Here is a 57,671-nt window from a genome sequence, read left to right as displayed (position 1 = left end):
CTTGCCGACCTCCAGCGAACGCCGGAACCACGGATCGACCAGAGGCCCGCTCCACATCTCGTGATTGAAGGCCTTGAGCGGCGATCCGTTCGAAACCGCCTTCCACAAACGCTCGAGTCCGGCGAGCGCGCCGTCGCGACCGCCCGTGGCCATTCCCGCAACGAATGCCGCACCGTTGAGAGCGCCGGCACTGGCGCCGCTGATGGCGACGATGTCGACCTCTTCTTCGAGCAGACGCTCCAGCACGCCCCACGCATACGCGCCGTGCGCGCCACCGCCTTGCAGTGCGAGGGCGATTCGGGGTCGTCGGCTTTTCGTACTTCTATTGATCATGCAACGCTTCCGTTTTTGTCGAGCCATGGCCTGGAAACCTCGGTTGTGCCACTTCTCCCGGCTTTCGACTTAGGACGAAGGCTGCGAATCACGCAGGACGATGCAGGCCACTTGCGCGGCGTTGCGACGCGTCGAAATGATCGCCACAATCAAGATCATGGACGGCGTACTTCTTTCAGTCATGGCATTTGCGGCAATTTTCACCACGGTCTTCAGCGCTGCGGTTCTGCTGATCGCAGGGTCGTTGACCGCAGCAGCCTTGCTTCCTCGCGCCCATCCCGGAGGCGATCGCCTACGCGCTTTCGCTGGAAAAATTTCACGTTCTGTCTGGCATGTGACGTGTCGGCTCGATGCACTGATATTTGTCTGCGCACTGGTGCTGGCCGCGATTCTCACTTTCGTGTTTTCCTGATTCCGGCAATCGTTGCGCGAGCTCGACTGACTGTACATGTGCATTCAATGTTCCTGCACCCAATATATTCAGCCAGGAGCGAAAGTTTTGTATTGCGGCAAAGCATCAGAGATCTCATACCACGGGGCTTTTGAGCCGACAAATACGTGGCATTCAGGCATTGCGCCAGGATCGTCATCCAGAATACCAAGCGCAAATCCTAACTCATGCGGCTGTTTATCGAACTTGGTAAAAATGTTGGAGCCGCAGACCGAACAAAAACCTCTGTGTTCGCCCAGAGACGATTCGTAGAACCGAATCAGGTTCTCGCCACGAATCCATCTCAGATTTTCTGTAGCCACTCGGCCTCGCGCTCTAAAAGCCGTTCCGTGCGCCTTGCGGCACATTGAACAGTGACAGAACAGCATATTCTGAACAGGTCCGTCTATTTCCAACGCAATTCCCTGGCACAGGCAGCTTGCACGAAGCATAGTAAATTTCCCGCTAAATTCTTCCGAATAAATATTCGACCACTATTCCACAGTCACGCTCTTCGCCAGATTCCGCGGCTTGTCCACATCCGTTCCGCGCGCGCAGGCCGTGTGATACGCCAGCAGCTGCAGCGGCACCACATGCAGCAACGGAGACAGCGCGCCGTAATGCTCCGGCATGCGGATCACGTGCAGCCCTTCGCTGTTCTCTATATGTGTGTCGGCGTCGGCCAGCACATAAAGCACCCCGCCCCGCGCCCGCACTTCCTGCAGATTGCTCTTAAGCTTTTCGAGCAACGCATCGTTCGGCGCGACCGCAACTACAGGCATTTCGCTCGTCACCAGCGCCAGCGGGCCGTGCTTCAGTTCGCCGGCGGCGTAAGCCTCGGCATGGATGTACGTCACTTCCTTCAGCTTCAATGCGCCTTCGAGTGCGATCGGGTAATGCAGCCCGCGTCCGAGAAACAGCGCGTTCTCCTTTCGCGCAAAATCTTCGGACCAGCCGATGACCTGCGGCTCCAGCGCCAGCACCGACTGCAGCGCGACAGGCAGATGCCGCATCTGCTTCAGGTAATTCGTTTCTTCTTCGGCAGGAAGACGGCCTTTGGATTGCGCCAGCGCCAGTGTCAACAGGAACAGCCCGGCCAGTTGCGTCGTGAATGCCTTTGTCGACGCCACGCCGATTTCCACACCCGCCCGCGTGATGTATGCCAGCTTGCATTCGCGCACCATCGCGCTGGTCGCGACATTGCAGATCGTCAGCGTCTGTTCCATGCCGAGTGACCGCGCGTGCTTGAGCGCGGCCAGCGTGTCGGCGGTTTCGCCGGATTGCGTGATCGTGACGACCAGCGTTTTCGGGTCCGGTACCGAATCGCGGTACCGATATTCGCTCGCGATCTCCACCTGTGTCGGGATCTTCGCGATGCTTTCGAGCCAGTACTTGGCGGTGCAGCCGCTGTAGTAGCTGGTGCCGCAGGCCAGGATCAGCACCTTGTCGATGTCCTTGAACACGCGGTGCGCGCTGGCGCCAGTCTTGCCGTCCTGGCCGATGCCGTCGAAGAGTTCCGGCACGATGCCTTCGATACCCTCCAGCGTGTCGCCGATGGCGCGCGGCTGCTCGAAGATTTCCTTCTGCATGTAGTGCCGGTACGGGCCCAGTTCGACCGCGCCGCTGTGCGCCTGGACCGTGCGCACCGGGCGCTGGCCGTCGCCGACCGGCTTGTGCGCGCGGTCGACGATCCAGTACTTGCCCGGCTGCAGGTCGACCACGTCGCCCTCTTCCAGATAGACGATGCGGTCGGTCACGCCGGCGAGCGCCATCGCGTCGCTGGCCAGGAAGTTCTCGGTACCGTCCGCGCCGACGCCCAGAATCAGCGGCGAGCCGGCCCGCGCGCCGATCACGCGGTGCGGTTCGTCACGGCAGATCACCGCGATGGCATAGGCGCCGTGGAGCTGCAGCACGGCTGCCTTCACCGCGTCGAACAGGTCGCCGTCGTAGAGGCTGTCGATCAGGTGGGCGATGACTTCGGTGTCGGTCTGGCTCGCGAAGACGTAGCCCTTGCGCTCCAGCGCCGCACGCAGCGACTCGTGGTTTTCGATGATGCCGTTGTGCACCAGACCGATCCGCGCCTGCTTCACGACACCGACCGCATCGCTCGCCGCAACGCCCGGACCCAGGCTGAAATGCGGATGCGCGTTGTGCACCGCCGGCGCGCCGTGCGTCGCCCAGCGTGTGTGCGCGATGCCGGTCATGCCCTCGACGTGGTCTTCGCGGACCTGCGTGATCAGGTCGGCAACGCGCGACGTGGTGCGCGTTCTGGCTAGCCCGCCAGCGTGGACTGCGACACCGCAGGAGTCGTAACCCCGGTATTCGAGCCGCTGAAGCCCCTGGACGAGTACGGGAACGATGTTGCGATGAGATGCTGCGCCGACGATGCCACACATGAGAAGCCTGCTTTCTGGAGACGAATGCGGTCATGCTAGGCGCGAAGATGCGAAACGTGCTTTCTAAAAAGTCTGTATAAAGGAATTTAATTTCACCCACTACACATCGGGAAATTGAATTTCATAATCGACACTCAAATGAAATCCTTTGACTTCGACGCAGTTGATTTTCGTTTGCTCGATGCGCTTCAACGCGACGTGTCCCAGACCAACCAGCAGCTCGCCGCCGACCTGAACATCTCGCCGCCCACCTGCTTGCGCCGGGTCCAGAGGCTGCGCGCCGCAGGACTGATCGAGCGCGAAATCGCACTGCTCTCGCCCGAGCGGCTCAGCGCCGTGCTCGGCCACGGCCTGCAGGCAGTGGTGGAGGTGTCGCTCGACCGGCAGGACGCCGCATCGCTCGACGCCTTCGAAGCGCGCACGATCGCCGACGACGCGGTGCAGCAGTGCTGGCGCGTGTCCCCGGGTCCCGATTTCGTGCTGATCGTCGCCGTGCGCGACATGCCGGGCTACCAGGCACTGACGCAGCGGCTGTTCACGGCAGATGCGAACGTGCGGAACGTGAAGGCGTTCTTTAGTCTAAAGCGGGCGAAGTTCGAGCCGAAGCTTCCGCTGGGCTGACCTTATTTCCTCTTCGGCCGCTTCCAGTTAGCAAAACTCATCTGCCGTGCCCGCGAAACAGTCAACGCTCCCGGCTCAGTGCTCTTGTTCAGCGTCGATCCGCCGCCCACCGTGCCGCCGGCGCCGATGGTGATCGGCGCCACCAGCACGCAGTTGCTGCCGATGTGCACATCGGCTTCGATCTCGGTGCGGTGCTTGTTCGCACCGTCGTAGTTGGCTGTGATGCTGCCGGCGCCGTAATTCACGCGCTCGCCGACCGTCGCGTCGCCGAGATAGGCCAGATGGTTGGCCTTGGCACCGGCCGCGAGCGTCGAATTCTTGACCTCGACGAAGTTGCCGATGTGTACCTCGGCGCCCAGCTTCGCGCCGGGGCGCAGGCGGGCGAACGGGCCGATGCGGGCGTCTGTGCCGACGGTCACGCCGGCCAATTCGCCGTCGATGTGCGTGAAGGGATGGATCACCGCACCCGCCTCGATGCGCGCATCGGCGATCACGCAGTTCGCGCCGATGCGCACGCCCTCGCCCAGCACGACCACGCCCTCGAACACGCAGTTGACGTCGATCTCCACATCCGCTGCGCATTCGAGCGTGCCGCGCAGGTCGAAACGCGCCGGATCGGCGAGCCGCACGCCTTGCGTCATCAGGATTTCAGCCTGGCGCAGTTGCAGCGCGCGCTCCAGTGCCGCGAGCTGCGACGGACTGTTGATGCCGGCGACCTGCGCCGCGTCGGCGATGAGGTGCGCCACCACCGGCACGCCGTCGGCCGTGGCGAAGCCGACGATGTCGGTCAGGTAGTACTCGCCCTGCGCATTGCGGTTGTCGAGCCGCGCCAGCCAGGCTTTCAGCAGCCTGGCCGGCGCGGCCATGATGCCGCTGTAGATCTCGCGGATCTCGCGCTGCGCCTCGCTGGCGTCCTTGTGCTCGACGATGGCCTGCACGTCGCCCGACGCCGAACGCACGATGCGGCCGTAGCCGGTCGGGTCTGCAAAATCGATCGTCAGCAGCGCCAGCCGCTCGCCGCCGCTGGCTTCGACCAAGGCACGCAGCGTGTCTTCGGCGATCAGCGGAACGTCGCCCGACAGCACCAGCACCGTGCCGTCGTCCGGCAGCAGCGGCGCGGCCTGCTGCACCGCGTGACCGGTGCCGAGCTGCGGCATCTGGCGCGCGAACTGCACATCGAGGCCGATCTGCTTCGCCGACGCACCGAGCACCGCCTCGACTTCTTCGGCGCCGTGGCCGGTGACGACCACGACCTGCCGCGCCCCCAGACCCGCCGCCGTGTCGAGCACCCGCAATGCCAGCGGACGACCGCCGAGGCGATGCAGCACCTTCGGCAGCCGGCTTTTCATCCGCGTGCCCTTGCCTGCCGCCATGACGACGACGGAGAGCGCGGAAGGAACAGCGGGAACAGGTGTCTTTTTCATGCGGCGGATTATCGGAGGCTCAGAGCGTGTGGCTGCGGTCGCCTGCGGCGAAGCCGAGCGGTTCCCACGGCTCAGCCTCGGCGGCGCCGAACGCGATCACCTTGAAAAGCTCGCCCATCTCGTGCTCGTTGATCAGGTAACCGGTGAGCGCCCGCTGGGCGACGGTCGCCGCGTCGGCCATCGCCGGCAGTCCGCAATTCAGCAGGAATCGTCCCTGCCCCGCATAACCGAGCACCGGCATTCCGGCGTCCTGCGCTGCCAGCGCGATGCCGGTGAAGTCGACGTGCGCGGTGATGTCCTTCTGCCCGACCGCGACGAGCGGATCGCTGTCCGCCTTGTGACCCTGGTGGCACATGACCGTGCCCATATGGCGCTGCGGGTGGTAGTACTCCGACTCGGGAAAGCCGTAGTCGATAAAGAAGGCCGCGCCCTGCACCAGCCGGTCGGCCAGCGTGGCGATGAAAGCTTCGGCATGAGGATGGATTTCGGTCAGGTAGTCGTGTTCGCCTTCGATCTCGACCGGCGGGCGCAGATCGGTCGGGCGGTCTTCCCAGACCCAGAGCGCAGGCGCAGCGCCTTGAACCACGCCGCGCTCGAACCATTTCCCGCCGGTTCGCACCAGCAGTTGCACCGGCATCGCGTCCAGCACTTCGTTGCCGACCACCACGCCGCGCATCCGTTCGGGCAATTCGCTCAGCCATTCGACCTTGTCGCCGAACTTCGCCAGCGTTTCCTGCTGCCGCTCGCGCAACGTGCCGGACAGGTCGACGATGCGGTAGCGCTTCACGCGCGCGCCAAGCGCTTCGAGCAGCTGAAGCGCCAGTGCGCCGGAACCGGCTCCGAACTCCCAGAGTTCGTCGGTAGCGGTCTTCTCCAGCGCCTCGCCGATCTGCACCGCCAGCGCCTGGCCGAACAGCGGCGTGAGCTCGGGCGCCGTCACGAAATCGCTGCCCGAGGACGGCAGGTGACCGAATTTCCGGCTTGCGTTGGCGTAGTAACCCATGCCTGGCGCATACAAAGCCAGCGCCATGAAGCGGTCGAACGGCAGCCAGCCGCCCGCCCGCTGCATCGACGCACCGATAATCCGGTGCAGCGGATCCAGGCCCGCGAGCCCCTTTTTTGCATCCATATTCATCCCCGGAAATCTATCAGCATGGCTGGAACGACACTCTTTTCCGAGCATTCGCGGCAGCACGGCGTGCTGGTGACCGGCGGCGCACGCCGGCTCGGCGCCGCGCTCTGCGAAGCCTTCGCGCGGGCCGGCTGGCAGGTGTGGTGCCAGTACCGCGGCTCGCGCGAAGCGGCCGAATCGCTCTGCGGGCGTCTGCGCGACCAAGGCCTGCGCGCCACGGCGATCGAGGCCGACATCGGCAGCGAGCCCGGCCGCACGGCGCTGATCGACGCAATTTCCGTCGACGGCCCGCTCGCCTGCATCGTCAATAACGCCTCGGCTTTCGAGCCCGACAGCGCGCTCGATTTCGATGCCGACGCGGCGCTGCGGCAGCTCGCCGTCAATCTGGTCGCGCCGCTTTCCTTCGCTCGACTGCTCGCCCGTCAGGCGACGGCGGGCGACGGCATCGACCGCTCGACGATCCACATCCTCGACCAGAAGGTCTACAACCTCAATCCCGACTATTTCTCGTACACGGTGTCCAAGCTGGCGCTGGAGCGCGCGGTCGCGCTGCAGGCCCAGGCGCTGGCGCCGGCCGTGCGCGTGTGCGGCGTGGCGCCGGGGCTGATGTTCGAAAGCGGTCCGCAAGACCACGACAACTTCGTCCGCGCGGCCAGCGTGAACCTGATGCGCCGGCCGATCGACCCGGCCGACGTGGCGCGCACCTGCGTCTTCCTCGCCGCCACGCCCAGCGTGACCGGCTCAACCCTGTGCGTCGACAACGGCCAGCATCTGGTGCCGCTCGAGCGCGACATCATGTTCGTCGTCGACGACCTGCTCAAGAAAGCAATTGCCCCATGACCACCACTGCGGCTCTCGATCCCCTCCTGCTCTCCTGCCGCCGCGTGTTCCTGCGCAACTACGAGGTCTGGATCAACATCGGCGTGCACGAATTCGAGAAACGCGCCGAACAGCGCGTGATCATCAACGTCGATCTCTATGTGCCGCTGGAACTTTCCACGCCGCGCGAGGACGAATTGGACGAAGTGGTCGACTACGACTTCATCCGCCGCACCGTTGCGGCCCGGCTCAGCAAGGGCCACATCCAGCTGCAGGAAACGCTCTGCGACGACATCCTCACGCAGATCCTGGCGCACCCCAAGGTGCAGGCCGCCCGCGTGTCGACCGCCAAACCCGACGTCTATCCCGATTGCGAAGCAGTGGGCGTAGAGGTCTTCAGAAGTAAATGACATGAGTGCCATCTGGGTCGAAGACGAAGCCGCAGAAGCCACGGCCAGCGGTGCAGCCGGAAACATCCTGAAGATCCAGCGCGAGACGCAGAAGCTGGAGAAGCGGTTGTGCCGGCAGGTCGGGCAGGCGATCGTCGACTACAACATGATCGAGGACGGCGACAAGGTCATGATCTGCGTCTCGGGCGGAAAGGACAGCTATGCGCTGCTCGACATCCTGCTCAAGCTGCGGGCTCGCGCGCCGATCCATTTCGACATCGTGGCGGTCAACCTCGACCAGAAACAGCCCGGCTTCCCCGAAGACGTGCTGCCCGCGTACCTCAAGGCGCTGAACGTGCCCTTCCATATAGAAGAGCAGGACACCTACAGCATCGTCAAGCGCGTCATTCCCGAAGGCAACACGACCTGCGGCCTGTGCAGCCGGCTGCGGCGCGGCATCCTGTACCGCGTGGCGGACGAGCTCGGCGCGACCAAGGTCGCGCTGGGTCACCACCGCGACGACATGCTGCAGACCTTCTTCCTCAACATGTTCTTCGCCGCACGGCTCAAGTCGATGCCGCCGAAGCTGGTGAGCGACGACGGCCGGCATATCGTGATCCGCCCGCTCGCCTACGTCGCCGAGAAGGACACCGTGCGCTGGGCGCAGCACCGTAATTTCCCGATCATTCCGTGCACGCTCTGCGGCAGCCAGGAAAACCTGCAGCGCAAGCAGGTCGGCGAGATGCTGCGCGAATGGGAGAAGAAGCATCCCGGCCGCATCGAAAACATGTTCGGCGCGCTGCAGCACATCGTTCCGTCGCACCTGCTGGACGGAAAAGCGTTTGATTTCAATGGCCTGAAGACGACCGGCGTGCCCGACCCGGAGGGCGACAAGGCCTTCGACGCGCCGGAACTGCCGGTCGGTTCAACGCTGCCATCATCGCTGCGGATCGTGCAGTTGTAGACGTTCCAGGAGTTTCAGGAGACACAAGAACCATGCTCAGACGCGTCATTTCCCTCTTTGCCGTTGCAGCGACCGTGGCGTTGACCGGTTGCGCGACCCGCTGGGTCGTCGACAGCAACGTGCGGAGTTTCTCCAGTCTGCCGGCGGACGCGGCGGCGCCCGGTGCGACCTATCGCTTCGAGCGCCTGCCATCGCAGCAGCAGGGCACGGGTGCCATGCAACAGGCCGAAGCCCTGGAGGCACTGGCTGCGCCAGCCCTGGAAGGCGTCGGATTGCAACGCAGCGACACCGCACCGCGCTACAGCGCGCAGATCGGCGCCCGCGTTGGGCTGACGATTTCGCCCTGGGACGATCCGTGGCTCGGCCCGTGGGGTTATGGCGGTGGATGGGGTCCGAGGTCGTATGTCGGGCTGGGCGTCGGTGTCGGTCACTTCCGCGGGCGCGGCTGGGGCGGCGGCGGATTCGGTGGCGGTTTCGGAGGCTGGGGCGGCGGCTGGTACGGCGCGTCCTCCACACCCTGGTATTCGCGCGAAGTCAGCGTCGTGCTGCGTGAACTTTCGTCCAACAAGGTCGTCTACGAAACCCGTGCCCGCAACGATGGGCCGTATTCGACCGACGCGCCAGTGCTGGCCGTGATGTTCCGTGCCGCGCTGCAGGGCTTCCCGACGCCACCGCAGGGCGAACGTCGGGTGGACATCGAAATTCCTCCGAAATGAATCGCATGGGAAGCTCCCGCACCTGATGGAACTCACGCGACTGATCGTCCTCCGCCACGGCGAAACCGCCTGGAATGTCGGCACCCGCATCCAGGGTCAGCTCGACATCGGCCTGAATGCGACCGGACTGGCGCAGGCCGGCCGGCTCGGAGAGGCACTTGGCGGCGAAGCGCTCGACGCCGTCTATGCGAGCGATCTGTCGCGCGCATGGGCGACGGCCGAAGGCGTGGCGCGTCACCAACGACAAGAAGCGCAACCCATCCCCGAACCCCGGCTTCGGGAGCGCGCCTTCGGATGCTTCGAAGGGCTCACCTTCGCGGAAATCGAAAGCGGGATGCCTGCCGAAGCCAGACTCTGGCGCACCCGCGATCCGGAATTCGCTCCGGCCGGCGGCGGCGAGTCGCTGCTCGCTTTCCGGTCTCGCGTCATCGATGTCGCCTCCGAGCTGGCTGCCCGCCATGCGGGCGGCCAGATCGCGCTGGTGGCGCATGGTGGCGTGATGGACGTGCTCTACCGTGCAGCCACCGGCCAGGGACTTCAGGCGCCACGAACCTGGCACCTGGGCAATGCAGCCATCAACCGGCTGCTCTGGACGCCGCAAGGTTTCACGCTCGTAGGCTGGGGCGACACCCGTCACCTGACACAGCTGGCACCGCTGGATGAACCGGTCGACTGAATCCGACGGCAAGGGCATCGATAGGTGCTTTCCCTGGGCACGCGGCGGCACCCTGTCAACTTTCTCTCAAACTTGACCAATCACTTGGGCGGCACTGAGTGTTTAGTATTCATTTTCTACTGAAATAAGCGCAGAATCTGAACTCAAAACGCGATTGATGAAGTATTGTCAAGACTTCAATCGCAACGAATTGCGACCGAAGTGACAGACGTCAATTGCCAGGTAACGTTCTACGCCGTTTGGCCGATGGGCAATCTGCAGGGAAGGGACCGAAGATCGGTCTCGCAATGTGAACGCTTTTTAAGTAAATCTACCTAAGAAACTCTGTAATGACGTGGCTCCTGGTTTACGAAAGCATTCGTTGCGACAGTGACGCTGAATGCCGGAGGCCCAAATGAATAATCAGAAAGGCGCAACGTCGATGCCATCGCTTGTTACAAATCCTGTGGTTACAGACGGCATGGTGGGACCGATCGAGCTGCCGACGGATTCGACTCGCCAGAACGCGCCCGACACCGCTCACGAGGCCGCACTTGCCGAAGTCCGTCTGGCGCTCGACGAGAACCTCGACTTTGCGCTGCGGGAAGCGGCAAGAGGCCGGAGCCGGAGCGGCGAGACGATGTTCGCTGCGGCCTGGACGATGGTGCTGTCCCGTCTCGGCGGCGCGGACGACTTCCTCATCCGCCTGCAGATCGGTACGGCGGACGGCATCGGCCAGACGACGCTGCGTGCGGATCTCAGACCGGAAGCAGGCGCCGAAGCAGGTGAAGCTCCGCGCCTCGACGTCGTGCTCGCCCGAATCGAAGCAGCGCTGCAAACCGCGCGCAACGAACAGCCGGCAACCGACCCGGGCGCGACGACGATGCGCACCGGCCTTTCCATCGGTCGCCTGGAACCCGCAGCCTCAGCGTCTTTCGATCTGCTGCTTTCCGTCGGCACGAACGCTGGCGGCACATCTCTTTCGCTGCACTACCGTGCCTCTCTCTTTTCGCGCACGACTGCAGAGCGCTGGGCCGGCTATGTGCTTGCCGTGCTCACGGCAATGCCGCGCCACGCCGGTAGCCGCATCGATGCGCTGCCGATGATCGGCAAGGAAGAACAACTCCTGATCGAAGGCTTCAACGCCACTGCCGAAGACCTCGGCGTGCCGGCCTGCGTGCATCAGCTGGTCGAAGCCCAGGCCGCGCGCACGCCGGAAGCGGTCGCCGTGGTGCTGGGCGCACAGACGATCCGCTACGCCGAGCTCGACGCCCGCGCCAACCTGCTGGCGGGCGCATTGCGTGCGCGCGGCGTGGGCCCGGACGTGCCGGTGGCGCTGTATGTGGAGCGCAGCATTGACATGGTGATCGGCCTGCTCGCGGTGCTGAAGGCCGGCGGCGCCTATGTTCCGCTCGACCCGAGCCATCCGCCGGAGCGCACCGCGACCATCCTCGCCGGAGCGCTGCCGCGCGTGATCCTGACCCAGTCCGGCCTGCGCGCCGCCCTGCCCGCCACACCCGCGACGCCCGACGTGGAGACGCTGCTGCTCGACGGTTCGGCCGACGGCGATGCGGCTTTCTTCACCGGCAAGACCGGCAATGCCATGCGGCTCGAGGCGCTGACGCCCGACAACCTCGCCTACGTCATCTACACCTCCGGCTCGACCGGCACGCCGAAGGGCGTGGCGATGCATCACGGTGCGCTGGTCAACCTGCTGCGCTGGCAGGCGATGCATCCGGCCGTGCCGAAGCCGCAGCGCACGCTGCAATTCGCGGCGCTCGGTTTCGACGTGGCATTCCAGGAAATCTTCTCGACGCTGTCTGTCGGCGGCACCCTGGTGCTGATCGACGAAAGCGTGCGGCGCGATCCGCAGGCGCTGGCCGGGGTCATGCGCTCGCAGCAGGTGGAGCGCCTGTTCCTGCCCTTCATCGCGCTGCAGAACCTGGCCGATTACGTGGTCGCGGCCGGCGAGTCGCTGCCCGCGCTGCAGGATGTGGTGACCGCCGGCGAACAGCTGCATGCCAGCCCGTCGGTGCGCGCATTCTTCGAGCGTATGGCGGGCTGCCGCCTGCATAACCAGTACGGCCCGACCGAAAGCCACGTCGTGACCGCGCTGCAGCTCGGCGCCGATCCGCGCGAATGGGCGGCGCTGCCGTCGATCGGTCAGCCGATCACGAACAGCCGCATCCACATCCTCGACCGTCAGGGCCGCACCGCGCCACTCGGCGTGACGGGCGAAATCCACATCGGCGGCGCTGGCGTGGCACGCGGCGGCTACCTGCACCGGCCCGAACTGACGGCCGAGCGTTTCGTCGAAGATCCTTTCAGCACCGACCCCGCGACCCGCCTGTACAAGACCGGCGACGTGGGCCGCTGGACCGCGAATGGCGAGATCGAATACCTCGGCCGCAACGACCATCAGGTGAAGGTGCGCGGTTTCCGCGTCGAACTCGGCGAAGTCGAAAGCGCTCTGCTGGCACACCCGTCCGTGCGCGAAGGCGCCGTGCTGGCCCGCCACGACGGCGGCGGCGATGCGCGCTTGGTCGCCTACCTCACGGCGCAACCGGGCGCAGCCACCGGTGCCGAACTGTCGCATCAGCTGCGCGAGCACCTCAAGTCGACGCTGGCTTCCTACATGGTGCCGTCGGTGTTCGTCGTGCTCGACGTGCTGCCGCTGTCGCCCAACGGCAAGGTCGACCGGCGCGCTCTGCCCGAGCCGCTGGCCGAGCGTCCGGAGATGGCCGAGCCCTTCGAGGAAGGCCGCACCGACACCGAACGCAGCGTCTGCGCCGCGTTCGCCCGTGCGCTGGGCATCGATCGTGCCGGCCGCGCCGACAACTTCTTCGATCTCGGCGGCGATTCGCTGCGCGTGCTCAAGGTGCTTGCGGACCTGCAGGCATCGAGCGCCCGCCGCCTGTCGACCAACCTGTTCTTCCAGGATCCGACGCCGCAGGCCATCGCCCGCGAACTCGACGGCGTCGTGCATGAACCCGTCTTGGCAAACCGCGCCCGCTCTGCCGACGCGGCTGCACAGGAACCCATCGCGCTGATCGGCATGGCCGGCCGCTTTCCCGGCGCCGCCGACGTGGAAGCGTTCTGGGCCAACCTGTATGAAGGCCGCGACACGATCCGCTTCTTCGACGACGCCATGCTGGATGCCAGCGTCGGCGCCGCATTGCGCGCCGACCCCGACTACGTGCGCGCCCGCGGCGTGATCGACGATGCCGACCAGTTCGACGCCGCGTTCTTCGGCATCAACCCGAACGAGGCGACGCTGATGGACCCGCAACAGCGCGTGTTCCTCGAGATCTGCTGGGAATGCATGGAACGCGCCGGCTACGCGCCGGACCGCCAGAAGGCACCGGTCGGCGTCTACGCCGGCATGCACAACGCGACGTATTTCCAGAAACACGTGACGCCGCGCCAGGACCTGGTCGATGCTGTCGGCGAATTCACCGTGATGCTCGGCAACGAGAAGGACTACGTCGCGACCCGCGTGGCCAACAAGCTGAACCTGACCGGCCCGGCGATCAGCATGAACACCGCCTGCTCGACCTCGCTGGTCGCGATGGCGCAGGCTTTCGGCGCGCTGCGCTCGGGCCAGTGCGACATGGCGCTGGCCGGCGGCGTCGCCATCACCTGCCCGCCGAACAGCGGCTACCTGCACCAGGAAGGCGCCATGCTGTCGCCGGACGGCCGCACGCGCAGCTTCGACGCGCAGGCGCAAGGCACGGTCTTCAGCGATGGCGCGGGCGTGGTGCTGCTGAAGCGCCTGTCCGACGCGCAGGCCGACGGCGACACGATCTATGCGGTGTTGCGCGGCGTCGGCGTGAACAACGATGGCGGCGTCAAGGCCAGCTTCACCGCGCCGAGCGTGGACGGCCAGGCGGCCGTCGTGTCGATGGCGCTGGCTTCGGCCGGCGTCGATGCGCGCAGCATCTCTTACGTCGAGGCGCATGGCACCGCAACGCCGATGGGCGACCCGGTCGAAGTGGCGGCGCTCTCGCGCAGCTACGCGCGCCACACCGCCGACAGCGGCTTCTGCGCCATCGGCTCGGTCAAGAGCAACGTCGGCCACATGCTGATGGCTGCGGGCGCGGCGGGCGTCATCAAGACGGCGCTGGCGCTGCACGAGGAAACGCTGCCGGCTTCGCTGCATTTCGATGCCGAGAACCCGGCCATCGACTTTGCCGGCACGCCGTTCCGCGTCAACGCACAGCGCTTGGCCTGGCCGCGCCAAGCCGGTGCGCCGCGTCGCGCGGGCGTGAGTTCCTTCGGCGTTGGCGGTACCAATGCGCACCTGATCCTCGAAGAAGCACCGCTCGCCGTGCCTTCGGAGCCGGTCGCCGGCCCGCAGCTGCTGACCTTGTCCGCGCGCACGCCGACGGCGCTGGCACGGATGGCCGCACAGCTGGCCGATCACCTCGAGGCGACGCCGGCCATCAACCTCGGCGACGTGGCGCACACGCTGCGCGTCGGCCGCAAGCTGTTTTCGCAGCGACTGGCCGTTGTCGCCGACGGCGTGCCGGAAGCCATTTCCGCGCTGCGCGACCTGAATTCGCCGCGCCGCATCGCCGGCGTGCCGGGTGCGCGCGTGCATGAACCCGTGCTGCTCTTCCCTGGACAGGGCGCGCAATACGCAGGCATGGGCCGCACGCTGTATGTGCACGACGAGATCTTCCGCGCCGCCATCGACGAAGTCGCTGCCGCGCTGGAAAAGTGCGCGCTGCCTTTCGACCTTCGCGAGCGCCTGTTCTCGAACGATCCCGATGCGCTGGCGCCGACCGCCGTCACGCAGCCCGCGACTTTCGCGCTCGAATACGCGCTGGCAAAACGGGCGCTGGCTTTCGGCCTGCGTCCGGTCGCGATGATCGGCCACAGCGTCGGCGAATTCGCGGCCGCCGTGATCGCCAACGTGATGTCGCTCGCCGACGCTGCACGGCTGGTTGCGCAACGCGGTGCGCTGATGCAGGCCCTGCCCGCCGGACAGATGCTGTCGGTGCGCCTCGGTGCTGTAAAGCTCGCGCCCTACCTGGTGGAAGGCGTCTCGCTCGCCGCCGACAACGGCCCAGCGACCTGCGTCGTCGCCGGCCCGTCGGAAAAGATCGTCGCACTGCAGTCGAAGCTGGAGGCCGACGGCATCGCCAGCCGGCTGCTGCCGACATCGCACGCCTTTCACTCTTCGATGATGGACGCCGCCGTCGCGCCGTTCGAAGCGCTGGTCCGCACCGTCGAACTGCGCGCGCCGCAACGCACCGTCGTCTCGACGCTGACCGGCCGCGTGCTGAGCGCAACGGAAGCCACCGATCCCGCCTACTGGGCGCGCCACCTTCGCGAACCGGTGCTTTTCTCGCCGGCCGTGCGCACGGCGATGGCGCAGTTCGCGCAGCCGCTCTTCATCGAACTCGGCCCGCGCAACACGCTGTCGACCCTGGTCCGCCAGCATGCGGTCTCGGGTTCGCCGGCGCCCGCGGCGGTTTCGGTGTTCGCGGCCGATCCGGCGGAAGAGCTGATCGCCTTCGACATGGCGCTCGGCCGCCTCTGGGCTATCGGCGTCGATACCGACCTCGGCCAGCTCGACATGCGCACCCGCAAGGCGCGCGTCCGGCTGCCGACCTATCCATTCGAACGCAAGCGCCACTGGGTCGACATCGTCCCGGCCACGCCTGCTGCCGTTTCCCTACACAACGTCTCTCCAGCTACACCCGTCACGATCACGGAGCCCCACATGTCCACCATGTCAGCCACGTCCGCAGTTTCCAGCACCCGCCGCACGGCACTTCACGCCAAGGTGCGCGAGCTTTTCGAGGACATCTCGGGCACGCCGATGGCGGATGCCGACGGCGCCGTGTCCTTCATCGACCAGGGCCTCGATTCCCTCGTGCTGACGCAGGCCGCGCTGCAGGTCAAGAAGCATTTCAAGACCAACATCACCTTCCGCCAGCTGATGGAAGGCTGCCGCAGCTTCGACCTGCTGGTCGACCACCTCGACGGCCTGCTTCCACCGGAACCCGCCGCTGTTGCGGTCGCAGCCGTGGCACCGATGGCGCCCGCGCCGCTGGCCACCGCAACTGCCGCTGCTTTCACGCCGGTCGTGCCCATGGCGCCGCTGGCCGTGCGCGCCGACGCGCCGATGCTGCAGCAACTGATCCAGCAGCAGATGCAGCTGATGCAGCAGCAGCTCGCGCTGCTGGCCGGCAACGCGCCAGCCGTTGCGGCTGCAGCCGTCGCCACTGAGCCGGCACCGCTGCTCGTCGCGCCGACCGTCGAGCGCGAAGCCGGCCACGTGACCTACGACGTCAAGAAGGCCTTCGGCGCGATCGCCCGCATACACACCACGCCGAACCGCGACATCACCGGTCGCCAGCAGGCACGCCTCGATGCCTTCATCCGCCGCTATGTCGAGCGCACGCAGAAGAGCAAGAGCTTCACCGCCGCCAACCGTGGCCACATGGCCGACCCGCGCGTGGTCAACGGCTTCCGTCCCGCGACGAAAGAGATCACTTATCAGATCGTGGTCGAGCGCTCCAAGGCGTCGCGCGTCTGGGACGTCGACGGCAACGAGTACGTCGACGTGCTGAACGGCTTCGGCATGAACATGTTCGGCTGGCAGCCCGACTTCATCAACGACGCGGTCAAGCGCCAGCTCGACATCGGCTACGAGATCGGCCCGCAGCATCCGCTGGCCGCCGAAGTCACGGCGCGCATCTGCGAACTCACCGGCTTCGACCGCGCCGCGCTCTGCAACACCGGCTCGGAAGCGGTGATGGCTGCCGTGCGCATCGCACGCACCCATACCGGCCGCAGCACCGTCGTGCTGTTCAGCGGTTCGTATCACGGCACCTTCGACGAAGTGCTGGTGCGCGCCGGTCGCGGCGCACGCGGCATCCCGGCCACGCCGGGCGTGATGAGCGGCATGTTCGGCGACGTCCGCGTACTCGACTACGGCACGCCCGAGTCGCTGGAATTCATCCGCGAGAACGCCGACGATCTGGCCGCCGTGCTGATCGAGCCGGTGCAGAGCCGCCGGCCCGACTTCCAGCCGAAGGAATTCCTGCAGGAAGTCCGCAACATCACCGAGAAGAGCGGCACCTGCATGATCATCGACGAGGTCATCACCGGATTCCGCTCGCATCCGGGCGGCGCGCAGGCGCTGTTCGGCGTGCGCGGCGACCTCGCGACCTACGGCAAGGTGATCGGCGGCGGCATGCCGATCGGCGCCATCGCGGGCAAGCGCGAATTCATGGACGCGCTCGACGGCGGCGCCTGGAACTACGGCGACGACTCCATCCCGAGCGTCGGCGTGACCTACTTTGCCGGCACCTTCGTGCGCCATCCGCTGGCACTGGCCGCGGCCAAGGCGTCGCTCGACCATCTGGCGAATTCGGGTGTCGCTCTGCAGACGCAGCTCAACCTGCACACCGCGGCGATGGCCGACGAACTCACGGCGTTCTGCCGCGAAGTCGGCGCGCCGCTGGAGATCCGGTATTTCGCGTCGCTCTGGCGCGTGAGTTGGCTCGAAGACCATCCGCTGCAGGACCTGCTCTTCGCGATGATGCGCAGCCGCGGCGTGCACATCCTGGACAACTTCCCGTGCTTCATGACGACCGCGCACACGCCGGCCGACATCGCCACCATCAAGCAGGCCTTCAAGGAATCCGTCGCCGAGATGCAGCAGGCCGAGTTCCTGCCGGGCCGGGCGCCTGTCGCTCGCGGCTTCGACGCCGCCAATCCGCCGGTGCCCGACGCGCGCCTGGGCCGTGACCGCGACGGCCAGCCGGCATGGTTCGTTCCCGATCCGGCCGCGCACGGCAAGTACGTGAAGCTGCAGGCATGAAGACGGAAGACGACGCATCCATGGAAATCGAAGCGACAAACCCGGCCATTGGCACCGGCACCGGTACCGGTACCGGCACAGAAAGCGAAGCGGATTTCGATCCCTTCGCCGCCGGCGCCATTGCCCAGACCACCGCAGCCACCGAAGCGCAGCGCGAAGTCTGGCTGGCGGATCAGCTCGGCCCGCAGGCTTCGCTGGCCTACAACGAATCGCTGACGCTGCGTCTCGACGGCATGCTCGACGCGACGGCGCTGGCCGGCGCCTTCGACGCGCTGGTGGCCAGGCATCCTTCGTTGCGCACCGTTTTCTCGACCGACGGCAGCCAGTTGCTGATCGCCGAGCCGGCACCGCTGCAGCTGGCCGAACACGACCTTCGCTCGCAGGACGCGGCATCGCGCCAGCGCATCGTCGAAGCCGACGCCTTCGCCGCCGTGCGCGAGCGCTTCGAGCTCGACCGCGGCCCGCTGTTCCGCGCCGCGCTCTACCGCCTGTCGACCGTCGAGAACGTGCTGCTCATGACCGCGCACCATGCGGTCTGCGACGGCTGGTCGTGGGGCGTGATCGCCGAAGACCTCGGCCGGCTCTATGCCGAGCGCATCGGCGCAGGTCCGTCGCTCGATCCGGCGCCGGTCTACGCGGATTACGTCGCCTGGGAAGCCGCCGAAGCGGACGGCCCGGAGATGAAGGCGCATGTCGACTACTGGGTCTCGAAGTTCAGCGGCAGCAGCCTGCCGGTGCTGGAACTGCCGCTCGACCGTCCGCGCCCCGCCATACGCACATTCGCGTCGCAGCGCATCGACCATGTGCTGGAGCGCCCGCTGATCGACGCGCTGCGCAAGACCGGCGCCGGCGTCGGTGCCAGCCTGTATGCAGTGCTTTTCAGCGGATTCGCATCGCTGCTGCATCGCCTGACCGCTCAGGACGATCTGGTGATCGGCATCGCCGCCGCCGGCCAGATGGCGGCCAACATGCCGCGCCTTGTCGGCCATTGCGTCAACCTGCTGCCGCTGCGCGTCGCCATCGACGGCACGCTGCCTTTCGACACTCTGATGCGCCAGTCGGGCAGCCAGCTCTTGGACGCCTTCGAGCATCAGAACCTCACCTACGGCACGCTGCTGCGCAAACTGCCGATGACGCGCGACCCGAGCCGCCTGCCGCTGGTCAGCGTGCTGTTCAACGTCGACCGCGACGCCGCGCCCAACGCCGGCAGCTTCCCCGACATCGAAGCCGAACAGGGCAGCGTTCCGCGCGCCTCCGAGAATTTCGAGCTTTTCGTGAACATCGTGCCGGTCGCGACCGGCATGAAGATCGAGCTGCAATACAACACCGACCTTTTCGACGCCGCGACCATCACGCGCTGGCTGCAGGTCTATGAAAGCCTGCTGCGCAGCGCGACGCAGGACCCGGCGCGCAGCGTGGGCCAGCTCGAACTGCTGTCGGCAGCCGAAGCGCATGCCTTGCTGGCGCTCCAGCCGGCCCCGACGCCGGTGCCGAGCCAGCCGCTGATGCACGCCGCGTTCGCGAAGATGGCGACCGTCGGTCCCACACGCAATGCGTTGCGCTACGGCAAGACCGCGCTCAGCTACGGCGAGCTCGACGCGCAGTCCAACCGCCTCGCCCGCGAATTGCGTGCACGCGGCGTGCAGCGCGGCGCACTGGTCGGCCTGTGCCTGCCGCGCGATGCGAACATGGTCATGGCGCTGCTGGCCGTGCTCAAGGCCGGCGCCACCTACGTGCCGCTCGACCCCGAATTTCCGCAGGCCCGACTCGACTACTACGCCGAGGACGCCAATCTGGCGCTGCTGCTGACCGTGTCGTCGGTGGCCACGGCGCCGACGCACTGGCGCGCCGATGCAATCGAACGCACGATGGCGATCGACACCGATCTCGCCTGGAAGCAGCAGCCGGCCGACGCGCTGGCCGCGACCGATGCCGACGCTCGCTCGCACGATGCCGCCTACGTGATCTACACCTCCGGCTCCACCGGCCAGCCCAAGGGCGTGGCGGTGCCACACGGCGCTGTCGCGAATTTCCTGCAGAGCATGCAGCGCGAACCCGGCATCACCGAAAGCGACGTGCTGGTGGCCGTCACCACGCTGTCCTTCGACATCGCCGTGCTGGAACTGATGCTGCCGCTGGCCGTCGGCGCCGAGGTCGTGATCGCCTCGCGCGACGTTGCGCTCAACGGCAACGACCTGGGCGCGCTGCTGCACGACAGCGGCGCCACCCTGATGCAGGCGACACCCGGCATGTGGCGGCTGCTGCTCGATGCAGGCTGGCACCGTCGCGGTCCGTTCAAGGCGCTGGTCGGCGGCGAAAGCCTGCCGACGGACCTGGCGCAGCAACTGCTGCGCGCGGCGGGCGAAGTCTGGAACATGTACGGCCCGACAGAGACCACGATCTGGTCGACGGTCTGGCGCGTCGACCTGGCGCAGATCGGCCGCAGCGGCATCTCGATCGGCAAACCCATCGACAACACCACCGTCTGGGTGCTGGACGACCACCTGCGTCCGCTGCCGATGGGCGTGCCGGGCGAGCTGTGCATCGGCGGCGATGGCCTGGCGATCGGTTACCTGAACCGGCCCGAGCTGACGGCCGACCGCTTCACGATCATCGACATCGCCGGTGCGCCGACCCGCATCTACCGCACCGGCGACCGCGGCCGCTGGCGCAACGACGGCCAGCTGGCGCACATGGGCCGCAACGACTTCCAGGTGAAGGTGCGCGGCTACCGCATCGAACTCGGCGAGATCGAGACGCGCTGCAACGAGTCGCCGGGCGTGGCCCGCAGCGTCGTCGTGACGCGCGAAGACCAGCCGGGCGACGTCCGTCTGGTGGCTTATCTCGTGGCGGCCGCGGGCGCGACACTCGACCGCGAAGCGATGGCGCAGGTGATGCAGTCGCTGCGCGGCAGCCTGCCCCAGTACATGCTGCCGCAGCACCTGGTGCCGCTCGCCGCGATTCCGCTGCTGCCCAACGGCAAGGTCGATCGCAAGGCATTGCCGCCGCCGAGCAGCGTTCTGAGCGACGACGGCGCCGAGCGCGTCGCGCCGCGCAACGAACGCGAGCGCGTCGTGCTTGAAACGATGGAAAAGGTGCTGCATCTGCCGGGACTGGGCATCCACGACGACTTCTTCGCGCTCGGCGGCCATTCGCTGCTGGCAGCGCGGCTGGCATCGCTGCTCGGTACGGCTTTCGACATCGTCGTGCCGATGCGCGTGCTGTTCGAATCGCCGACTGCCGAGCGGCTGGCGCAGGCCGTCGACGGCCTCGCGAAAAGCGATGCGCCGCGCCGCAAGCCGGTCCTGCACGTGCCGCGCCGCCGCAACGCGCCGCTAACGCCGATGCAGGCGCGTATCCGGTTCGTCGAGGAGCTGCATCCGGGACGGCCGGTATACAACCAGCCGTCGACGCACCGCTTCGGCGGTGCGCTGGACGCAGCGATGTTCGAAGCGGCTTTCCGCACCATCGTCTCGCGCCAGTCGGCGCTGCGCACTTCGATGGGCACCGACCCCGATACCGGCGCGCTGTGCCAGATCGTCGCGCCGACGCTGGAATTCGACTTTCCGTTGATCGATCTGTCGGCGCTGCCGGAAGCGGACCGGGAAGAAAAGCTGACCGCGCTGCTGCGCGAAGCCATCGACCTGCCGCTCGATATCCACAACGGCCCGCTGTTCCGCGTCGCCCTCTACAGGATGGCCGCAGACGACCATGCATTCGTCTTCGTGCCGCACCACCTGATCTGGGACGGCTGGTCTTTCGATCTCTATCAGGCCGAGCTGTCGACGCTCTACGGCGCGCTGGTGCGCGGCGAAGTGCCGTCGCTGCCCGTGCTGCCGGTGACGATGGCCGACTACGCGCAGTGGTATGCCGAATGGCTCGAATCGCCCGAAGCACAGGCGCAACTGCGCTTCTGGAAATCGCGCTTCGCCGCCGCACCGATGCCGCGCGCCGCGCGCACCGACCGTCCGCGCAAGGCCGGCATGAGCGGCCAGGGCGGAACGAACTGGATCCGCATCGACAAGGCGCTGACCGAACGGCTGCGCGAAGTCGCGCGCCAGCACGACGTGACGCTCAACATGCTGGCGCTCGGCGTCTACGTGCTGATGATGGCCAGCGTGATCGACACCGACTCGCTGGTCGTCGCGACGCCGGTACGCGGCCGCGAACAGCCCGAAGTCGAGACGGTGATGGGCTTCTTCAACAACGTGCTGCCGATGGCTTTCCGCATCGACCGCGCGGCCGGACTCGGCGGCTTCATGCGCTATGTCAAGCAGGAACTGCTGGCGGTGATGAACAACCAGCAGATTCCGTTCGAGCGCCTGGTTGCGGAGCCCGAATTCGCCGAGCGCGCACAGGGCGTCGGTCTGTACCAGGCCCTGTTCTCGTTCCAGGACGCACGCGAGCGTCCGCTCGATTTCGGCGGCTTGACGCACAGGCAGATCCACATCCTGCAGAGCGGCGCGACCGACGACCTCGGCATGTGGCTGATGGAAAAACCGCACGGCCTCGAAGGCGCGGTGACTTACAACGCCGACATCTACCTGCCCGAGACGGGAGAGGCCTTCAAGGATCGCTTCGTCGAGCTGATGCAAAAGGTCGCGGCGCAACCCGAGGCGCTGATCGAGACGCTGCTGTCGCCCGAGGGCTCGTCCAGCGCCGCGCGTCTGGCGCAACTGGCGGCGACCGCCGCAGAGCCGGCGACATCGGCAGATTCGGCCGGCAGCGACGCGGCGCGGGCCGCAACGCCCGCAAGAACCGCTTCGCCGATGGCGCTGCTGCCGCCCGAGCAGGCGCGTCTGGCGCAGGTCTGGGCTTCGGCACTCGACATCGACGTCAACGAGATCCGCGCAAGCGACAACTTCTTCGATCTCGGCGGCGACTCGCTGCAGGCGATGCGGGTGGTCGAGATGTCGGAGCAGACGCTCGGTTTCCGCATCGAGCCCCGGCGCTACGTGTTCGAGAGCCTGGCCCAGCTTGCATCGGCGCAGCCCGGCCCGGCGTTGGCCGAAAGCATTACCGGACGCACCACGAATCGCGGCAATCTCGAACCGGACCGGCCTGCCAGGAGCGGTGGCCTGCTCGGCCGCATGTTCTCCGGCTGGGGCCGAAAGGGTTGAAAAGGTGGTGCGCATGAACGTTTCACCCCTGCGCCTTGCCAACGCCACGCGTGTGCCGTGTGCGCTGTGGCGCGTCGACCTCGACCAGCATGTGCCGGCCGCGGCGCACGCACGGTTGTCGGCCGAAGAAGTCGCGCGCGCTTCGCGGTTCGTCTTTCCTCGCGACCGCGGCCGTTACATCGCTGCGCATGCCGCACTGCGGCAATTGCTGACGCAGCATTTTGCGAATGCGGGCAACGCTGCAGCGGCGGTGCCGACGATGGTTCTCGGGAGGCACGGCAAACCGGCGCTGGCGGCACCGTCGGGGTCGCATCTGCAGTCGTCGTTGCATTTCAATCTCAGCCATAGCCGGGACGTCGGCGTGGTGGCGATTTCCGAAGATGCCGAACTGGGCGTCGACATCGAACAGATTCGACCGATGAAAGATGCCGCCGCGATGGCCGCCGCGTATTTCACGCCCGCAGAGCAGGCCGCGCTCGCCACCTGCGGCACCGACTTCGGCGATGCCGCACGCGACCGCGCCTTCTTCATCTGCTGGACGCGCAAGGAAGCCTGCCTGAAGGCGCTCGGCATCGGCCTGTACCTCGCGACCGGCGGCTTCGAAGTCGGAATCTCTCCGCTGGAACAGCTCGTGGAGATCGCGACACCCGAAGGGCTCGAACGGCTGCAGTTGCAGTCCTTTGCGGACGGCGATGCTGTCGGCGCGCTCGCTCTGCGCTGCGCGCCGGTCCCGGCCTCTCGTGCCGCATGCGCGTCGATGGAGGTCCAGGCATGACCCCGCTCATGTTCGGTCCGTCCGCACGTCGGCTGTTCGGCATCTATCACCCGTCGGAAAGCGTTTCGCAGGACAGGGGCGCCGTGCTGATCTGCCCTCCCTTCGGACAGGAAGCCCTGCGATCGCATCGCTTCTTCCGTGTGCTGGCGGATCGCCTGGCGCGCACCGGCTTCTCGGTGCTGCGCTTCGACTATCACGGTACGGGCGATTCGCCGGGCGACGACATCGACGGCGAATTCGACGGCTGGCGACGCGACGTGCTGGCCGCGCACGAGGAACTGCGCCGCCTCTCGGCCTCGGCGATACGCCGGGTCGCATGGCTGGGCGCACGGCTCGGCGGCACGATGGCGATCCAGGCTGCACAGTGCAACAGGCTGGCGCTGGAACGGCTGGTTCTGTGGGAACCGGTGGTCGACGGCCGACGCTATGCGCAACAGTTGCGCGAGTGGCATGTCGAATCGCTGGAATTGTCCTACTGCATTCCGGAACCATCGCTGAGGCGCAGGCTGGCCGACGATGCCCATGCCTTCACGGATGAAGCCTCCGGCTTTGCCGTTTCGCCTCTTCTGCGTCAGCAATTTTCGTCTCTTCAGCCGGAAAGCTTGCGGATTCCCACCGATTGCAGGACCCTTGTCCTGGGACAGCCGGGAGACGATTCCCTGAAGAAGTGGATTCAGTTGCAAGTCAGCGAACCGCCGGTACAGTTTTTCGAATTCGAGCATCCCCTGATCTGGAATTCCGACCCGAGCAGCAACAATGCCATGGTGCCCGCAGAAGCACTCAAGCGCCTTTTGACAACGATGTATGAGTGATCCTTCGTTCCGGCAAGAACCGGTACTTTTCGGCGCCGATCAGACCCTGATGGGCGTGATCACCTGCCCCGCGATCGGCGTCGATGCCAGCGGGCCGGTCGCCTGCCTGATGCTCAACATGGGAGCCAATCACCGCGGCGGCCCGCACCGGATCAACGTCAAGCTGGCGCACCGCCTGGCATCGCTCGGCATGACCAGTCTGCGCATGGACCTCGCAGGCCTCGGCGACAGCGGCCCCGCCAGCAGCGCCGAACGCTATCTCATCCAGGGCATTCGCGATCTGCAGGCCGGCATGGATCTGATCGAAGCCAAGTTCGGCATCCGGCGGTTCGTCGTGGTGGGCCTGTGCTCGGGCACCGCACATGCGATGGGTCTGGCGGTAGCCGATACGCGCGTCGCCGGCATCCTGATGTTCGACGGCTACAGCTTTCCCGGCCGCCGCTGGTATTGGGAACGCGCTTTCTGGCGCGCGCTCGCAGCGCCGACCAACCCGGCCGTCATCGGCAAGACCGTTCGCTGGATGCGGCGCAAATTGCTCAACATCGCGACCACGCCGCCCGTGGACATCTTCCGTGTCGACGAGGAGTCGCCCGAAGAGATTCAGGCAATCTTCAAGAATTCGATGAACGAGATCACGCAGCGGGGCGTTGCCGTGTACCTGCTCTACTCGGGCACGCAGCACGTGCGCGATCGCAGCCGCGACCACCTGGGTCCGCTGGTGCGCGAACCGTTCGCTGCCAAGGTGAAGTACGAATTCGCGCGCGACATCGACCACACCTTCACGTCGATAGCGGCCCAGCAGGCGTTCATGGTGCGCGCATCCGCCTGGGCGCTGGGAATCGCATCGGATTTCACGGTCCCCGTATCGACCGGCGCGGCCACCGAACCGATATCGCTCGCAGCGTTCAGCCAGCGTCGCGCACCGGCGCCGATGCCACCTCGGCCGGTCGGCGCAGCAGCCAGCTGACGCGGCGCGGCGGGCCCGCCGGTTGCTGCGGCGGCCGCCGATTCGGACAGGCGGCGCTCGAGCGTTGCCCGACCGTTAAAATCGGCTGCTCCACAGCCTCTGGATATACCCCATGAACCGCTGCAAAGGCCTCCTGAGAAGCCCTGCCCCGCCGGCATTGTTTGCGACACTGTTCGCAATTGCCGGCCTCTCGATCTGCCTGGCGCTGCCCGCGCAGGCGCAGTCCACGTCCGAACTCGCGCAGACCGCGACCCAGAACGAAGCCGCCGTCGGCGGACGCAATTTTCCTGTCGGTGCACTGCGCGGTCGGCTGCTGGTGGTCGACGCGCCCGACATCCGGCTCGACGACAAGGCCGACCGCATGTCGCCCGGCGTGCGTATCCGAAACGCCCAGAACATGCTCATGACGCCGGCATCGCTGGTCGGCCAGCCGCTGGTGGTCAACTACACGCGCGATGTGTCCGGCCTGGTGTCGCTCGTATGGATCCTGTCGGAAGCCGAATCGGCCACCGCCAGGGCGTCGGCTGAAAAGCCGTTTTTGAACTTCTGGCCTTTCGTGCGCAATACCGGCACCGGCGCCGACGACGGCAGCTGACCTACCCCCGATTTCGAGATTCCACGATGTCCAAAAAAGTATTCATCAAGACCTTCGGCTGCCAGATGAACGAGTACGACTCGGACAAGATGGCGGACGTGCTCCATGCCGCGCAAGGCTACGAGCCGACGCAGAACGTCGACGAGGCCGACCTGATCCTGTTCAACACCTGCTCGGTGCGCGAAAAGGCGCAGGAAAAGGTCTTCAGCGACCTCGGCCGCGTCAAGCACCTGAAGGCGCGCGGCGTGAAGATCGGCGTCGGCGGCTGCGTCGCCAGCCAGGAAGGCGCGGCGATCATTGCGCGCGCGCCGTACGTCGACATCGTCTTCGGCCCGCAGACGCTGCACCGTCTGCCCGAGATGCTGGCCCAGCGCGACATTCAGGACCGGCCGCAGGTCGACATCAGCTTCCCGGAGATAGAGAAGTTCGACCACCTGCCGCCAGCGCGCGTCGACGGCGTGACGGCTTTCGTGTCGATCATGGAAGGCTGTTCCAAGTACTGCAGCTACTGCGTGGTGCCGTACACCCGCGGCGAGGAAGTCAACCGGCCGCTCGACGACGTGCTGGTCGAGATCGCCGGACTCGCCGACCAAGGCGTGCGCGAGATCACGCTGCTTGGCCAGAACGTGAACGCGTATCGCGGTTCGATGGGCGGCACGGCAGAGATCGCCGACTTCGCATTGCTGATCGAGTACGTCGCCGAGATCCCCGGCATCGAGCGCATCCGCTACACAACCAGCCACCCGAACGAGTTCACGCCGCGACTGATCGAGGCCTATGCCAGGGTGCCGCAACTGGTGAGTCACCTGCATCTGCCGGTGCAGCACGGCAGCGACCGCATCCTGATGGCGATGAAGCGCGGCTATACCGCCATGGAATACAAGAGCACGGTGCGCAAGCTGCGCGCCATCCGACCCGAACTCGCGCTCAGCAGCGACTTCATCGTCGGCTTCCCCGGCGAGACCGACGAGGATTTCGCGAAGATGATGAAGCTGATCGCCGACATGGAATTCGACGCCAGCTTCAGCTTCATCTTCAGCCCGCGTCCGGGCACACCGGCCGCCGCGCTGCACGACGACACGCCGCACGAGGTCAAGCTGGCCCGCCTGCACGAACTCCAGGCGGTCATCGACCGCAACGTGAAGCGCTTCGGCGAGCGGCTGGTCGGCACGACGCAGCGGGTGCTGGTCGAAGGCGCATCGCGCAAGGATGCGAACGAACTCATGGGCCGCACCGACTGCAATCGCGTCGTCAACTTCGCGGGCGATGCGCGGCTGATCGGCCAGATGGTCGACCTGCGCATTGAGCGTTCGCTGGCTTACACGCTGCGCGGCGAGGTGCCGACGCGCGAAGCGACATCGGTCGACGCAGCGGTGTTCGCCGCCTGATGCCGAAGCTCAACGCCGCGCGCGGCTCTTTCCAGCAACTCCTGCTCTTCGCCTTCCTGCTGATCACCGCGCTGCTGGTCGGCGTGGCGCTGCGCTCGGTCTTCCAGTACGACGCGCTGCTGGCGCAGAGCCGCAACGCGGCGTCGCGGGCGCTGGCGCTGTCGGGCGCAGCGCAGTCGCTGGCCGAACGCAGCGCCGCGATGGAGCGCGCGGGTCGCCAGTCGCTGGTGCTGAACGACGCCGTGCTGAGGCGTCGCTTCACCGACGCTTCGCGCGACGCCCAGAGCGTGCTCGGCCGGCTGGTCGAGAACGGCGTGCCGCCGGCGGCAGCCGATGCCTGGCGGACGCAGTCGGGCGCAATCGAGGCGCTGATTGCGGGTCCGACCGAATCCGCCCTGTCGCGCGAAGGCGCGATGGCGATGCAGTTCCGCGATCTGGACAGCCTCAACACCGACATCGCGCAGCAGGCACAGACGCAGATCGAGGCGCAGAACAACGCGCTGTCGACCCGGATCGAAGACGCGCGCACGCGGCTGATGCGCCAGGTGCTGGCAGCCAGCGCACTGGCGGTGGCGCTGGCGCTGGCCTTCGGCGTCTGGCTGGCGCGGCCTTTCAAGCGGCTGCAGCGCGCCATCGTCGGGCTGGGCGAGAACCGGCTGGACGAGCCGATCGACATTCGCGGTCCGGCTGACGTGCGGCGCGTGTCGCAGCAGCTCGAATGGCTGCGCCTGCGCCTCACCGAACTCGACGCCGACAAGGCACGTTTCCTGCGCCACGTCTCGCATGAACTCAAGACGCCGCTGGCGGCGCTGCGCGAAGGCATTTCGCTGCTGGAAGACGGCGTGACCGGCGCATTGAATCCGGCACAGAGCGAGGTCGCGCAGATCCTGCAGCAGAACGCGATTTCGCTGCAGAGCCAGATCGAGGCGCTGCTGCGCTTCAATGCGGCGGCTTTCGAGGCGCGCGACCTGCATCGGCAGCGCACCGATCTGCTGCCGCTGATCGAGGAGCAGATCGAGGCGCAGCGCCTGCAGTGGCAGGGTTCCGGGCTGCAGGTGCAGGTCGAGGGCGAGCCGCTGGCGATCACGGTCGACCCGACCAAGCTCGGCACGGCGCTGGCGAATCTGCTGTCGAACGCGATCCGCTTCTCGGTGCGCGGCGGCACGATCCGCTTCGAGGTTTCGTTGACGCCCGAAATGGCCCGCATCGACATCGCCGACGCCGGCCCGGGCATCGCCGAGGGCGACCGCGACCGGGTTTTCGAGCCGTTCTTCCGCGGTGAACGCCAGCCGGAACACGCGCTCAAAGGCACAGGCATCGGTCTGTCGATCGTGCAGGAGTACATTGCAGCGCACGGCGGCCGCGTCACGTTGCTGCCCGACGGACCGGGTGCCCGGTTTCGCATCGAACTGCCCCGTTCGGTGTGAATTCAGTCTCGCGCCACCGTCCGCCGACATCCAGAACATTCCCGCGTACCTTCGTCCCATGCTGCCCTCGTTCGCTCGCAAATCATCCCGTGCCGCAACCGCCGGCCTCCTCGCGGCTTCGTCCCTGCTGATGGCTTGCACCGCGCCGGTTTCGGCGCCGGAGGCCAAGGCGCAGGCACAGTCGAGAGCGCAGGCCAGGGTCGAGGCCAAGATTGCGAAGGAAATCGAGGCCCAGGCCCAGGCGCTGACACCGCCCGCCGTGCGGGTGATGCCGGTCGAGGCGGAGCCCGTCGCACCGGCAACGCAATCGCCACTGGCCTACGTTCCCTCCGGCCTGAGCCCGCTGTCGGCCATGCTTCTGTATGCGGACAAGCTGCGGCAGCTGGGTTCGGGCGAACTGGCGGCGGAGCTGTCGCGGCTCGGCGATCCGGCGGATTCGCCCACGACGCAGATGCAGGTGGCGCTGGCGCTGGCGCAGACGAGGGCGCCGGCCGATCTGGCACGTGCGCTCGGCCTGATGCAGCGTGTCGCGTCCGGCACGGCGCCCGAGGCCCAGCCATTGCAGCCGTTGGCGCGTGCGCTGGCCGCCCGTTACACCGAACAGCGCCGCGTCGAGGACGACCGCGACCGCCAGGCGCAGCAGGCGCGCGACGCCCAGCGCCGCATCGACCAGCTGAACGACCGCATCGAGGCGCTGCGTGCGATCGAGCGCAGCTTCGCGCGCCCCAATGCGCCGATCCAGAACAACGGCGGGAGCCGCACCGGCAACGGCACGGCCCCCGCACCATGAGACCCGCCAGACAATGACAGACGCCGCAGCCGCATCCCCTTCCCTCAAGGCCACGGGCGCCCGCCTGCTGGTCGTCGATGACGATCCGGACATGCTGCGGCTGCTGTCGATGCGCCTCAATTCGGCCGGCTACCGGGTCACGGCCGTCACATCGGCCGAATCCGCGCTCAACCAGCTCGAAATCGAACATCCGCAACTGGTGCTGAGCGACGTCCGCCTGCCGGGCCGCGACGGTCTGGCGCTGTTCGACGAGATCCGCAAGAACCATCCGACGCTGCCGGTCATCCTGCTGACCGCGCACGGCACGATTCCCGACGCGGTCGAGGCGACGGCGCGCGGTGTCTTCACCTATCTGACCAAGCCCTACGACGCACGCGAACTGCTTGAAAAAATCAGCCAGGCACTCGCGCTCGGTGCGCCCGCGCCCACGCCCGGCGGCACCGGCGGCGACGACAGCTGGCGCTCGGAGATCGTCAGCCGCAGCAGCCGCATGGCCGAACTGCTGGCCGAAGCGCATATGGTCGCCAAGTCGGACGCCAGCGTTCTGCTGCGCGGCGACAGCGGCGCCGGCAAGGAACTGCTGGCGCGGGCCATTCACAAGGCCAGTTCTCGCGCCGGCAAGCCCTTCGTCGCCGTCAATTGCGGTGCGATTCCAGAGGCGCTGCTCGAATCCGAGCTGTTCGGCCACATGAAGGGCGCCTTCACCGACGCCGTCGCCAATCACAAGGGCCTGTTCCAGCAGGCCGACGGCGGCACGCTGCTGCTCGACGAGATCGGCGACATGCCGCCCGCGCTGCAGGTCAAGCTGCTGCGCGTGCTGCAGGAGCGCGCGGTGCGTCCGGTCGGCGCCGCCCAATCGATCGCGGTCGACGTGCGAATCGTCTCGGCGACGCACCGCGACCTCGATGCGGCGATGGAAGCCGGCCAGTTCCGCGAGGATCTCTATTACCGGCTGAACGTGGTCACGCTCACGCTGCCGCCGCTTTCGGCCCGGCGCGAGGACATTCCGCTGCTGGCAAACCATTTCCTGCAACGCCTGTCGACGAAATACGGCAAGCGGCTGTCGGGATTCGCGCCGGAAGCGCTCAAGGCGCTGACGACGGCGTCGTGGCCGGGCAATGTGCGACAGCTCTTCAACGTGGTCGAGCAGGTCTGTGCGCTGTCGAGTTCGCCTCTGATCCCGCTGGCGCTGGTGCAGCGCGCGTTGCGTGTGCCAAGCGTGGAAGTGCAGACCTACGCGGACGCCAAGCAGCGTTTCGAGCGCGATTACCTGGTCGGATTGCTCAAGCTGACCGATGGCAACGTGGCCGATGCCGCACGTCTTGCCGATCGCAACCGGACCGAGTTTTATCGCCTTCTGCAGAAGCACGAACTCACGCCCGGACTGTTCAAGGCCGACACGCCGTCGCCGGGTGTTTGACGCTGTCGCTTTGCAGCGACGTGTGTAAAGCGTTGATTTTGCTGGATATTTTTCTTTAGCCTGTCCAGGCTGTCGGGATTCGGCGACAAATTTGGGGGTTTTGCAGGGCTTTGGCGGCAGCTGCAGACTCCAAAACCGAAAAATCCAAGCTAAGTCGTTGATTCAAAAGCATTTTTCGGTGCTGGCACAGGGATTGCCCTATAGCCTGCATGCAAGCTCATTTCAGCCCCTCTTCCGCACTGCGATCGCAGCGCGACTACCTCCGCTCGCGGCAGGTTCTCCTCTCAAGGCCTCGCGCAGTCGGCCATGCAGGAGCTGGTTTCGACGCTTCCGACGCCGCCGCCATGGATTGCGTGACCAAGCGCTTTCCGGCAATCGGCGACATGCCCCTTTCTTCGGTCTCCACCCAAACGCAACGTCGCTGAGGTAGCCCATGAAGCCAAACGATTTCTCCCAGCTGAACGTCCTGAACGACAGCGATCTCGTGCGCCGCAGCCCGGTGCGTGAAGAACGTCATCCCAACGCCGTGACGGCACCGCCGGTCAACCGCGGCTCCATGGCGCCGCGTCCGTGGCGCGGTTTCTGGAACAGCCTCGGCACCGCCGCGCTGGTGAAGATGGGCGCCGGCGACAAGACCGTGCGCACCGCACCGGCTCCGACCGCCGCCGAACAGCCGTGGCAGCGCGCCGCCAAGCAGCGTCGCCTGGCCTTCATGGTGCTGGCGCTGGTCAGCACCGTGCTCGCCTCGACGCTGTTCGCAGCCGTCCAGCCGAACTACGACAACGTCTGGCTCGAATACGGCCAGATCGGCCTCTACGGCCTGCTCTCCGGCTGGGTCGTGACCGGCTTCGTCACCGCGCTGATGGGCTTCTACGTTTCGGTGCGCGGCGACAAGCACGCGCTCTCGGCCAAGCAGGTCGTCGACCGTCCGATGAACCCCGAAGCACGCACGGCAATCATCATGCCGATCTGCAATGAAGACGTGGCCACCGTGTTCGCCGGCCTCCGCGCGACTTGCGAATCGGTCGCGGCTACCGGTCATTCCAAGCATTTCGACGTGTTCGTGCTTTCCGACAGCTACGCACCGGGCACCGCCGACGCCGAGCGCGCTGCGTGGGAAGACTTGCGCATGGCGCTGGCCGAAAGCCCGAACCAGCCGCAGGTCGAGGTCTATTACCGTCTGCGCACACGCCGCACGCACCGCAAGGCCGGCAACGTGGCCGACTTCTGCCGTCGCTGGGGCAAGGACTATCGCTACATGGTCGTGCTCGACGCCGACTCGGTCATGAGCGGCGATTGCCTGAGCTCCATGGTCAAGCTGATGGAAGCCAACCCGACCGCCGGCATCATCCAGACCGCCACGCAGGCCATCGGCCACGTCACGCTGCATGCCCGCGCACAGCAGTTCGCTTCCCGCGTCACCGGCCGCCTGTTCACGCTCGGCATGCAGTTCTGGCAGCTCGGCGAGTCGCATTACTGGGGCCACAACGCCATCATCCGCGTCCAGCCTTTCATGGATCATTGCGCGCTGGCGCCGATCAAGGGCACCGGCGGCATGTCGGGCGGCATCATGTCGCACGACTTCGTCGAAGCTGCGCTGATGCGCCGTGCCGGCTACCACGTGTGGCTGGTGTCCGACCTGGTCGGCAGCTACGAACAGCAACCGCCCGACCTGCTCTCCGAACTGCAGCGCGATCGCCGCTGGTGCCAGGGCAACCTGCAGAACGCACGCCTGATGGCCGAACCGGGCATCCATTCCGTGCATCGCGCGATGTTCGTGACCGGCACCATGGCTTACGCCTCGGCTCCGCTGTGGCTCGCTTTCCTGACGCTGGGTACGGCCCTGTGGCTGAGCGGTTCGAGCATCGTCTCCAGCTGGAACGTGCTGCCGATGGAACTCGCCGGCCTGTGGCTCTGGACCATCAGCCTGCTGTTCCTCCCGCGTGTCCTCGGCATCGCTGCCGTTCTGATGCGTGGCGAGCAACGCCAGTACGGCGGTCTCTGGGGTCTGCTGAAGAGCTCGGCGCTCGAAAGCGCGCTGGCCATCGTCCAGGCACCGGTCCGCATGCTGGCCCATTCGCTGTTCGTGGTCGTCGCCCTCACCGGCATCAAGCTCGACTGGAAGTCGCCTCCCCGTGAAGCTGCTGCAGTGCCATGGCGCATCGCCTTCAACCAGCTGGCGCCTATGTCTTCGATCATCGCCATCCTGGCTGTCGGCATCGCGATGATCGACGCCAGCGCACTGGTCTGGCTGATGCCTGTCGGCTTGCCGCTGCTGCTGGCGATCCCGCTGACCGTGCTGACCAGCCAGATCGCGCTCGGCACCACGCTGCGCGACCGCGGCTTCCTGCTGATTCCCGAGGAATCGCGTTCGCCGGCCGTGCTGCGCCGGGCGTGGATGCATGCGATCAAGCTGATGCAGCCGAAGGCTGTGGCGATCGCCTGATCGGCGAGCCGCAGAGAAACGACAAAGCCGCCTTCGGGCGGCTTTTTTTATTGTTTGGACAAGTGGTGCGATTCGGAGCGTTCTGATGTGTCATTAAGCAGTCGATCTGTAAATTCAAATGTTGTGCACGCTATTGCTTGCACCGATTCAAATTTACGTGGCCTCATGATGCTCAATATTTCGACCAACCTTCCGCAGCGCCGCTACGCAATCGACACGACAAGAGATTCGACTGGCCATCGACCCGTAAAACAATTTACTCGCCTCCATCAGCCTGCGCCTGATGGCAAGAAGGTTGTCAACCTGCGCGACCCCTCACCATTTTCAGCCATCCCTGCCCCACCGATGGCAATCGCCGAATATGTGAGTTTAAAGGGTTCATCTGAGCAATTTACGGGATACCTCGACAACCTCAAAAAAACGATGCGCAGCGTCAGTCTTGAAAAATACCAGCATCTGAGGACACCCGAGAATTTTCTCGGAAAAGGCGCATTTAAAATTTGCCACGATATCGGCGACGGCAAAGTACTGGTCGTGGGAGATTCTGCTCAAGAACTGGCGAAGCTAGCCATGTTGGAGCGAGCGGGGGTGCCAGTTGCCAAGGTTCACGAAATTGGGATGGTCCAAAAAGATGGTTTCCCCCGGGAGGCATACGTGCAACAAAAACTGAAAAATTTTTATTTCTTTGACCAGAAGCATCCAGATGCGATGCACTCGGAATTTCTCGACTCCCCATTGCTGAATGAAAAGACAGTTTCCAGCTTGAGGGCAATCAGGTCGTTCACGCAGAAGTTTGACATGCTCGACCTTCAAGGCGGGATAGCGCAGGATGGCGTATTTCGACTGACCGATATTCTGGGTGTCCTTGAACCTGAAGGCGAATCACCTCCCTTTATAAAAGAGCAGTCCAGGAAGCTGGACAATCTGATCCGCAGTGCCGAAATCGAGGTGCAAAGTCGACAACGCGGCAAACTGAAGAAGGCTGCGTGAATTAGAAGCACCCGCGCGGAAAATCAATGCTCAGCGCTTTTGCGTTCGCTCACCCCAACGAAAAATGCCCCGCTGGCATGCGGGGCATTTTCATTGAAAGCTTTTCGATTTCTTCACACACCGTGCGATAAGCCATCCGCCATCGCAACCGGGAGCGTGCTTGAAGTAATTACGGCTGGATCTGGCTGATCTTCGAACCCGACAGCGACACGCCGGCTTCCAGACCGACATTGGTCATCACGAAACCGACGATCGGCTGACGAATGGTTTGCGAATCGATGCTGCCGTTGGCGCCGACATTGGCGACTGCAACGGTGGCGTCTGCGCCGACGGTCCAGCCCTTGCTGTTGCGGAATTTCTGGAGCGCTTCGTCGGTCATGAACAGGTAGACGACGGCCTTCGACTGTGCGCCGGCCTGGAAGCCGATCGAACCTGCGGTGGTGCTGTAGTAGCCGGCCGTGGTGGTGCCGGTGCGCAGCGTACCGCGGCCGTACTCTGCACCGACGCCCAGGCTCGCACCGACGACGGACGGGAACACCAGCACGCCCTTGGCTTGCGAAACCAGCTGGCGCGAACCCGGAACGCTGTTGTAGAGCTTCGACAGCGCGGCGGTGGTCTCGGCGTCGATCGACTGGCGCGCCGACATGGACGACGCCTTGTCGTCGGGACGGGTAGTGGTGCAACCGACCATGGCGACGCCGGCGACTGCGATGGCGATAGCGGTAGCTGCGGTACGCAGGCTGCGGATGGAAGAGGCGGTCATATTGAAATCTCCGATACGAATTGACGTCTGAAAAATGCGAATGCACGAAGGTCTCGTGCATGAAGTCATTCAAACATCTGGATACGTTCGGATCATCAGCGAGCGGCGGAAACGCTCGTAGGCGCCAGCCGCATTCAAAAATCAGGCTTGGGGCTTCAAAAAGGCGACTTGCCGCCCATTCCACCCATGCCGCCACCCATGCCACCGAGCCCCTTCATGCCGCCCATGCGCTTCATCATCTTCATCAGGCCGCCGCCCTTCATCTTCTTCATCATGGTCTGCATTTGCTCGAACTCGTTGAGCAGGCGGTTGACCTCCTGAACCTGGACGCCGGCACCGGCAGCCACCCGACGCTTGCGGGTCGCCTTGAGCAGCTCGGGCTTGCGGCGCTCGAGCGCGGTCATGCTGTTGATGATCCCTTCCTTGCGGCGGATGTCGCGCTCGGCGCGCGTCATGTCGGCTTCGGTCGCCTTGGCCGCCATCTGAGCGGGCAGCTTGTCCATCAGGCTGGAAAGTCCGCCCATCTGCTTCATCTGCTGGAGCTGGCCGAGAAAGTCGTTGAGGTCGAATCCGGCGCCGCTCTTGACCTTTGCCGCGAGCTTCTGCGCCGCAGCCACGTCGACGCCGGCCGTCACCTGCTCGACCAGCGCGACGATGTCGCCCATGCCCAGGATACGGCCCGCATGGCGCTCGGCGTCGAATACTTCGAGGCCATCGATCTTCTCGCTCGTTCCGGCGAACTTGATAGGCACGCCGGTGATCTGCCGCACGGACAGGGCCGCGCCGCCGCGCGAATCGCCGTCGGTCTTGGTCAGGATGATGCCGGTGAGCGGCAAGGCATCCTTGAACGCCCTGGCCGTGTTGACCGCATCCTGGCCCTGCATCGCGTCGACCACGAACAGCGTCTCGACCGGGTTGATGGCCGCGTGCAGTTCCTTGATCTCGTTCATCAGCACTTCGTCGATCGCGAGGCGGCCGGCGGTGTCGACGAGTAGCACGTCGAAGAAATGGCGCTTGGCGTAGTCGAGCGCGGCGCGCGCGATGTCGAGCGGTTTCTGGTCGGGCGTGCTCGGGAACCATTCGGCGCCAGCCTGCTTCGTGACCATCTTGAGCTGCTCGATGGCAGCCGGACGGTAGACGTCGCCTGAGACGGTCAGCACCTTCTTCTTGCGCTTCTCGATCAGGTGCTTGGCCAGCTTGGCCGTAGTGGTGGTCTTGCCGGCGCCCTGCAGGCCGGCCATCAGGATCACGGCCGGCGGCTGCGCGATCAGGTTGATGTCCGAAACGCCTTCGCCCATGGTCGCCGCGAGCTCGCGGTTCACGATGCCGATCAGCGCCTGACCGGGCTTGAGCGAGCCGAGCACGTCCTGGCCGAGCGCCTTGTCCTTGACGCGCGCCACGAAGTCGCGCACGACAGGCAGCGCCACGTCGGCCTCCAGCAACGCCATGCGCACTTCGCGCAGCATGTCCTGGACGTTGGCCTCGGTGATGCGGGCCTGTCCGCTCATCTGCTTGACGAGACGGGAGAATTTTTCGGTGAGTGCGGTGGCCATGAACGAGATACCTGGGAAGGCCTTGCCGCACGGGGCGTGCGCAAACCTGGGGGAGATAAACTAGCCCGATGATTTTAGCGATCCCCTCCCCGCCCGGCGTGGCACTGGGCATCGCCACCGCCGCTGCCTATGGTCTGGCGGCGGCCATGTCTTCCCGTTTCGGCCGGCAGGCGACGCGCTCCACGCTCGGAACAGCTTGGCTGCTGCATGCGCTGGCGCTCGGCTGGGGCCTGATCGGCGCGGTGCCGCGCTTCGGTTTTGCGCCGGCGCTGTCGATCACCGCCTGGCTCGTGCTGACGGTCTACGGCATCGAAAGCCGGATGTACCCGCAGCTGAAGTCGCGACGCGTGCTGGCTGCGCTCGGTGCAGTCGCGGTGTTGCTGGCGCTGCTGTTTCCCGGAACGCCGCTGCATGTGTCGGCGTCGCCCTGGTTGCCGCTTCATCTGGCGCTCGGCATCGCCTCCTATGGCCTCTTCGGTGCCGCGGTCGTTCATGCATGGCTCACGACGCGAGCCGAGAAGCAGATCCGGCTCGCCACCGAACCGCAAGCCGGCGTACCGCTTCTGACGCTCGAACGACTGACCTTCCGCTTCGTCACCGCCGGCTTCGTGCTGCTGTCCGCCACGCTGCTGGCCGGTCTGCTCTTCAGCGAAACGCTCTACGGCGATGCCGGCCGCATGCTGAAGTGGGATCACAAGACGGTGTTCTCGGTACTCGCATGGCTGACCTTCGCGGTTCTGCTGATCGGGCGCAGCCGCTTCGGCTGGCGCGGCCGCAAGGCGAGGCGCGTGCTCTACGCCGGCGCCGGGCTGCTTCTGCTGGCCTATGTCGGATCGCGCTTCGTTCTGGAGGTGGTGCTGACGCACCCCGCAAGATGAAATACATACTGGTAGCGGTTGTCGTGATGGTCGGCTTCTGGCTGTGGCGCCAGGGCCGACGCGAAGAAATGCGCAGCCGGAACAAATCGGCCCAGGCCGCGAAGGCACCACCGGCCGTCGGCCCGCCGAAGGCGATGGTGCGATGCGCGCATTGCGGCCTGCATCTGCCCGCCACCGACGCCATTGCCGGACCCGGCGGCGTCTACTGCAGCCCCGCGCATCGGCGTGCCGGTCCCGGCTGAGACGGAACATCGCGCGATGACCACCCTTCTCTGGTCGCGCGGCGATGGTCGCACCGACTGGGGCACCTTCGAGCCGCCGGGCGGCGAGAGTTCCGCGCTGCACCGGCTCTGGCGCGGCTTCATGACCGCCCGCAGCTTTGTCGGCATGGTGCTGCTGCTGCTGCAATTCGTCGGTTTCGTGCTCGGCCAGACGCCGTCCTGGTCGGCGATCGGGTTGTCGACCGCCTATCTGGTACTTGCGCTGCTGGCGCTCCGGTATGCCCCCTTCCATCCGCCGATCCACGGGCTCGGCGTAACGTGGATTTCGACGCTCGGCGTCGATCTCGCCACTTTCGCCGCACTGCAGGTGCTGCAAGTCGGCAGCGTGAACTACACGCCGCTGTTCGCATTGCCGGTGCTGATGGGCGCCGTGCTCGGCACGCTGCCCATCGGGCTCGGCACGACAGCCGGCGCCACGCTTCTGCTCCTTGCGGACGCCGCCTGGCACTGGTTCGACCTGCCAGCCGATTCATCGGCACGTTTCGTCCAGGCTGCGCTGACCGGAACCGGCCTTTTCATCGTCGCCCTGCTGGCGCATCAGCTGGCGCGTCGGCTGACGCGCGAGGAAGCGCTGGCACAACGCAACCGCGGCACCGCGCAGATGCACGCGCAGGTCAACGATCTGGTGATCGAGACGCTCAGCGAGGGCGTGCTGGTGATCGACGACGAAGGCTGGGTACACGCGGCCAATCCGGCGGCCGACGCCATCCTGGGTCAGGGCCTGGCCGACAAATCGATGCCGTTCGCGCTCAGCACCCATCCGGCGTGGCAACCGCTGGCCGCGCTGGCCGAACTCACCTTCGTCCGCAAGAGTCCGCAGACCGGCGAGTTGCCGCTGGCGCAGGCGCGCGGCGCGGCGCGCGAGGTGCGGGTACGCACGCGACTCACGCCGGCCACCTATCCGTCGGTCGACAGCCTGTGCGTGATGTTCCTGCAGGACCTGCGCGAACTCGAAGCGCGCATCCGCACCGAGAAGCTGGCCGCGATGGGACGCATGTCCGCCGCGGTCGCCCACGAGATCCGCAATCCGCTCGCCGCCATCACGCAGGCCAGCGCGCTGCTCAGCGAAGACCTGAGCGATCCGGCGCAGCGCCGGCTGATCGCGATGGTCGAGCAGAACGCACAACGCCTGGCGCGCATCGTCGACGATGTGCTCGACGTCGCACGCGCGCGCCAGCAGCACGTGCTGCCGCTGGGCGAACAGATCACGCTCGACCCCACGGTGCGCGCATTGGGCGAGGAATGGGTGCGGCAGACCCGCGGCCACGGCGTGCTGATAGCGCTGGAGGCACCCGGCTTCGACGTGCGTTTCGACGCCGAGCACCTGCGCCGCATTCTCGTCAACCTGCTGGACAACGCGGCGCGCTACGCCGGCCATCGGGACGGATCGATCCAGCTGTCGACGCGCGTCGATCCGCGCGGCCGGATCGGCCTGCAGGTCTGGAGCGACGGCGCGGCGCTCGAACCCCCGGTGCAGCGCCACCTGTTCGAGCCGTTCTTCTCCTCGGAAAGCCGGTCGAGCGGACTCGGCCTCTTCCTTTGCCGAGAACTGTGCGAGCGCCACGGCGCCACCATTGGCTACGAACGGCGCTCGGCCTCCGGCACGGGGCCCGAGGGGAATGCGTTCTTCATCGTGTTCGCGCCCGCCGCGCTCCGCCAGATGCCGCTGACACAATAGAAGCGTGAGTACACCCGCCGCTTCGCCACCGAAAACCGTGCAGATCCTGGTCGTCGACGACGAGCCGGACCTGCGCACGCTCTATGAACTGACCTTGCTGCGCGAGGGCTACCGCGTCGAGGCTGCGGGCACCGTGGCCGAGGCGCAGCGCCTGCTCGATGCCTCGCGCTTCGACGTGGTGATCACCGACATGCGTCTGCCGGACGGCCTGGGCATGGAAATCCTGCAGCGCGCGCAACGCGACCAGCGCGGCGAACGCTGCATCGTGATGACGGCCTACGGCTCGGCGGAGAACGCGGTCGAGGCGCTCAAGGCCGGCGCCTTCGACTACCTGACCAAACCGGTCGACCTGAAACAGTTTCGCGGCGTGGTCGCTGCCGCGGTGCAGGCGCAGCCGGTGGCAATCAAGCCGGCACGAACATCCGCCGACGACAGCGGAAAGACGATCGCAACCGCCGTCACCGTCCTGCCCGACGGCGTCGGCATGGCGGCGCTCGACCGGCTGGTCGGCGATTCGGAGCCGATGCGACGCGTCAAGTCGCGCATCGCAAAGGTAGCGCGCGGCATGGCGCCGGTGCTGGTGCGTGGCGAATCGGGAACCGGCAAGGAACTGGTCGCGCGCGCGGTGCATGCGTGCAGCCAGCGAAGCGACGGGCCGTTCGTCGCCGTCAACTGCGGCGCGATTCCCGAAAACCTGCTCGAAGCCGAATTCTTCGGCGCACGCAAGGGTTCGTACACCGGTTCGGCAGCCGATCGCGACGGCTATTTCCAGGCTGCGCGCGGCGGCACGCTGTTTCTCGACGAGATCGGTGACCTGCCGCTCGCCATGCAGTCCAAGCTGCTGCGTGCGATCCAGGAGCGCAGCGTGCGGCCGATCGGCTCGACGCAGGAAGACGCCGTCGATGTCCGCATCGTCAGCGCGACGCACAAGGATCTGCAGGCCGAGGTTCAGTCCAGCCGGTTCCGCCAGGACCTGTTCTACCGGCTGAACGTGATCGAGATCGCGGTGCCCGCCTTGCGCGACCGCCGCGAGGACCTGCCGGTGCTGTGCGCTGCGCTGCTCTCCCGCATCGCGCATGACGCGGGCATGCCGGTGCCGGTGCTGTCCTCCGGCGTCGTCGACGAGCTGGCTTGCCAGCCGCTGCATGGCAACGTGCGCGAACTGGAGAACCTCCTGCATCGCGCGGTGGCGCTCAACGACGGCGACGAACTTCACCTGGATTTCATGGGCGGCGAAGCTGCGCCGAACCTGGCGGTCTCATCGCCTTCGGCAGCCACGGCCACGGCTCCGGTGTTTCAGGCACAGGCGACCGCTTCGCCGTCGGACGTTCCGGCCGACCTGCAGGTCTACCTTGACCAGCAGGAGCGTGAAATCCTGGTGCGGGCGCTGCGCGAAAGCAGCTTCAACCGCACTGCCGCGGCTGCACGCCTCGGCCTGAGCCTGCGGCAGATCCGCTACCGCATTGCGCGTCTGGGCATCGCGATGCCGAACGGCGACGACGCGCCGGCCGGGCCAGGCGGATTCGCCGATGAGTGAGCGCACGTGGCGGGACGGGTGGTACGAGCCGGCAAAGCAGCTGCCCTCGCCGAACTTCGGTCCGCGACCGACCGGTACGGCGGTCGACCTGATCGTCCTTCATTCGATCAGCCTGCCGCCCGGCATCTACGGCGGCGACGAAGTGCAGCAGTTCTTCACTAACCGGCTCGACTGGAGCGCGCATCCGTACTTCGAGCGGATCCGCGGGATGGAGGTTTCGGCGCATTTCTATGTGCGGCGCGACGGAGCGCTGTGGCAATTCGTGAGCTGCGACGAGCGTGCGTGGCATGCCGGCGCGTCTTCATGGCGCGGCCGCTCCAACTGCAACGACTTCTCGATCGGCATCGAACTCGAAGGACTCGAAGGCGAAACCTTTGAGCCGGCGCAATACGACACCCTGGCGCGTCTTTGCCCGGCGATCGCGGCCAAATACCCGATCGACGGCATCGCAAGACACTCCGACATCGCACCAGAACGCAAGATCGATCCAGGCCCCGGGTTTGATTGGAACCTTCTTCTTACTCTTCTTGGCTGGAACGACAAAGCAACACCATCGGGTTAAAAAAAGACTTTTTTCAGCTGCTCGCCCGGCAGCAGTCGCGCGGCGCCTGAAACCTAGAAGGCATGCGGCTTCCAGCAGAAATGCGCCGAAAAGACGGTGTCCAAGAATCGGAAAAGCACTACAGGTAGTGGGTTGTAGACCTTTCTGACCCCAGATATAGTGTCCGTCTGCCCAAACGCGTCCGATGTCGAACTTCGGTCGCCGGCACAGAAAACGCTGTCGAAACATAGCCCATGCGTACTGCCTAGCGCGTTTGCGGCTCACCCAGACAAATCCGCCACACCGAGGACTCAATGCAAACAGCATCCAACACGCCATCGACCTCCCGCGTCCCGAATACCGCTCCGCGGCCTTCCGGCGCGACGACCCAGCGCGACGTCGCCGCACCCATCGAAAGCGAAGCGCTGGCGCACTACCAGATCATTCGCCGCAACGGGTCGGTCGTTCCTTTCGAGCCGAGCAAGATCGCCATCGCGATGATGAAAGCCTTCCTGGCCGTGCATGGCACCCAGGGCGCGGCTTCGGCCAGCGTGCGCGAAACCGTCGACACGCTCACCCAGAATGTCGTGCGCGCCATGATGCGTTCGCGTCCGGGCGGCGGCACCTTCCATATAGAAGACGTACAGGATCAGGTCGAACTCGGCCTGATGCGCGGCAGCCACCACGAAGTCGCGCGCGCCTACGTGCTCTATCGCGAACGCCGCATGCAGGAGCGCGCCAAGCAGGATGCGCAGGTTGCGCCTGCAGTGCCGACGATTCATGTGCTCGACAACGGCCAGCGCGTCGCGCTCGACCTCAACGAGCTCAAGGGCCTGATCGAATCCGCCTGCGAAGGCCTGGGCGACACCATCACCGCCGCACCGATCGAAGCCGAGACGATGCGGAACCTCTACGACGGCGTACCGCTCGACGAGGTCTACAAGGCGTCGATCCTGGCGGCACGCACGCTGATCGAGAAAGACCCCGACTACACCTTCGCCACCGCACGCCTGCTGCTGCACACGATCTTCAAGGAGATCATCGGCCGCGAAGTGATGCCGGTGGAGCGCTCGCAGGCCTACGTCGATTACTTCCCCAAGTTCATCCAGAAGGGCGTCGACAACGAACTGCTCGATGCCGAACTGCTCAAGTACGACCTGCCGCGCCTGGGCGCCGCGCTCAAGGCCGAGCGCGACCTGCAGTTCGACTACCTCGGCCTGCAGACGCTGTACGACCGCTACTTCCTGCACGTCCGCAAGACCCGCATCGAACTGCCGCAAGCCTTCTTCATGCGCGTCGCGATGGGCCTGTCGCTCGGCGAGAAAGACCGGGAAGCGCGTGCCATCGAGTTCTACGAAGTGCTGTCGTCGTTCGATTTCATGTCGTCGACGCCGACACTGTTCAACGCCGGCACGCTGCGCTCGCAGCTGTCGAGCTGCTACCTGACGACGGTGCCCGACGACCTCGGCGGTATCTACGAGTCGATCAAGGAAAACGCGCTGCTGTCGAAATTCGCCGGCGGCCTCGGCAACGACTGGACGCGTGTCCGCTCGCTCGGCAGCCACATCAAGGGCACGAACGGCGAATCGCAGGGCGTGGTGCCGTTCCTGAAGGTGGTGAACGACACGGCCGTCGCCGTGAACCAGGGCGGGAAGCGCAAGGGCGCGGTCTGCACGTACCTCGAAACCTGGCATCTCGACATCGAGGAGTTCCTGGAGCTGCGCAAGAACACCGGCGACGACCGCCGCCGCACGCACGACATGAACACCGCCAACTGGATCCCCGACCTCTTCATGCGTCGCGTGATGGAAAAGGGCAACTGGACGCTGTTCTCGCCCAACAACGTGCCTGAGCTGCACGACCTGTTCGGCGCCGAATTCGAGACCGCCTACGTCGCCTACGAAGCCAAGGCCGCACGCGGCGAGATCACGCCGTCGCGCACCGTTCCGGCGAGCGACCTCTGGCGCAAGATGCTGACGATGCTGTTCGAGACCGGCCATCCGTGGATCACGTTCAAGGATGCCTGCAACGTGCGCTCGCCGCAGCAACACGCCGGCGTGGTCCACTCGTCGAACCTCTGCACCGAGATCACGCTGAACACCAGCGACGAGGAAACCGCGGTCTGCAACCTCGGCTCGGTCAATCTGCTGCAGCATCTGAAGGACGGCACACGCGACGCCAACGGCGTTGCCACCAAGGTTCTGGACCAGGCCAAGCTCAAGAAGACGATCTCGACCGCGATGCGCATGCTCGACAACGTGATCGACATCAACTACTACGCGGTCGAGAAGGCGCGCACGTCCAACCTGCGCCATCGTCCGGTCGGCCTCGGCCTGATGGGCTTCCAGGATTCGCTGTACGAACTGCGCATTCCGTATGCATCCGACGCAGCCGTGCAGTTCGCCGACGAATCGATGGAAGCGATCTGCTACCACGCCTACTGGGCATCGACCGATCTGGCAAAGGAGCGCGGCACCTATTCGAGCTACAAGGGCTCGTTGTGGGACCAGGGCATCCTGCCGATCGACACGCTCGACATGCTCGAAAAGGCACGCGGCGGTTACGTCGAGGTCGACCGCTCGACCACGCTCGACTGGGACACGCTGCGCCAGAAGATCAAGACCGACGGCATGCGTAACTCGAACTGCGTCGCCATCGCACCGACCGCCACGATCTCCAACATCATCGGCGTCGACGCGTCGATCGAACCCTGCTTCGGCAACCTGTCGGTCAAGTCGAACCTGTCGGGCGAATTCACGGTCATCAACCATTACCTGGTGCGCGACCTGAAGCGCCTCGGACTGTGGGACGACGTGATGGTCATGGACCTGAAGCACTTCGACGGCTCGCTGCGTCCGATCGATCGCGTGCCGCAGGACATCAAGGCGCTTTACGGCACGGCGTTCGAAGTCGAAACCAGGTGGCTGGTCGAGGCTGCGGCACGTCGCCAGAAATGGATCGACCAGGCGCAGTCGCTCAACATCTACATGGCCGGCGCCTCGGGCAAGAAGCTCGACGAGACCTACAAGCTCGCCTGGCTGCGCGGCCTGAAGACGACCTACTACCTTCGCACGCAGAGCGCGACGCACGCCGAGAAATCGACCGTGCAATCGGGGCGTCTGAACGCGGTTTCTTCGGGCGGCAGCAGCGACTCATCGACATCGTCCGCAGCACCTGCGGGCATGAGCGCGATCGAAGCGGCAGCGATGGCTGCGCAGGCGCAACTCAACTCGATTCCGGCAACCGACATCGCGTTCTGCGGCGTCGACGATCCGACCTGCGAAGCCTGCCAGTGACGTCGGCCTGATGCGAAGTTGGTTCGCGGCATCGCCTGACAAAAATAGCGATGCATGCGGACAACATAAGCATGAATAAGCACGAGATAATTCGGGCGCGGTGAGAGCTGCAATTTGCAACCCTTCATCGTTGCTCACATAATTTGAGCATTGGATTTTTCTATGTTGACCTGGGACGAAGAAGTCAAACCATCCGCGCAAGAAGAGGTGCTGCAAGAGCCGCATCGCTCATCGCAAAACGACGTGCCACGCGCACGCTCGATGGACCTCCCGACCGCGCAAGTCGCTGCAGTCGCACCTTCGGTGGCAGTCGCTTCAATCGCAACGCCGCCCGCAACCACTGCAATGACTGCGACAACCGCTGTTCCTGCAGTTCCCGCCGTCGCACGTCGCGTCAATGCGGCCGACAAGCGCATCATCAACGGCCAGACCGACGTCAACCAGCTGGTGCCGTTCAAGTACAAGTGGGCCTGGGAAAAGTATCTCGCGACCTGCGCCAATCACTGGATGCCTCAGGAAGTGAACATGACGCGCGACATCGCGTTGTGGAAAGACCCGAATGGTCTGACCGAAGACGAGCGTCGCATCATCAAGCGCAACCTCGGTTTCTTCGTGACCGCCGATTCGCTGGCCGCGAACAACATCGTGCTCGGCACGTACCGTCACATCACTGCGCCCGAATGCCGCCAGTTCCTGCTGCGCCAGGCATTCGAGGAAGCGATCCACACGCACGCTTACCAGTACATAGTCGAATCGCTGGGTCTGGACGAGAGCGAGATCTTCAACGCGTACAACGAAGTCGCGTCGATCCGCAACAAGGACGAGTTCCTGATTCCCTTCATCGAAGCGATCAGCGATCCGCACTTCAAGACCGGCACGCACGAGACCGACCAGACGCTGCTCAAGTCGCTGATCGTCTTCGCATGCCTCATGGAAGGCCTGTTCTTCTATGTCGGCTTCACGCAGATCCTCGCACTCGGCCGCCAGAACAAGATGACCGGCGCCGCAGAGCAGTATCAGTACATCCTGCGCGACGAATCGATGCACTGCAATTTCGGCATCGACCTTATCAATCAGCTCAAGCTCGAGAACCCCGAGCTCTGGACGCCTGAATTCAAGGCCGAGATCAAGGAACTGTTCCTGAAGGCCGTCGAGCTCGAATACCAATATGCCGAAGACACCATGCCGCGCGGCGTGCTCGGCATGAACGCCTCCATGTTCAAGGGCTACCTGCGCTATATCGCCAATCGGCGCGCGCAGCAGATCGGCCTCGAGACCCTTTTCCCGAACGAGGAAAACCCGTTCCCGTGGATGAGCGAAATGATCGACCTGAAGAAAGAGCGCAATTTCTTCGAAACCCGCGTGATCGAATACCAATCGGGCGGCGCTCTCTCCTGGGATTGAATTTTCAAAGACAACCGCAAGTGGAATCAGGAATTGCCTTCGCCGTCGATCGTGCCAGAGAGCACGGCGATGCCGGGGGCGCAGGTGTTCATGGTGCTGGAGCTTGATATCCAACACCATGGATCACATCGCGTACACAAGCGTGCGCGGCGTGCTCAAAGAGGTTGATTTTTCAACTTGATCAAGGAGAAAGAAAATGGCAACTGCAAAGAAAGCACCGGCTAAAAAAGTCGCTGCGAAGAAGGCCGCACCGGCCAAGAAGATCGCTGCTGCAAAGAAGGCACCCGTCGCCGCAAAGAAGGTAGCGGCGAAGAAGGCTCCGGCAGCAGCCAAGAAGGTCGCTGCGAAGAAGGCTGCACCGGCAACCAAGACCGCTGCAAAGAAGGCGCCGGCAACGAAGGTCGCATCGAAGAAGGTAGCCGCCAAGAAGGCACCGGCGACCAAGACTGCTGCAAAGACGTCCGCCAAGACCTCTGCGAAGACTCCTGCCAAGAAGACCACGGCAACCAAGGCAGTGACCAAGACCGCGGCGAAGAAGGCCCCGGCCAAGAAGGCTGCTGCAGTCAAGACCGCTGCGAAGACCGCGACCAAGAAGGCGCCAGCGAAGAAGGCGGCGGCCAAGAAGACGGCCGCCAAGAAAGCTGCGAAGAAGCCCGCTGCCGCCCCCCAGCCTGCCGCCAAGCCTGCGGTGAAGACTGCGGTTGCCAAGAAGGCAGCCAAGGCGCCTGCGAAAACGACGGCAGCCGCTGCAGCCCCGGCACCTTCGGCTCAGACGACGCTGAACCCGCAAGCCGCCTGGCCGTTTCCGACCGCCAGCAAGCCCTGAGTCTCTGCGGCTCGAAGCCCTTGGAAAAGGGCACGACCCGGTGTCCGCAAGGCACCGGGTTTTTTTACGCCTGCAGGATTCCGAGTGCAGAGCGATCGACCGTGTAATTCTGCGGTCCGCGTTGGGCGATCTTCAGCGCACCCAGCTTGTTGCCGAGCGCCGCGCAGTCGGCCAGCGACCAGTTCTTCTCCAGTCCGAACAGCAGCGCACCGCGCCAGGCATCTCCGCAGCCGGTCGGATCGACGATGGCCTCGGGCGTCACGGCCGGCACGTGCGTGCGCTCGCCGTCAATCCACACGTCGCAACCTTCCGCTCCAAGCGTCACGATCAGTCCGCGCACGCGTCGCGAAATCTCGGCGTTGTCCCAGCCGGTGCGATCGCTCAGCATCTTGCCTTCGTAGTCGTTGACGGTGACCCAGTCGGCCTGCTCGATGAAGCGCGCGAGTTCGTCGCCGTCGAACATCGGCAGTCCCTGGCCCGGATCGAAGACGAAGGGAATGCCCGCCACCTTGAATTGCTCGGCATGCTGGAGCATCGCATCGCGGCCGTCCGGCGAGACGATGCCGATGCGGATGTCGTCTCGCGCCTCGATCTTCGTCAGGTGCGCCTGCTGCATGGCGCCGGGATGGAAGGCGGTGATCTGGTTGTTCGACAGATCGGTGGTGATGAAGCACTGGGCGGTATAGCTGTCGTCGATCGTGCGGATGAATTCGGTACCGATGCCCAGTTCGCGCAGCCGTGCGATGTATTCCGCGCCGTCGCTGCCGACGGCCGCCATCGGCAGCGCATTGCCGCCGAGTGCGTTGAGCGCATAGGCGATGTTGCCGGCGCAGCCGCCGAAGTCGCGTCGCAACGCCGGCACCAGGAACGACACGTTGAGGATGTGAAGCTGGTCGGGAAGGATCTGGTCGGCGAACCGGCCCTCGAAAGTCATGATGGTGTCGAACGCGAGCGAACCGCAAATCACTGCTGCCATGGGTAGACCTGAAGAATGAGGAAGGAAGAGAGGGAAACCCCGGAAAGCGCCTGGACAGCGCGCTCAGGGATAGAACGCGGCAATGCCGTAGCCGGCAACCGGCGCCAGCGCGGGTGCCGCGGAAAGCGCCAGCGGCAGCGTGGTCGAGCGCTCGGTGCTCGCGGGGAGCACGTCGGGTGCGTTGAAGTCGGCGGGCAGGAGCACGCGCCTGACGACGGCCTGCTCCTGCGTATCGAGCAGCGTCAGTTCGACAGCCGGCATGGCGAGCGGTACCGCAGCGCGATTGCGCAATGTGAAGCTCAGTTGATAGCCCTCGCCGCTCGGATCGCGCGCAAAGGAAGCACCGTCGATGGTGATCGAATCGATGTGCCGAAAGGCGGAAACCGCGCAACCGGCGACTTTGCACATCGCAGTCAACGCCGGTTGAAACGCCGGTTGTCGGGCAGCGATCGCGTCGCGCGACTGGTAGACCATCTGCGCGCCCAGCAGCACGACTGCGCCCGCGCTGATCGTCCGCAATGGAAGGCGGTCGAGGCCCGGTATGCGCCGCAACCAGCGTTTGAGGGTTCCCTCAGGCCGGTCGAGCGTTGCAAAACCGCTGGTTTCGCCCTTCGATGCGGAATCCTGCTCTGACGTGCTCGAGGTCGGTGCAGCGGGCTCCGCCAACGCGGACGCGCGCGCAACATCGAATGTCGCGTCCGGCGCAGCAACGGGAGTTGCAGCAGTTGCAGCAGTTGCAGGAGTTGCAGCGATCGCAGTGGCTGCAGACGGCAGCGATGCCTCGGAGGCCATCGTGCCGGCGCCGGGTTTGAGCTCCAGCGACGGCCATTGGCCGAGCCAGGGCGCAGGAACCTGCTGTACTGCTGCGTCCGTTGAAACCGGATCATCCTCCGGCAGCCGATCGTCGGCGGGCTCCGTTGCGCGCGTGCCTTCGTCGACCGCAGTCTCGACAGGCGGTGCGCCGGGAAAGGCGGAAAAATCAGGGAAGTCGAATGCGGACCGGTCGGGCATTCCGGAGGCAGGAATCGCAGAAGCTACAGGTGCGGCAACCGCCGTTTCTGTCGGATCGGGCAGGTCAGCCTCGACTGCTCCCGGCTCCTGCATGTTTTCGTTGCCGTCGAAGATCTCGCTGCAGCGGCCGCAACGCACCCAGCCGTCGGAAATCCGGAGTTGATCCGGCACCACCTTGAAAGTGGTGCCGCAGGCGGGGCATCGGGTGGCGAGACTCACGGCAGCGATCTCGATGTCAAAGACGTGCCGTCATCAATATCCAGCCGTCCTCGCTGTCGCTGACTTCGAGCGCGGCGTAAGGCGCATAGGCCGCCTTCAGCTCCTCGGCCTGGCGCTCGAGAATACCTGCGAGCACTAGCGAACCGCCGCCTTTCACATGCGCGCACAGCAACGGCGCAAGCACCTTGAGCGGCGTTGCGAGGATGTTTGCGAGAACGATGTCGTAGCGACCCGTCGCAGCGTCCGGCAGGCCGGCGTTCAACTCGACGTTGTTGGCCTCGGCATTGAGACGGGTGGCCTCGACCGCAGCGGGATCGATGTCGACCGCGTCGATTTCCGATGCGCCGAACTTCGCCGCGCCGATGGCAAGGATGCCGGAGCCACAGCCGTAGTCGAGCACGCGGCCGAGCGAGCGGTCCGGTCGAGTGGCTGTCCAGCGCAGGCACATGCGTGTCGTCGGATGCGTGCCGGTACCGAAAGCCAGTCCGGGATCGAGCCTGATGACCTGTCGCGCCTGCGCCGGCGGCTCATGCCACGTCGGCACGATCCAGAATTCGGGCGTGATCTCGACCGGCGTGAATTGCGACTGCGTGAGCCGGACCCAATCCTGCTCCGGCACGCTTGCCACGCCAAGCAGTTCGCAATCGACGAAGAAATCCTGCACCGCGAGCACCGCAGCGGCTTCCCGCGCCAGTTTCTCGGATTCGAACAGCGCGATCACGCGCGACCGCTGCCAGCCGTCCTTGGGCGGCGGCATGCCGGGCTCGCCGAACAGCGCCTGCTCGGCATCGGTCTGCGCATCGGCGTCCTCGACCGACACGCTCAGCGCATCGAGTGCGTCGAGCGCATCGCTCACCGTTTCGACTCGGCCTTCCGGCGACATCAGACGAAGCTCAAACATGACAATTCCCTTTTCTTCGTCAAGAGCACCCGGAGGCGATCGGGCCCTGCCACGCGAAGTCGGCAAGCCTGGGGGCGAATCACCGTGCTCGCGCTGCCAGCCACTCTTCGAGATAGTGGATGTTGGTTCCACCTGCCATGAACTTCGAATCGACCATCAGCTCGCGGTGCAGCGGGATGTTGGTCTGGATGCCTTCGATCACGGTCTCGTTCAGCGCCGTGCGCATGCGTGCAAGCGCCTGGTCGCGGGTGTCGCCGTGCACGATGATCTTGCCGATCATCGAGTCGTAGTTCGGCGGCACGAAATAGTTCGTGTAGACATGCGAATCGACGCGCACACCGGGACCGCCCGGCGGATGCCACATCGTCACGCGGCCTGGCGACGGCGTGAACTTGTAGGCATCTTCCGCATTGATGCGGCACTCGATCGAATGGCCGCGCATCTCGATCTGGCGCTGCGTGAACGGCAGTTTCTCGCCGGCGGCGACCATGATCTGCGTCTTCACGATGTCGATGCCGGTCGTGAATTCCGTCACCGGATGCTCGACCTGCACGCGCGTGTTCATCTCGATGAAATAGAACTCGCCGTTCTCGTACAGGAACTCGAAGGTGCCGGCACCGCGGTAACCGATCTTCTTGCACGCTGCTGCACAACGCTCGCCGATCTTCTCGATCAGCTTGCGCGGAATGCCCGGCGCCGGCGATTCCTCGATCACCTTCTGGTGGCGGCGCTGCATGGAGCAATCGCGCTCGCCCAGATAGACCGCGTTCTTGTACTTGTCGGCGAGGATCTGAATCTCGATGTGGCGCGGGTCCTGGAGAAACTTCTCCATGTAGACCGCCGGATTGTTGAAGGCCGCACCGGCCTCCGCCTTGGTCATCTGGATCGCGTTGATCAGCGCCGCTTCGGTATGCACCACGCGCATGCCGCGACCGCCGCCGCCGCCCGCAGCCTTGATGATCACCGGATAGCCGATGGCGCGCGCGATGCGCTTGTTGGTCATCGCGTCGTCGGAGAGCTCACCTTCGGAGCCCGGCACACACGGCACGCCGGCCTTGATCATGGCCTGCTTTGCCATGACCTTGTCGCCCATCGTGCGGATGTTTTCCGGCGTCGGGCCGATGAACTGGAATCCGCTCTGCTCGACGCGCTCGGCGAAATTGGCGTTCTCGCTCAGGAAGCCGTAGCCGGGATGGATGGCTTCGGCGTCGGTCACTTCGGCGGCAGAAATGATGGCCGGCATGTTGAGATAGCTCAGCGCGGACGGCGCGGGGCCGATGCACACGGCCTCCTGCGCGAGCTTGACGTACTTGGCATCGCGATCGGCTTCCGAATAGACCATCACGGCCTTGATGCCGAGTTCGCTGCAGGCCCGCTGGATTCGAAGCGCGATCTCGCCGCGGTTGGCGACCAGGATCTTCTTGAACATGGTCACTCGATGATGAACAGGGGTTGGCCGTATTCGACCGCCTGGCCGTTCTCACCCAAAATCTGCGTGATCGTGCCCGACTTGTCGGCTTCGATCTCGTTCAGGATCTTCATCGCTTCGATGATGCAGACGGTTTCGCCTTCCTTGACCTGGCTGCCGATTTCCACGAACGCGGCAGCGCCCGGGCTCGACGAGCGATAGAAAGTGCCGACCATCGGCGACTTCACGACATGGCCGGTCGCAGCGGCCGGCGCAGGTGCGGCCTCGGCCACAGGCGCGGCGGCGGATGCAGGCTGGGCTGCAGCGGGAGCTGCCATGGACTGTACATATTGGACCGGGGCGGCAATGCCACCCTTGACGATCCGGACCTTGCCTTCGGCTTCGGTGATTTCCAGTTCGGAAATATTCGATTCAGACACCAGGTCGATCAGTGTCTTGAGTTTGCGCAGATCCATGGGACTCCATTGCCGGTCAGCCCGGCTATTCGGATTTAACTTGCCTGAAAATCGCTGTAAATCGGCTTACTTAAGTCTAAGTAAGCCTAATCAAGCGTTCAGACGTCAACTACCGGCAACAGCCGTTTGTGCGGCCGGATTCTAACTGTGAAGTTGTGCACGCTGCCACGTGTCGAGGTCGGCAGCTTCGAGCTTGCCCATTTTACGCGCCGCGACACCGCCTCCCGCAGACACCACCAGCGTGAACGGGAGGCCTCCCGCCGTGTTTCCCAACTGCTTCATCAACTCGGTTCCCGCCAGGCCGGTAATGCCGATCGGAAACGTCACCGGCGTCTTGCCCAGGAACTTCTGCACTGCAGCAGGCTGATCCACCGCCAGTCCCACGACTTGCCAGCCGTTGGCCGCCTGATCGACGAAGAAACGATCGATCATCGGCAGCTCCTCAATGCACGGAGGACACCAGGTGGCCCAGAAATTCACCAGCAGCGGCTTTCCGCGAAAGCTGGCGAAATCGAGTTGTCCGCCGTCCGACCGATCGAAACGACCGGCCCAGAAGTTGCCGTCGAGGGCCTCCAGGCCGCCGCCTTCAGTGGGCAGGTGGCGAATCAGCCCTGTTCCAACCCCGATGACGCCGGCAGCGGCGGCAACGCCGCCCACCACGAGGGCGCGCCGTTTCGTCGATAGCTTCATGCCTTCGATTCTTTCTCGATCAGCTTCCGCAACCCCGTCGCATCTCCACGCGGCGTACGGCCCTGGGCATCCGGCTTGAGTGCGCCACGCAGATCGTCGAGGTCGTACACGAGCAGATGGACACCGACCTCTTCCCCCAGTTCGCGGCTCATTGCATGGACGCTCAACGCCTCGACCTTCTCTCCGTGAAAACCCGTCACCATGCGCGGTTCGTAATCCACGTGATGGTCGATGAGGGCGATTTCCGCAGATTTCGAATCGTCGCAGAACAGCTGTATGTAGATGTCGGACAGCCGTGTCGCCGTCCCGTGCCAGACCGCACCCCCGACATACGGACGGAAAGCGGCCATGCGCGACATCCATTCCAGCGCCAGCAGCCGTAGCGCGTGCAATTCACGGGGCTGGGTATCGGCGCAGAACATCTGGATGTAGTCGCGCACCTCGGCCTCGACTTCGTCGTTGTTGGGCAGGGCAGTGCGCGCCGGCAGACCCATTTCCTTGATCGCGCGCCGCTTTGCCGGCCCGTACTCCATCCCGTCCTCGACGATGAGACGGGAGGCGACGGCGGCGATTTCGCGCTTGAGCGTGTCCATCCGGGCATTTTGCCCGCTTCCCTAGAATTGGACGGATGCATATTCATATCCTCGGCATCTGCGGCACCTTCATGGGTGGCGTTGCCGCGCTGGCGCGTGAAGCCGGCCACCGTGTCACCGGCTGCGACGCCGGCGTCTACCCGCCGATGAGCGATCAGCTGCGCGCGCTGGACATCACATTGATCGAAGGTTTCTCCGCCGACCAGATGGCGCTGAAGCCCGACATGTTCGTCGTCGGCAACGTCGTCTCTCGCGCCCGCCTGGCCGACGGCACGCCGAAATTCCCGCTGATGGAAGCGATCCTCGATGCCAGCGCGCCCTACACCAGCGGGCCGCAGTGGCTGGCCGAGCATGTGCTGCAGGGTCGGCATGTGCTCGCGGTAGCCGGTACGCACGGCAAGACGACGACGACCTCGATGCTAGCCTGGATCCTCGAATGCGCCGGCCAGGCGCCCGGCTTCCTGGTCGGCGGCGTACCGCTCGATTTCGGCGTTTCGGCACGGCTCGGCGCGCAGAAGAGCTTCGTGATCGAGGCCGACGAATACGACACCGCCTTCTTCGACAAGCGCAGTAAGTTCGTCCATTACCGACCGCGAACCGCGATCCTGAACAACCTGGAGTTCGATCACGCGGACATATTCGACGATCTCGCTGCCATCGAGCGCCAGTTCCATCACCTGGTTCGCACCGTTCCTGCGAGCGGGCGAGTGGTCGTCAACGGCACCGAGGAGAGCCTGCGACGAGTGCTCGCGCAAGGCTGCTGGAGCGAAATCTCGCGGTTCGGAGCCGCGGAAAGCGCCGACTGGCAGGCGGACGGCGCGCACGACGCTTTCGATGTGCGCCTGCGCGGCGAGAAGGTCGGTCGGGTCGAGTGGGCCTTGTCCGGCCTGCACAACCAGATGAACGCGCTGGCTGCAATTGCAGCGGCCGAACATGTCGGCGTTGCGCCGGCGGAAGCGGCTTCGGCGCTGGGCACTTTCCGCAACGTGCGTCGCCGGATGGAGTTGCGCGGCACCGTCACGCGCCCGGATGGCCTGATCACCGTCTACGACGATTTCGCGCACCATCCCACTGCCATCCGCACCACGCTCGACGGCTTGCGACGCCAACTCGACGGTCAGGGCCTGAAGGCCGACCGTATCGTCGCGGTGTTCGAGCCGCGCAGCAACACCATGAAGCTCGGCACGATGGCCGCGCAGCTGCCGTGGAGTCTCGAAGCGGCCGATCTCGCCTTCTGTCACAGCGGCGGCCTGGGTTGGGATGTGTCGTCGGCATTGGCGCCGATGGGGCAGCGGGCCAGCACGATCGACGCGATCGAGCCGCTTGTCGCGCAGGTCGCGGCGGCTGTGCGGCCAGGCGATCACATCGTCTGCATGAGCAACGGAGGCTTCGGCGGCGTGCACGACAAGCTGCTCGCCGCCCTGAAGCTTCGTTAGCTCTAGCCGCGACGGTTCTTCACTGCCTGCGACAGGGTTTCGAGCACCTGCTCCGAATCGTCCCAGCCGATGCACGCATCGGTGATGCTCTTGCCGTACTCGAGTCCGGCGATCGGGTTCACGCCTGGCGTGAACTTTTGAGCGCCGGCCGTCAGGTGGCTTTCGACCATCACGCCGAACACGTGGCGGCTGCCGGTCGCGATCTGGTTGGCGATGTCGGAGGCGACGTCGATCTGCTTCTGGTGCTGCTTGGAGCTGTTGGCATGGCTGCAGTCGACCATCAGGGTCGGGCGCAAGCCGGCGGCTTCGAGGTCGCGGCAGGCGGAGCCGACACTTTCGGCGTCGTAGTTCGGCGCCTTGCCGCCGCGCAGGATCACGTGGCAATCCTTGTTGCCGTTCGTCTGCACGATCGCGACCTGGCCGTTCTTGTGCACCGACAGGAAGTGATGACCGCGCGCGGCCGCCTGGATGGCGTCGGTGGCGATGCGGATGTTGCCGTCGGTGCCGTTCTTGAAACCGATCGGTGCAGAAATGCCAGACGCCAGTTCGCGGTGTACCTGGCTCTCGGTGGTACGCGCGCCGATCGCGCCCCAGGAGATCAGGTCGGCGATGTACTGCGGCGAGATGACGTCGAGGAATTCGCTGCCTGCCGGCAGGCCGATGCGGTTGATGTCGATCAGCAGCTGGCGCGCAATGCGCAGGCCTTCGTCGATACGGAAGGTTTCGTCCAGGTACGGATCGTTGATGAGGCCCTTCCAGCCGACCGTCGTGCGCGGCTTCTCGAAATAGACGCGCATCACGATTTCGAGCGAATCGGCGTATTTGTCGCGCATGACCTTGAGACGGCGCGCGTACTCGAGCGCGGCGGCCGGATCGTGGATCGAGCATGGACCCATGATCACCAGCAGCCGATCGTCCTCGCCGGCCATGATGTTGTGGATGTTCCGGCGGGTATCGGTGATCAGGGATTCGACAGCCGTTCCGCGTATCGGGAAAAAGCGGATCAGATGTTCGGGAGGGGGGAGCACGTTGATGTCCTTGATGCGTTCGTCGTCGGTCTGGCTGGTTTTTTCGACGCTCGCATACCAGCTGTCGCTGGTGGGGGCGGTGGGGTGGATCATCGTGAGGCTCCTGGGGATCGTTGGAACTGAACAATTGAGAACAAAAAAAACCGCCGGGCTTTAGGCGCCGGCGGTTTTGGGAGGTTTTCTTGTCTGATCGCTTTTTAGGCGCTCACCTCTCGTCCGCCGGAAACCGGGAACCAAAAGTAGCCATAAAAGTAAGAGCGGACGGAAGACATCGGCAGCGAATCTAACACAGTTGAAAAGATGCGAATCGGTTCGACGTCGTCAGGCCGTACCGCCGACCGTGAGCCCGTCGATGCGAAGCGTCGGCTGTCCGACACCGACCGGCACGCTCTGGCCTTCCTTGCCGCAGGTGCCGACGCCGGAATCGAGCGCCATGTCGTCGCCGATCATGGTCACGCGGGTCAGCGCGTCCGGGCCGTTGCCGACGATGGTCGCGCCCTTGACCGGATACTGGATCTTGCCGTTCTCGACCCAGTACGCCTCGCTTGCCGAAAACACGAACTTGCCGCTCGTGATGTCGACCTGACCACCGCCGAAGTTGGTGGCGTACAACCCCTTCTTGATGCTGGCCACGATCTCTTCCGGCTTGCGGTCGCCGCCCAGCATGTAGGTATTGGTCATGCGCGGCATCGGCACGTGGGCATAGCTCTCGCGACGGCCGTTGCCGGTCGCCTTGACACCGGTCAGGCGGGCATTCATCGAATCCTGGATGTAGCCCTTGAGGATGCCGTCCTCGATCAGCACGTTGCGCTGGCTGGCGTTGCCTTCGTCGTCGACATTGAGCGACCCGCGGCGATCGGCGATGGTGCCGTCGTCGAGCACCGTGACGCCCTTGGCTGCCACACGTTCGCCGATGCGTCCGGAGAACGCGCTCGAACCCTTGCGGTTGAAGTCGCCTTCCAGCCCGTGGCCGATGGCTTCGTGCAGCAGGATGCCAGGCCAGCCCGGGCCGAGCACGACGACCATTTCGCCGGCTTTCGCAGGACGCGATTCGAGGTTGGTCAACGCCGACTTGACTGCGTGATCGACGTATTCGGCGATCTGTTCGTCGGTGAAATAGGCAAGTCCGAAACGCCCGCCGCCACCGCCTGAACCGATTTCGCGTCGGGCGACACCACCGACCGTCTGCTCGGCGATCACCGTGACCGACAGCCGCACCAGCGGACGAACGTCGGCCGCCAGCGTGCCGTCGGCGCGTGCGATGAGCACCACGTCGTACTCGCTGGCCAAACCGGCCATCACCTGCGCCACGCGTGGGTCGCGGCTGCGGGCGAGTTGCTCGACCTTTTCGAGCAGCTTGACCTTGGCAGTGCTGTCGAGTGTGGAAATCGGATCGACGCCGTTGTAGAGCGACCGGCTCGATGCGATCTTGCGCGTCGGCACCTTGGCGCGACCGCTGCGGGCGGCGGAAGAAATCGACCGCACCGTGCGCGCAGCATCGAGCAGCGAGGCTTCGGAAATGTCGTCGGAATACGCGAAAGCCGTCTTTTCCCCGCTGACCGCCCGCACACCGACGCCCTGGTCGATGCTAAAGCTGCCGGTCTTGACGATGCCTTCTTCAAGGCTCCAGCCTTCGCTGCGCGTGTACTGGAAGTACAGATCGGCATCGTCGACCTTGTGCGCCTTGATCTCGGCCAGCGCCTTGCTCAGGTGCGACTCGTCGAGTCCGA

The 57,671-nt window shown here is 65.2% G+C and carries 44 protein-coding genes (2 of these 44 only partly in view); 28 read left to right on the top strand and 16 right to left on the bottom strand.

All coding sequences use genetic code 11. The features are described from left to right. A protein-coding gene (locus ACSFA3_RS20330; protein WP_435507300.1) for a patatin-like phospholipase family protein crosses the window boundary here: on the bottom strand, positions 1-333 show its start. Its footprint begins 717 nt before the window's first position; only the first 333 of its 1,050 coding nucleotides appear in the window; its start codon is at positions 331-333; the stop codon falls past the left edge of the window. A gap of 136 nt (positions 334-469) precedes the next feature. On the opposite strand from ACSFA3_RS20330, the gene ACSFA3_RS20325 reads away from it, so the two are divergent. Further along, positions 470-745, top strand: a complete 276-nt coding sequence (locus tag ACSFA3_RS20325) for a hypothetical protein (RefSeq protein WP_435507299.1) — start codon at positions 470-472, stop codon at positions 743-745. 68 nt (positions 746-813) lie between these two features. Here the strand turns inward: ACSFA3_RS20325 and ACSFA3_RS20320 are convergent, their stop codons facing one another. Further along, positions 814-1,215: a GFA family protein gene (locus ACSFA3_RS20320; RefSeq protein WP_435507298.1), complete on the bottom strand. Its 402-nt coding sequence runs from the start codon at positions 1,213-1,215 to the stop codon at positions 814-816. A gap of 42 nt (positions 1,216-1,257) precedes the next feature. Then, positions 1,258-3,159 (bottom strand): glutamine--fructose-6-phosphate transaminase (isomerizing), encoded by a 1,902-nt coding sequence (gene glmS / locus ACSFA3_RS20315; protein WP_435507297.1) that lies wholly within the window; start codon positions 3,157-3,159, stop codon positions 1,258-1,260. 138 nt (positions 3,160-3,297) lie between these two features. Here glmS and ACSFA3_RS20310 point away from each other — a divergent pair, with 138 nt between their 5' ends. Continuing rightward, positions 3,298-3,780: an Lrp/AsnC family transcriptional regulator gene (locus ACSFA3_RS20310; protein WP_435507296.1), complete on the top strand. Its 483-nt coding sequence runs from the start codon at positions 3,298-3,300 to the stop codon at positions 3,778-3,780. Between the two features lie 2 nt (positions 3,781-3,782). Here the strand turns inward: ACSFA3_RS20310 and glmU are convergent, their stop codons facing one another. Further along, the gene (gene glmU / locus ACSFA3_RS20305) at positions 3,783-5,204 is read right to left on the bottom strand and encodes a bifunctional UDP-N-acetylglucosamine diphosphorylase/glucosamine-1-phosphate N-acetyltransferase GlmU (protein WP_435507295.1); all 1,422 of its coding nucleotides are present in this window, start codon (positions 5,202-5,204) and stop codon (positions 3,783-3,785) included. A 19-nt stretch (positions 5,205-5,223) separates the two neighbouring features. Continuing rightward, complete coding sequence (locus ACSFA3_RS20300; protein WP_435507294.1) at positions 5,224-6,333, bottom strand: class I SAM-dependent methyltransferase; 1,110 nt, start codon at positions 6,331-6,333, stop codon at positions 5,224-5,226. Between the two features lie 24 nt (positions 6,334-6,357). On the opposite strand from ACSFA3_RS20300, the gene ACSFA3_RS20295 reads away from it, so the two are divergent. The 17 genes from ACSFA3_RS20295 (at position 6,358) to ACSFA3_RS20215 (ending at position 34,446) form a co-directional block, all read left to right on the top strand. After that, entirely contained in the window at positions 6,358-7,176 is an 819-nt protein-coding gene (locus tag ACSFA3_RS20295) for an SDR family oxidoreductase (RefSeq protein WP_435507293.1), read from the top strand. After that, positions 7,173-7,565: a dihydroneopterin aldolase gene (locus ACSFA3_RS20290; RefSeq protein ID WP_435507292.1), complete on the top strand. Its 393-nt coding sequence runs from the start codon at positions 7,173-7,175 to the stop codon at positions 7,563-7,565. Before ACSFA3_RS20295 ends, ACSFA3_RS20290 begins: the two co-directional genes overlap by 4 nt. A 1-nt stretch (position 7,566) precedes the next feature. Continuing rightward, on the top strand, positions 7,567-8,508 hold the full coding sequence (gene ttcA / locus ACSFA3_RS20285; protein WP_435507291.1) for a tRNA 2-thiocytidine(32) synthetase TtcA: 942 nt from the start codon (positions 7,567-7,569) through the stop codon (positions 8,506-8,508). A 32-nt stretch (positions 8,509-8,540) separates the two neighbouring features. Beyond that, positions 8,541-9,224 (top strand): DUF4136 domain-containing protein, encoded by a 684-nt coding sequence (locus ACSFA3_RS20280; RefSeq protein WP_435507290.1) that lies wholly within the window; start codon positions 8,541-8,543, stop codon positions 9,222-9,224. Positions 9,225-9,246: 22 nt separating this feature from the next. Further along, complete coding sequence (locus ACSFA3_RS20275) at positions 9,247-9,900, top strand: histidine phosphatase family protein (protein WP_435507398.1); 654 nt, start codon at positions 9,247-9,249, stop codon at positions 9,898-9,900. A 394-nt stretch (positions 9,901-10,294) separates the two neighbouring features. Beyond that, positions 10,295-17,716, top strand: coding sequence for an amino acid adenylation domain-containing protein (locus tag ACSFA3_RS20270; RefSeq protein ID WP_435507289.1), 7,422 nt, complete (start codon positions 10,295-10,297; stop codon positions 17,714-17,716). Then, entirely contained in the window at positions 17,713-22,836 is a 5,124-nt protein-coding gene (locus tag ACSFA3_RS20265) for an amino acid adenylation domain-containing protein (protein ID WP_435507288.1), read from the top strand. Before ACSFA3_RS20270 ends, ACSFA3_RS20265 begins: the two co-directional genes overlap by 4 nt. Before the next feature lie 13 nt (positions 22,837-22,849). Next, the gene (locus ACSFA3_RS20260) at positions 22,850-23,611 is read left to right on the top strand and encodes a 4'-phosphopantetheinyl transferase family protein (protein ID WP_435507287.1); all 762 of its coding nucleotides are present in this window, start codon (positions 22,850-22,852) and stop codon (positions 23,609-23,611) included. Next, positions 23,608-24,423 carry an alpha/beta fold hydrolase gene (locus ACSFA3_RS20255; RefSeq protein WP_435507286.1) on the top strand — a complete coding sequence of 272 codons (816 nt, stop codon included), beginning with the start codon at positions 23,608-23,610 and terminating at the stop codon, positions 24,421-24,423. The genes ACSFA3_RS20260 and ACSFA3_RS20255 overlap by 4 nt, the downstream gene beginning before the upstream one ends. Next, complete coding sequence (locus ACSFA3_RS20250; RefSeq protein WP_435507285.1) at positions 24,416-25,390, top strand: alpha/beta fold hydrolase; 975 nt, start codon at positions 24,416-24,418, stop codon at positions 25,388-25,390. Before ACSFA3_RS20255 ends, ACSFA3_RS20250 begins: the two co-directional genes overlap by 8 nt. A 112-nt stretch (positions 25,391-25,502) precedes the next feature. Then, on the top strand, positions 25,503-25,985 hold the full coding sequence (locus ACSFA3_RS20245) for a hypothetical protein (protein ID WP_435507284.1): 483 nt from the start codon (positions 25,503-25,505) through the stop codon (positions 25,983-25,985). Between the two features lie 26 nt (positions 25,986-26,011). Then, positions 26,012-27,373, top strand: coding sequence for a tRNA (N6-isopentenyl adenosine(37)-C2)-methylthiotransferase MiaB (gene miaB, locus ACSFA3_RS20240; protein WP_435507283.1), 1,362 nt, complete (start codon positions 26,012-26,014; stop codon positions 27,371-27,373). Further along, positions 27,373-28,800, top strand: a complete 1,428-nt coding sequence (locus ACSFA3_RS20235; RefSeq protein WP_435507282.1) for a sensor histidine kinase — start codon at positions 27,373-27,375, stop codon at positions 28,798-28,800. The genes miaB and ACSFA3_RS20235 overlap by 1 nt, the downstream gene beginning before the upstream one ends. A gap of 58 nt (positions 28,801-28,858) precedes the next feature. Beyond that, positions 28,859-29,590 carry a hypothetical protein gene (locus ACSFA3_RS20230; protein WP_435507281.1) on the top strand — a complete coding sequence of 244 codons (732 nt, stop codon included), beginning with the start codon at positions 28,859-28,861 and terminating at the stop codon, positions 29,588-29,590. A gap of 13 nt (positions 29,591-29,603) precedes the next feature. Next, complete coding sequence (locus ACSFA3_RS20225) at positions 29,604-31,010, top strand: sigma 54-interacting transcriptional regulator (protein WP_435507280.1); 1,407 nt, start codon at positions 29,604-29,606, stop codon at positions 31,008-31,010. A gap of 433 nt (positions 31,011-31,443) precedes the next feature. Continuing rightward, a complete protein-coding gene (mdoH, locus tag ACSFA3_RS20220; protein WP_435507279.1) occupies positions 31,444-33,456 on the top strand; it encodes a glucans biosynthesis glucosyltransferase MdoH in 2,013 nt (670 codons plus the stop codon). A gap of 165 nt (positions 33,457-33,621) precedes the next feature. Next, on the top strand, positions 33,622-34,446 hold the full coding sequence (locus ACSFA3_RS20215) for a hypothetical protein (protein ID WP_435507278.1): 825 nt from the start codon (positions 33,622-33,624) through the stop codon (positions 34,444-34,446). 169 nt (positions 34,447-34,615) lie between these two features. Here ACSFA3_RS20215 and ACSFA3_RS20210 read toward each other — a convergent pair whose 3' ends face one another. After that, the gene (locus tag ACSFA3_RS20210; RefSeq protein ID WP_435507277.1) at positions 34,616-35,209 is read right to left on the bottom strand and encodes a BPSL1445 family SYLF domain-containing lipoprotein; all 594 of its coding nucleotides are present in this window, start codon (positions 35,207-35,209) and stop codon (positions 34,616-34,618) included. A 155-nt stretch (positions 35,210-35,364) separates the two neighbouring features. Beyond that, positions 35,365-36,762: a signal recognition particle protein gene (gene ffh / locus ACSFA3_RS20205; protein ID WP_435507276.1), complete on the bottom strand. Its 1,398-nt coding sequence runs from the start codon at positions 36,760-36,762 to the stop codon at positions 35,365-35,367. 68 nt (positions 36,763-36,830) lie between these two features. Here ffh and ACSFA3_RS20200 point away from each other — a divergent pair, with 68 nt between their 5' ends. The 8 genes from ACSFA3_RS20200 to ACSFA3_RS20165 all read left to right on the top strand — a co-directional run bounded on the left by ACSFA3_RS20200 (position 36,831) and on the right by ACSFA3_RS20165 (position 47,203). Next, positions 36,831-37,640 (top strand): cytochrome C assembly family protein, encoded by an 810-nt coding sequence (locus ACSFA3_RS20200; protein WP_435507275.1) that lies wholly within the window; start codon positions 36,831-36,833, stop codon positions 37,638-37,640. Next, positions 37,637-37,882, top strand: coding sequence for a PP0621 family protein (locus ACSFA3_RS20195; RefSeq protein ID WP_435507274.1), 246 nt, complete (start codon positions 37,637-37,639; stop codon positions 37,880-37,882). Before ACSFA3_RS20200 ends, ACSFA3_RS20195 begins: the two co-directional genes overlap by 4 nt. Before the next feature lie 16 nt (positions 37,883-37,898). Beyond that, positions 37,899-39,599, top strand: coding sequence for a two-component system sensor histidine kinase NtrB (locus ACSFA3_RS20190; RefSeq protein ID WP_435507273.1), 1,701 nt, complete (start codon positions 37,899-37,901; stop codon positions 39,597-39,599). 4 nt (positions 39,600-39,603) lie between these two features. Next, positions 39,604-41,136 carry a sigma-54-dependent transcriptional regulator gene (locus tag ACSFA3_RS20185; protein WP_435507272.1) on the top strand — a complete coding sequence of 511 codons (1,533 nt, stop codon included), beginning with the start codon at positions 39,604-39,606 and terminating at the stop codon, positions 41,134-41,136. Beyond that, positions 41,129-41,698: a 1,6-anhydro-N-acetylmuramyl-L-alanine amidase AmpD gene (gene ampD / locus ACSFA3_RS20180; RefSeq protein WP_435507271.1), complete on the top strand. Its 570-nt coding sequence runs from the start codon at positions 41,129-41,131 to the stop codon at positions 41,696-41,698. The genes ACSFA3_RS20185 and ampD overlap by 8 nt, the downstream gene beginning before the upstream one ends. Positions 41,699-41,991: 293 nt before the next feature. Further along, the gene (locus ACSFA3_RS20175; protein ID WP_435507270.1) at positions 41,992-44,973 is read left to right on the top strand and encodes a ribonucleoside-diphosphate reductase subunit alpha; all 2,982 of its coding nucleotides are present in this window, start codon (positions 41,992-41,994) and stop codon (positions 44,971-44,973) included. 162 nt (positions 44,974-45,135) lie between these two features. Further along, the gene (locus ACSFA3_RS20170; protein ID WP_435507269.1) at positions 45,136-46,377 is read left to right on the top strand and encodes a ribonucleotide-diphosphate reductase subunit beta; all 1,242 of its coding nucleotides are present in this window, start codon (positions 45,136-45,138) and stop codon (positions 46,375-46,377) included. A 196-nt stretch (positions 46,378-46,573) separates the two neighbouring features. After that, positions 46,574-47,203, top strand: coding sequence for a histone H1-like DNA-binding protein (locus ACSFA3_RS20165; RefSeq protein ID WP_435507268.1), 630 nt, complete (start codon positions 46,574-46,576; stop codon positions 47,201-47,203). 64 nt (positions 47,204-47,267) lie between these two features. Here ACSFA3_RS20165 and ACSFA3_RS20160 read toward each other — a convergent pair whose 3' ends face one another. From ACSFA3_RS20160 to ACSFA3_RS20130, 7 genes are all read right to left on the bottom strand, one after another. Further along, entirely contained in the window at positions 47,268-48,179 is a 912-nt protein-coding gene (locus ACSFA3_RS20160; protein WP_435507267.1) for a carbohydrate kinase family protein, read from the bottom strand. 63 nt (positions 48,180-48,242) lie between these two features. After that, positions 48,243-49,409 (bottom strand): zinc-ribbon and DUF3426 domain-containing protein, encoded by a 1,167-nt coding sequence (locus tag ACSFA3_RS20155; RefSeq protein WP_435507266.1) that lies wholly within the window; start codon positions 49,407-49,409, stop codon positions 48,243-48,245. Positions 49,410-49,425: 16 nt separating this feature from the next. Further along, the gene (gene prmA, locus ACSFA3_RS20150; RefSeq protein WP_435507265.1) at positions 49,426-50,310 is read right to left on the bottom strand and encodes a 50S ribosomal protein L11 methyltransferase; all 885 of its coding nucleotides are present in this window, start codon (positions 50,308-50,310) and stop codon (positions 49,426-49,428) included. A gap of 79 nt (positions 50,311-50,389) precedes the next feature. Continuing rightward, complete coding sequence (accC, locus tag ACSFA3_RS20145; protein WP_435507264.1) at positions 50,390-51,739, bottom strand: acetyl-CoA carboxylase biotin carboxylase subunit; 1,350 nt, start codon at positions 51,737-51,739, stop codon at positions 50,390-50,392. 2 nt (positions 51,740-51,741) lie between these two features. After that, positions 51,742-52,194, bottom strand: coding sequence for an acetyl-CoA carboxylase biotin carboxyl carrier protein (gene accB, locus ACSFA3_RS20140; RefSeq protein WP_435507263.1), 453 nt, complete (start codon positions 52,192-52,194; stop codon positions 51,742-51,744). A gap of 141 nt (positions 52,195-52,335) precedes the next feature. Then, positions 52,336-52,884, bottom strand: coding sequence for a TlpA family protein disulfide reductase (locus tag ACSFA3_RS20135; protein ID WP_435507262.1), 549 nt, complete (start codon positions 52,882-52,884; stop codon positions 52,336-52,338). Beyond that, on the bottom strand, positions 52,881-53,477 hold the full coding sequence (locus tag ACSFA3_RS20130) for a hypothetical protein (protein WP_435507261.1): 597 nt from the start codon (positions 53,475-53,477) through the stop codon (positions 52,881-52,883). The genes ACSFA3_RS20135 and ACSFA3_RS20130 overlap by 4 nt, the downstream gene beginning before the upstream one ends. A 35-nt stretch (positions 53,478-53,512) precedes the next feature. Here ACSFA3_RS20130 and mpl point away from each other — a divergent pair, with 35 nt between their 5' ends. After that, positions 53,513-54,913: a UDP-N-acetylmuramate:L-alanyl-gamma-D-glutamyl-meso-diaminopimelate ligase gene (gene mpl, locus ACSFA3_RS20125; protein ID WP_435507260.1), complete on the top strand. Its 1,401-nt coding sequence runs from the start codon at positions 53,513-53,515 to the stop codon at positions 54,911-54,913. A gap of 2 nt (positions 54,914-54,915) precedes the next feature. Here the strand turns inward: mpl and ACSFA3_RS20120 are convergent, their stop codons facing one another. Continuing rightward, complete coding sequence (locus ACSFA3_RS20120; protein ID WP_435507259.1) at positions 54,916-56,034, bottom strand: 3-deoxy-7-phosphoheptulonate synthase; 1,119 nt, start codon at positions 56,032-56,034, stop codon at positions 54,916-54,918. Positions 56,035-56,262: 228 nt separating this feature from the next. After that, positions 56,263-57,671, bottom strand: partial view of a metalloprotease TldD gene (tldD, locus tag ACSFA3_RS20115; protein ID WP_435507258.1) — the 3' portion only. The gene runs 64 nt beyond the window's last position; only the last 1,409 of its 1,473 coding nucleotides appear in the window; the start codon falls outside the window, past its right edge — the gene reads right to left on this strand; the stop codon is at positions 56,263-56,265.

The organism is Variovorax glucosi (assembly GCF_051216695.1).
GTDB lineage: Bacteria > Pseudomonadota > Gammaproteobacteria > Burkholderiales > Burkholderiaceae_C > Variovorax.
The sequence above is the reverse complement of the archived record's forward strand: the minus strand, read 5'-3'. Positions and strand labels throughout refer to the sequence as shown.

Coding starts and splice junctions, on each gene's coding strand:
- ACSFA3_RS20200 (WP_435507275.1), top strand. CDS start 36,831: ATGATTTTAGCGATCCCCTCCCCGCCCGGCGTGGCACTGGGCATCGCC.
- ACSFA3_RS20215 (WP_435507278.1), top strand. CDS start 33,622: ATGATGCTCAATATTTCGACCAACCTTCCGCAGCGCCGCTACGCAATC.
- ACSFA3_RS20225 (WP_435507280.1), top strand. CDS start 29,604: ATGACAGACGCCGCAGCCGCATCCCCTTCCCTCAAGGCCACGGGCGCC.
- ACSFA3_RS20260 (WP_435507287.1), top strand. CDS start 22,850: ATGAACGTTTCACCCCTGCGCCTTGCCAACGCCACGCGTGTGCCGTGT.
- ACSFA3_RS20130 (WP_435507261.1), bottom strand. CDS start 53,477: ATGGACACGCTCAAGCGCGAAATCGCCGCCGTCGCCTCCCGTCTCATC.
- ACSFA3_RS20300 (WP_435507294.1), bottom strand. CDS start 6,333: ATGGATGCAAAAAAGGGGCTCGCGGGCCTGGATCCGCTGCACCGGATT.
- ACSFA3_RS20290 (WP_435507292.1), top strand. CDS start 7,173: ATGACCACCACTGCGGCTCTCGATCCCCTCCTGCTCTCCTGCCGCCGC.
- ACSFA3_RS20135 (WP_435507262.1), bottom strand. CDS start 52,884: ATGAAGCTATCGACGAAACGGCGCGCCCTCGTGGTGGGCGGCGTTGCC.
- ACSFA3_RS20250 (WP_435507285.1), top strand. CDS start 24,416: ATGAGTGATCCTTCGTTCCGGCAAGAACCGGTACTTTTCGGCGCCGAT.
- ACSFA3_RS20230 (WP_435507281.1), top strand. CDS start 28,859: ATGCTGCCCTCGTTCGCTCGCAAATCATCCCGTGCCGCAACCGCCGGC.
- ACSFA3_RS20235 (WP_435507282.1), top strand. CDS start 27,373: ATGCCGAAGCTCAACGCCGCGCGCGGCTCTTTCCAGCAACTCCTGCTC.
- glmU (WP_435507295.1), bottom strand. CDS start 5,204: ATGAAAAAGACACCTGTTCCCGCTGTTCCTTCCGCGCTCTCCGTCGTC.
- ACSFA3_RS20245 (WP_435507284.1), top strand. CDS start 25,503: ATGAACCGCTGCAAAGGCCTCCTGAGAAGCCCTGCCCCGCCGGCATTG.
- mdoH (WP_435507279.1), top strand. CDS start 31,444: ATGAAGCCAAACGATTTCTCCCAGCTGAACGTCCTGAACGACAGCGAT.
- ttcA (WP_435507291.1), top strand. CDS start 7,567: ATGAGTGCCATCTGGGTCGAAGACGAAGCCGCAGAAGCCACGGCCAGC.
- ACSFA3_RS20280 (WP_435507290.1), top strand. CDS start 8,541: ATGCTCAGACGCGTCATTTCCCTCTTTGCCGTTGCAGCGACCGTGGCG.
- ACSFA3_RS20210 (WP_435507277.1), bottom strand. CDS start 35,209: ATGACCGCCTCTTCCATCCGCAGCCTGCGTACCGCAGCTACCGCTATC.
- ACSFA3_RS20325 (WP_435507299.1), top strand. CDS start 470: ATGATCGCCACAATCAAGATCATGGACGGCGTACTTCTTTCAGTCATG.
- prmA (WP_435507265.1), bottom strand. CDS start 50,310: ATGTTTGAGCTTCGTCTGATGTCGCCGGAAGGCCGAGTCGAAACGGTG.
- ACSFA3_RS20270 (WP_435507289.1), top strand. CDS start 10,295: ATGAATAATCAGAAAGGCGCAACGTCGATGCCATCGCTTGTTACAAAT.
- accC (WP_435507264.1), bottom strand. CDS start 51,739: ATGTTCAAGAAGATCCTGGTCGCCAACCGCGGCGAGATCGCGCTTCGA.
- accB (WP_435507263.1), bottom strand. CDS start 52,194: ATGGATCTGCGCAAACTCAAGACACTGATCGACCTGGTGTCTGAATCG.
- mpl (WP_435507260.1), top strand. CDS start 53,513: ATGCATATTCATATCCTCGGCATCTGCGGCACCTTCATGGGTGGCGTT.
- ACSFA3_RS20190 (WP_435507273.1), top strand. CDS start 37,899: ATGACCACCCTTCTCTGGTCGCGCGGCGATGGTCGCACCGACTGGGGC.
- ampD (WP_435507271.1), top strand. CDS start 41,129: ATGAGTGAGCGCACGTGGCGGGACGGGTGGTACGAGCCGGCAAAGCAG.
- ACSFA3_RS20265 (WP_435507288.1), top strand. CDS start 17,713: ATGAAGACGGAAGACGACGCATCCATGGAAATCGAAGCGACAAACCCG.
- ACSFA3_RS20160 (WP_435507267.1), bottom strand. CDS start 48,179: ATGGCAGCAGTGATTTGCGGTTCGCTCGCGTTCGACACCATCATGACT.
- glmS (WP_435507297.1), bottom strand. CDS start 3,159: ATGTGTGGCATCGTCGGCGCAGCATCTCATCGCAACATCGTTCCCGTA.
- ACSFA3_RS20320 (WP_435507298.1), bottom strand. CDS start 1,215: ATGCTTCGTGCAAGCTGCCTGTGCCAGGGAATTGCGTTGGAAATAGAC.
- miaB (WP_435507283.1), top strand. CDS start 26,012: ATGTCCAAAAAAGTATTCATCAAGACCTTCGGCTGCCAGATGAACGAG.
- ACSFA3_RS20310 (WP_435507296.1), top strand. CDS start 3,298: ATGAAATCCTTTGACTTCGACGCAGTTGATTTTCGTTTGCTCGATGCG.
- ACSFA3_RS20255 (WP_435507286.1), top strand. CDS start 23,608: ATGACCCCGCTCATGTTCGGTCCGTCCGCACGTCGGCTGTTCGGCATC.
- ACSFA3_RS20195 (WP_435507274.1), top strand. CDS start 37,637: ATGAAATACATACTGGTAGCGGTTGTCGTGATGGTCGGCTTCTGGCTG.
- ACSFA3_RS20165 (WP_435507268.1), top strand. CDS start 46,574: ATGGCAACTGCAAAGAAAGCACCGGCTAAAAAAGTCGCTGCGAAGAAG.
- ACSFA3_RS20170 (WP_435507269.1), top strand. CDS start 45,136: ATGTTGACCTGGGACGAAGAAGTCAAACCATCCGCGCAAGAAGAGGTG.
- ACSFA3_RS20175 (WP_435507270.1), top strand. CDS start 41,992: ATGCAAACAGCATCCAACACGCCATCGACCTCCCGCGTCCCGAATACC.
- ACSFA3_RS20120 (WP_435507259.1), bottom strand. CDS start 56,034: ATGATCCACCCCACCGCCCCCACCAGCGACAGCTGGTATGCGAGCGTC.
- ffh (WP_435507276.1), bottom strand. CDS start 36,762: ATGGCCACCGCACTCACCGAAAAATTCTCCCGTCTCGTCAAGCAGATG.
- ACSFA3_RS20295 (WP_435507293.1), top strand. CDS start 6,358: ATGGCTGGAACGACACTCTTTTCCGAGCATTCGCGGCAGCACGGCGTG.